The following is a 57,671-nucleotide window of genomic DNA, read 5'->3' as shown; positions in this document are numbered from 1 at the left end:
CCTGTAACTGGTTGCTGACATCTCCTGCGGAACTTTGCACAGACCTAAATGACATCCTGATGCGTTTCCCGAATACCCTTGTGATATAGAACATGAAAGGGAATGTAATAAGAAGGACAATGGTAAGCTTCCAGTTAATGAAAAGCATATATACCGCTATGGCAATGAAGGTCACCGTGTCAGTCAACACTTGAAGCATGCTCGAAGAGATGAGCTGCTGCAGTAAATTGACATCATTGGTCAACCGCGACATTAAGTCACCAGTCCGGTTTTTATCAAAGAATTTCATATCCAGTGTTTGAATATGTTCATACATGCTATTACGTATATCCATGATGGCCTTTTGACCGACCTTGGAAACGATATAGCTGTTAAAGTAGTTCAGTATAGCCAATAAGATTGCAGCACAAAGAATTCCTGCACCAATCCAGATCAAAGAGTCATATCTTTTTTCGGGAATGATTTTATCAATAGTAAACTGTGTCAATTGGGGGATGGAGAACTCAAGCAATGAAATGAAAAGCATGATACATAAAACCAAAGAGCAAAACTTCCATTTCGATGGGACCCGATTGAACATTTGTTTAAGCATCAACCATATGCTTCCTTTTGAGGGTATTGCATGTATTGCACTGCGCCCTTTGTGGCTGAATGGAATATGTCCCCCACTCATAACGATCACTCCTATTTTACTGTCCTAGATGATTTTTGCCTTTATGACTATCATAGAGCTTTTCGGAAAATAGACAACTTTTAATCGGTTCGTTTTGTCAAAAAGTATTATTATTTTACACTTTCCTATAGGACATGGAATAATTAAAGGAGATTAGCGAGGCTGATAAGAGGAGATGCTAAAATGAATGAAAATGAAAAAATCAGGGGAGAACTTTTAAATGCGGTCAACGGACTATCGGATGAACAGCTGAACGCCCAACTTGAAACAGGAAGATGGAGCATCATCCAGGTTTTGGATCATTTATATTTAATGGAGAGGGCCATAACAAAGAGCATTTCCGATAAATTGAAGAGCGATGAAAGCATTCCTGCAGTGGATAAACCGATAGAACTTACGTTAAATCGTGAAGTGAAGGTCGAGGCCCCGTCATTTGTCACTCCGTCGAAAATCATACCAAACTTTGAGTGAAGTTAAGGAGAAGTTGTCCGAATCCCGAAAAGCTTTTGTACATGTCGTTGACCATGCAAATGAAATTGATCTCGAACAAAAGTCTTTTCCGCATCCTTTGTTCAAAGATTTAAGCCTGAAGCAATGGATTCCGTTCGTGGGACTGCATGAAAAACGGCATTTATTGCAAATTGAAGAATTAAAAGCAAAGTTATAATAGAATTAAAACTCATCCGTCTCTGGTTGAGTTTTTCATTTTCAGATAGATATTTTCGTAAAGGAAGGATTTTTTAAGTGAAAGCCACTTGGATAAGGACATGTTTGGTATTGGGCTTTTTCGGATTGCTGCTGTGGCTCTTGTTCAAGTATATGCTTCCGCCTGATCTAGACGAAATCGAACTGACTGACGAGCTGAATCCGATCGTCGCCGAAAAAAAAGACGAGCTCATTCAACTGGCTAAGGACAAAGGCATCCCGGTAATCATTACGGCCGGATTCCGGTCTTTAGCCGAGCAAAATGAACTCTATGAAAAGGGCCGAACAGACCCGGGCAACATCGTAACGAATGCAAGAGGTGGTGAGTCGCTGCATAATTTCGGTTTGGCGGTAGATTTTGCCCTCCTTAACAAACAAGGAGAGGCCATTTGGGATATGAGTTATGACGGTAACGATAATGGAAAGTCAGATTGGATGGAAGTCGTAACAATCGCTAAAGGGTTAGGCTTTGATTGGGGAGGGGATTGGGCAGGGTTCAAGGATTATCCGCATTTACAAATGACATTTGGCTTAAGCCTGCGTGAGCTGCAGCAAGGCAAGCAGCCAAAAGGGCAGTGAAAGTGGTTGGCTTCATTATAAACCGCATAATTTTGACTAATAGCAGGAAAATAAGCATGTGAATTGCTTTACAGGTAAGAATTCGATAAAGTGAACTAGTGAGAAATCAGACATAAAGGAGTGCAGTCACCATGGAAGAAACAAAAAATTGCCGGGACTCTTTGGTCATAAAAACAAGCCTGGTCCTCCCGCCGGATACAAATAATATTGGTACGATGTTCGGAGGCAAATTAATGGCATACATTGATGATGTAGCGGCTATATCAGCCATGCGTCATGCGCGAAGCAACGTCGTTACAGCATCAACTGATTCCGTCGATTTCCTGCACCCTATTCACGAAGGAAATGCAGTTTGCCTTGAAAGCTTCGTGACTTATACGGGCAGAACATCAATGGAAATCATCGTAAAGGTGATTGCAGAGGATTTAGTTACAGGAGCCCGAAATTTATGCGTTATTTCCTTCCTGACATTTGTTGCCATTAATGAAGAAGGTAAACCAATTCCTGTTCCCCGTTTGGTTCCGGAAACGGAGATGGAAATGAATTTAAATGAATCAGCAAAACAACGGGCCCAAATAAGGAAAAAAAGAAGGGAAGATACACAGTTCATTGCAAGTACTTTCGGTGTGAAACTGCCATGGACCGATCAATCAAATCCAGGATTATATAAATAAGATAGGCACTTCAGCCGTTCTTATTGATGATCGAGACCATATGAAAAAAATTACGTGAAAAGACGCTTGGATAATTCCAAGCATCTTGCAGACTGTAGACAAACTTGACGAAAATCGAGTTTGTCTATTTTTATGGCTTGTACAAATTGGACGTTGATTTCCACTCAGGCACTCGCTTTCCGCGGGCGGTCGGGGAGCCTCCTCGGCTTTCGCCTGCGGGGTCTCCCCTAGACGCGCTTTTCCCGCAGGAGTCTCGTACCTTCCGTTCCAATTAACTTGTCTTACCTTTTAGTTAGAACACTTTTGCCTGGAGTCATTTTTGTTTTAAAATAGAAGTATTAAAACTTGAGGTGATGAGGATGCTTTCTAAACATGATTCTATTCAGCGAGATCAACTTGAAATGATTACTATAGATCAACTGGTGCCACCGAACCATTTGGTTCGTAAAATGGAGGCTGCCATTGACTTCACTTTCATTTATGACTTGGTGAAAGATATGTTTTCAGAGTTTGGACGCCCAAGTGTTGATCCAGTTATTTTAGTTAAACTGACTTTCATTCAATATACCTTCGGTATTCGTTCCATGCGTAAAATGATTGAAGAAGTTGAAACCAATATGGCTTACCGTTGGTTCTTAGGCTATGGTTTCCATGATAAAGTACCTCCTACTCCACGTTCGGGAAAAATTATGAGCGACGCTTTATAGAAATAGACCTGTTTGAATAGATTTTCTATCGCATTTTAATGACAGCTGCTAATAAAAAGTTAATAAGTGCTGAACACGTTTTCGTGGATTCCACACATGTGAAAGCCAGTGCGAATAAACGGAAATTTGTAAAGAAAAATCGTTCGTAAAGAAACACAGCGTATCAAGGACGTCTTCAAGGAGAAATCAATCAAGATCGTGAAAACCATGGAAAAAAGCCTTTTCCACCAGATAAATTTGATAAAGAAGAGACCAAAAGAGATTAAAGAAAGTATAACGGATTCTGAGAGTGGCTACTATGTGAAAGATGAACGAACAAAACAGTTTGCCTATTCATTCCACGCGGCCGCAGACCACAACGGTTTTGTATTGGGAACGATTGGAACACCTGGAAATACACATGACAGTCAGATCTTAGAGTCACTAGTTGAACAAGTGATTGAGAAAGTTGGAAGGAAGCCGTTGCCGCAGATTCATCTTATAAAACACCAGCGATTACAAGCTACCTATTTAACAAAGAAATCATACCGGCTTTACCTTATAAACTTATACACGTCCTCGGTGCAGGCGATGCTTACTTTCGCTGCCATTAATTTAAAGAAGATGGCCAATTGGACTTGGCGAGGTCCAAAAATGGCCTAACATGTGGGCTTGTAGAGCCGCAATCTCTTAACTTTAGGCGAAAATTCAAAGGGAATTTCAAAAGGGGTTCAGAATTTTTTAATTCCGAACCCCTTTTGTCTACAAACTGAAAGACGCTTGGATAATTCCAAGCGTCTTTTTTATGGTACCTTGTCAGGTCTTTTAGTCATCGCTAGCTAAAATACCAAAAAAGCGCAAGATGTTAATGAATAGGTTAATGAAATCAAGATATAGATTCAAAGCCATGAGCGGTACTTCTTCGGCTGTTACCCCGTAATGCTTCATTCGATTGAAATCATATAAAATATAACCGCTGAAAACTAATATCCCTATAAATGAAAAGACCAGCATGGCTGTAGAACTTAATGGAAAGAAAATGTTGAAAATGCTAATGACGACTAAAGCTAGCAAGGCCGCAAATAACATTCCCCCCAAGAATGAAAGGTCCCTTTTGGTGGTTGTGGCATAAACCGCCAGTCCTCCAAATACGACTGTCGTCGTAACACCTGCCAGGATCACCACATTTGCCCCTGCTGCGGCTAGGTAGTAGGCAATGATCGGATAGGTCGTAATTCCGGAAATCAACGTGAAAATATACAAAAATGTGTATCCGATGGCTTTTTTCCTTCGCAATATGAATGCTCCAATCAACATGGCAATCTCAAGTATCGCCAAGGGAAGAAACAAGGATGGCGGAACAAGAGTGCCGAGAGCCATACCTAAAACGGAAACGGCAAGAGATAAAGCGAACGTCCGCATGACGGACGGCATATATGTTTGTACAGTTTGTGAATACATTCAATCACCCCATCATTTATTTTCTACCGTTTTCTACGAATCTGTTTTAAAAAGGTTTCATTGCATACAATGAAAATTTGGTGTTTTTTTAAAAGTATTGAAATATATATGAAGTAATTACCTTTTCTATGATATTCTTACAAATATACTAATTTTTCTGAAATATTAAAATACTCTAAACGAAACCATTCCGCGGAAGTAAAGCGATAAGGTCAATAAATAGACATAAACTCCAAAAAAAGCTATCTCGAAATAATAAATCTGAAATTATTGATTCTATATATTTAATCGGACTTCAAAACTTTACTGTATAACAGTTATAAAGGAAACGTTTTTATGTTGCAGAAAATTATTCCTAAAGTTATAAAATATGAAAAAAATGTGATTATTTTCTATAAAAACTATTGTATAATTGTAAAAAAATGATTAAAATTTTAAATAATTATCAGAAGATTAATTATTTTCCCGATAAAATAGTTTAGGGGGAGCAAGGATGAAGAAAGCTATTTTGCAAATAGAAAACCTAACTACCTCATTCCGAATCGGTAACAAATATCATGCAGCGGTGGATGATGTTTCGTTTACGGTGAATGAAAATGAAATTGTAGCAGTTGTTGGAGAATCAGGATGTGGAAAGAGTGCATTGGCCTTATCCATCATGCAATTACATAATAAGCAAAGAACGAAATCCGAAGGAAACATCAATTATAAAGGCCAAAATCTACTAAAGTTGAATGATGTGCAAATGAATAAAGTCCGTGGTAAGGAATTGGGTATGATATTCCAGGAACCTTTAACGGCTTTGAACCCGCTCATGACCATCGGAAAACAGATCGAGGAGAATCTTGATTATCATACTGAACTCTCCAGTGCTGAAAAAAAGAACAGGACGATCGAACTTTTGACACAAGTGGGAATTCCATACCCTGAACGGACGTACAAGCAATATCCGCATGAGCTCTCGGGCGGAATGCGGCAAAGGGCAATGATCTCGATTGCCATTGCATGCAACCCTGCACTGGTAATCGCCGATGAACCCACGACGGCATTGGATGTTACGATCCAAGCGCAAATACTTGATCTGCTGAAGGATATCCAAAGCAGGACAAAAATGGGGATCATCTTAATTACACATGATCTGAGCGTCGTAGCAGAGGTCGCTGACAGGATCGTTGTCATGTATGCAGGTCAGGTAGTGGAAACGGGAAGTGTTAAAGAGATATTCAACAATCCGCTGCATCCATATACAAGGTCATTATTGAATTCGATTCCTTCGGCCGCAAACGAGAAAAACCGTTTGCATGTTATCGAGGGAATCGTTCCTTCGATAGCCAAAATGGATCGAATCGGATGCCGCTTCCAAGATAGGATTCCCTGGATACCAAAACATGCGCATGAAGAGACACCCCGGCTTCACGAAGTGGGCAACGGTCATTTTGTCCGCTGTACCTGCTATAAAGCATTCTATTTTCAAGCTGAAGGAGATGCATCGGCTCATGACATTACTAAAATTAGATAATCTAAAAGTGCATTTTCCAATAAGGGGCGGTTTTTTTCGAAGGGTGGTCGATCACGTAAAGGCCGTCGACGGTGTTTCCTTTGAGTTGCAGCAAGGGGAAACATATGGTTTGGTCGGGGAATCCGGAAGCGGCAAGTCCACGACAGGCAAGGCAGTGGTCAAACTGAATGAGGTGACATCCGGACAAATCCTGTTTGAAGGCAGGGATTTAGCATCTTTAAGTAGAAGAGAAATTAAACCGTTCAGAAAAGATATCCAAATGATTTTCCAGGACCCGTATTCATCATTGAACCCCAAGAAGAGGGTACTTGACATAATTGCCGAACCGCTTAGGAACTTCGAACGGTTATCCCCTTCAGAGGAAAAGAAAATCGTACAGGACTTCTTGGACAAAGTCGGACTGAGTCCGGAATCGATTCACAAGTATCCTCATGAATTTTCCGGGGGGCAGCGCCAGCGAATCGGGATTGCCCGATCATTGACATTGAAACCTAAACTGATCATTGCGGATGAACCGGTGTCAGCACTGGATGTTTCCGTTCAGGCACAAGTATTGAATTTTCTTCAGGATCTCCAACAGGAGTTCAATTTGACTTATTTATTTGTCGGGCATGATTTAGGTGTAATCCGGCATATGTGTGACCGGATGGGTGTTATGTATCGCGGTAGATTGGTAGAGGAAGGCAAAAGCGAGGAAATCTATGAAAATCCCCAACATATATACACGAAACGCCTGATTGCCGCCATTCCTGATTTAGAGCCGGAAGTTCGCGAAGATAAAGTGCAGCTTAGAAAAAAACTCACCTCGGAATATGAGTCTACCTACTCAAAATATTTCGATGAGAATGGACGTGCTTACGATTTGAAGCCAATCTCATCGACACATAGAGTCGCATTACAATAAGGAGGTGGAAGGAATATGTGGAAATTTATCCTAAGACGATTACTAGTAATGATCCCGCAGCTCTTTTTATTGAGCATCATCGTTTTCATGATGGCAAAGGCAATGCCGGGAGATGCCCTGTCCGGCCAGGAAATAAACCCTAGGGCCAATCCAGCCGAGCTTGATAGGATCAGGGAAGAGCTGGGTTTGAATGATCCTTGGTACCAACAATATATAAGGTGGGCATCCAATGCAGTACAGGGTGATTTCGGTGTTTCCTATACACATAAGACGCCCGTTATGGATGTGATTGAAGACAGGCTTTGGAACACGGTGTTCCTGGCGTTGGTCACGCTGATCTTTACATATATGCTTGCTATTCCATTAGGCATACTTAGCGGTAGGTATAACGATACCTGGGTGGATAAAACCGTTACGGGTTATAGCTATTTAGGGTTTGGCACGCCAATTTTCATTTTTGCTTTAATCATGTTATTCGTTTTCGGATTTGCCCTTGATTGGTTCCCGTCTGGAGGCAGTGTCGATTCAAAAGTGGATGAAGGAACATTCGCCTATGTTGTAAGCAAGATCAATCATTTGATTTTACCAGCTTTAAGTACAGCTTTAATTGCAACCACAAGTACGATCCAATATTTGCGAAATGAAATCATCGATAATAAAATCAAGGATTTCGTAAGGACAGCGCGTTCGAAGGGAGTGCCCGAATCAAAAGTGTATTCACGGCATATCCTGAGAAATTCCTTTTTACCGATAGCAGCATTCTTAGGTTATGAAATTACTGGATTGATCGGCGGAGCGGTCATAATCGAGACCATTTTCAGTTATCCGGGCCTGGGGCAGCTTTTCCTTAGTTCAGTAAGTCTTCGGGATTTCAGTGTTGTCACGGCCATCGTCATGATGACGGGATTTGCCACTCTGCTGGGCACTCTTCTTTCGGACATCATACTTAGTGCGGTCGATCCGCGCATACGGATAGAATAGGAGCGGGGTGAGTCGTATGGAAATGAAAGTGGAAACCGGTAAGAACATACAAGTTAATGATGTGAGCCCTTCAGGTATCAAGATCATCTGGCAGGAAATCAAGAAAGACAAGCTTGCCATGGGCTCATTGATTATATTAGCAGCCATATTGCTTTTTGTTTACGGTGCGTCGTTTTTCATGGACGCCAAAGAAATAGCCAAGGTCGATTTTCTCTCCATTTATTTGGAACCATCCTCAGACTATTGGCTTGGAACCGATTATGGCGGCCGGGATGTATTCGGCCAACTGATAATCGGTACCAGAAATTCATTCACGATCAGTTTATTCATTACATTATTCACGGCCATCATCGGTTTATCATTAGGGCTTCTGGCGGGCTACTTTGGCGGGGCAACCGATAATGTGATCATGCGTGTCATCGATTTCGTGATTGCCCTGCCGCAATTGATGTTCATCATCGTTGTGGTCACGATTGTACCGATCTTCAATGTATATGTTTTCATTTTAATCATGACGATGTTTTTATGGACAGGAAAGGCCCGGTTGATACGTTCAAAGGCTTTGTCTGAGCGTGAGCTGGATTATATCCACGCCTCACAGACACTCGGGACTCCACATTGGAAAATCATCCTGTTTCAGCTTCTGCCCAATGTCAGTTCATTGATCATCGTCAACTTCATTTTGAACCTTGCAGGCAATATTGGCTTAGAATCCAGTTTGACTTTCTTAGGGTTCGGCCTTCCGGAGAGCACCCCGAGTTTAGGGACGCTCATCAGTTATGCTCGAAATCCAGATGTTCTGGAAAACAAGTGGTGGATATGGGTACCCGCATCACTCATGATTTTAGTGTTGATGCTGAGTATAAATTTCGTTGGTCAAGCGTTAAAACGCGCAGCCGATGCAAGACAAAGAAGAGGATAAAAAAAGGGGAGTGTATGATATGAAAATCAAAAGCTACAGTAAGGTATTAAGTGCATTGGCCATTTCGTCTCTACTGCTTGCTGCATGTTCGAATGATACGGAGAAATCGTCAACGAAAGAGAAAAAAGGGAAAGATGTCGAACAGGTCGATACCTCTAAATTCCCGACAAAGACGACGAATCAAGGAGAGCCGATTGAAGGCGGCCATTTGACATATGGTTTGGTATCAGATACCCCGTTTGAAGGGATATTAAACAAGGTTTTCTATCAAGGCGAACCCGATAACCAAGTTATCACATTCTTTGATGAGGATTTATTGGATACAGACGAAAACTATGTATATACGAATGAAGGTGCTGCTTCCTATGAGATATCGGACGATCATAAAACGGTCACGCTGACGATTAAGGATAATGTAAATTGGCATGATGGAAAGCCTGTGACAGGTGCCGATTTGGAATATGCATATCTTGTCATGGGAAGCAAAGATTACAAAGGTGTCCGCTATGATGAGCAAATGGCTTTGATCGAGGGTATGGAAGAGTATCATGAAGGGAAAGCGGATAAGATTTCAGGCATTAAAGTCGATGGCAAGAAAATCACTTTCACTTTCAAAAAGGCGAACCCGTCCGTCACGACCGGATTATGGACATACCCGCTTCATAAAGAATACTTAAAAGATGTTCCGATTGCAGATTTGGAATCATCGGATAAAATCCGTAAAAACCCGATTGGGTTTGGACCATTCAAAGTGAAGAAAATCGTTCAAGGGGAAGCGGTCGAATTCGAAGCGAATAAAGATTATTACCGCGGTGAACCTAAATTGGACAGTGTCACATTGAAAGTCGTGAATCCGTCTGTTGTCGTCAAGTCACTTGAAAATGGTGACCTCGATGTAGCGGAGGTCCTGGCGGAGCAATATGAGCAAGCCAAGGAATTGGATAATGTCGAATTATTGGGGAAAGTTGAATTGGCTTATACCTATATTGGTTTCAACTTCGGTCATTATGATAAGGAAAAAGAAGAAAATGTTATGGATGAAAATCCTAAATTCGGAGACAAACGCCTTCGTCAGGCGATGGCATATGCCATCAATAATGAAGAAGTTGGCGAAAAGATGTTCAAGGGCCTTCGCTTCCCTGCCAACTCTGTCATTACCCCGAACTTTAAATATAACAATAAAGATTTAAAAGCATATGAATATAATCCTGAAAAAGCTAAGGAACTTTTGGATGAAGCAGGATTTGTAGATACGAATAATGATGGCATTCGTGAAGATGCTGATGGAAAAGAGTTCAAAATCAACTTTGCTTCCATGAGCGGTTCCGATGTTTCCGAGCCACTGGCAAGATATTATATCCAGCAATGGGAACAAGTAGGGTTGGACGTCGAATTGCAGGATGGAAGGCTGCATGAGTTCAATTCTTTCTACGACCTGCTGAAAAAGGATAATGATAAAGTTGATATTTATCAAGCTGCATGGGGTGTCGCTTCCGATCCGGATCCATCAGGAATATGGTCCAGGTCTGCAGAATTTAACTATACCCGCTGGGTGAGTGAAAAAAATGATGAGCTTCTTGCTAAAGGGATTTCAGAGGAAGCCTTCGATGATCAATATCGAATCGATACGTATAATGAGTGGCAAGAATTGATTCATGAAGAGGTTCCGGTCATTCCGACATTATTCCGTTATCAATTGGCTGGAGTGAATGAACGCGTTACAGGTTACGATTATCTCGCAGGCCGTCAATATCAATGGCATAATGTTGGGGTAACGAAATAATTTTAGCTGACTATCGGCTGCCTTTATGGCGGTCGATTTTTTTGCGTTTCAATGGAGTTGATAAAGGTTATATAGATAATAGTAAGTAATTGGAAGGGTGATATTGATGGAAGTGAGAAATCCTAATGAAACAAAGAGAGAGTTAGAAATATTGTTTACTGAATCGGTTGGCCGTTTACTGAAACCTCTCGAAGAGGAAATCATTGCAGACATTGTAGCCTATCCAGACGAAAAGAGAATTGCCTTCTTGGAATATATGAAGGAAATGTCCAACAAACAAAGACAATTGAAGTAAGTTGAACTTTCATCATGAAGGAGGTTTTTTTATGAGAAACGAAGATATGGACAGATACAAGGTATGGCGAGATAAGTGGAAAAGAAGAGTGAATATGGAGAATTTAGCGTTATATGGAATTGCAACATTAGCTATGGCCATCTTGCCTGTCATGGCTTTTATGAGTTAAATCTATTAAAGGGCCGCCTTTTGGCGGTCCTTTAATATGTTAAAAGTTGCCATGAAAAGATATAATGAACAAAGAGGAAAGGAGAGATATGCATGAGCGTGATCGAAGAAAAAGAAATCGTATCTTACATAAAAGAATTGGTGTCCATACCCAGCCCCTCCGGCTATACTGAACAAGCCATTAAATACGCTGCCGATTTCATGGAGCAGAGGAAGGTTTCATATAACATCACGAATAAAGGGGCATTGCTTGCTACATTAAAAGGCGAAGATGATGACAAACAACGCTTGCTGACTGCCCATGTCGATACCCTGGGAGCCATGGTAAAGGAAATCAAGGCGAATGGCCGCCTTAAATTGACGATGATCGGCGGTTTCCGCTGGAACTCAGTGGAAGGGGAATATTGTAAAATCCATACAGCTGACGGAGCCATCATCACCGGGACCATTTTAATCAATCAGACCTCTGTCCACGTATATAAAAATGCCGGTGATGCGAAGCGTGATGATGAGACAATAGAGGTCCGGATAGATGCTGTCGTGAAAACCAAAGCGGAAACCGAGGCCATTGGCATTTCTGTTGGAGATTTTGTCTCCTTTGAACCGAGAGTGGAAGTGACGGATACAGGCTTTTTGAAATCAAGGCATTTGGATGATAAAGCTAGCGTGGGTATCCTCCTTCATATCATTGACCTCATTTCCATAGGAAAGATAAAATTGGCATATACGACCCATTTCCTGATTTCCAATAATGAAGAAATCGGATATGGCGGTAATTCCAATATCCCTGAGAAAACAGTCGAATATCTAGCTGTCGATATGGGGGCGATCGGTGATGGACAAACGACGGATGAATTCAGCGTTTCCATTTGCGCAAAAGACTCCTCGGGTCCTTATCATTATAAACTGCGTCAGCATCTGGTCTCACTTGCCCAAGCAAATGCCGTCGACTACTGCGTCGATATTTATCCATATTACGGATCGGACGCTTCCGCTGCCATCCGGGCAGGATATGATGTCGTCCATGGCCTGATCGGACCGGGAATCGATGCTTCACATGCCTTCGAGCGGACACATGTCTCTTCATTAAAGCATACAGCCAATCTAATTTTGCATTATATCCAATCAGAGTTAGTATAATCGTGAGAAAAGCCCGCACTCCTATAATAGTAGTGCGGGCTTTTACTTTGTTTTTTAGCGATATTTTCATTATACTCGTGAGTTTAGGTGTTTTACACGTGAATTTTGGTCATTTACTTGTGATTTGGAGTAATACACGTGAATTTCGATCAAATACTGGTGAGTTTAGGTGTTTTACTCGTGAATTTTGGCCATTTACTCGTGAGTTTGAGCGTAATACTCGTCAATTGGCGTAAGTACATAAAATAAAGATTTATAATGATAATTCTTGTGGAGGTTCACCATTGTTGTTCATCAACCGTATGCTTTCCGGCTTAATTTGCAGAATTAAATAATTTGGATCTTTCGGACCTTCGAACCACTTTTCAAAGGATTCATTCCATAATTTATCTTTCAGTTCCTGTGATTCGTTTATTTTCGAGGTACCTGAGATTTCCAGGTAAGAATCGCCCAATCCTTCATTATCATAGCCGATCAGGATATGAACATTAGGGTTCTTTGCAATTTCATCGATTTTTTCCGTCTTTCCGCTCGTTGGTGTGTATAAAGTTAATTCATCGTTAAAAAATGTCATATAGCGTGAATGTGGTTTGTTGTTTTCAACTGAAGATAAAACTCCTATTTTATGATCACGGATGATGTTCAATACTTTTTCTTTTATTTGGTTTTGGCTCATTTTTATACACTCCTTTTATTTTTTACTCTATTACTTTTCCTCTTTTTTCATTAAGTTAAACAAAATTATGCAGTTTGCCATTTTTATGAATGAATACTGAAAGAAGTTGCCATACTAGTCATTATGTGTTCTGTTTAGAGCAATTTCATGATGTGAATCCATTTGTAAAGGTGAGTATGATGAATGAATTGTGGTGAATTACTTATCATTGGCGGGGCAGAGGATAAGTGCCTTGAAGGTGAAGTATTAAATAAATTTGTCGAACTTGCAACCCATAGCGAAGGCGGAATAGGAATATTGCCGACAGCGAGTGAAATTCCTGAGGAAGTGAGTACAGAGTATATCAAGATTTTCAGGGATTTAGGTGTGGACAGGGTGGAAGTGATCAAGCTGGATTCAAGGCAGGATGCAGACGATCCGGCAATTTGTGAACAGCTTGCATCTTTTTCCGCCATCTTCATTTCAGGGGGAAACCAAAGCCGATTGTCTGAACTGATTGGGAAAACAAAGTTCCACGATGCCCTTTCTAAAGCCTGGCATGAAGGAATGGTGATAGCAGGGACAAGTGCTGGTGCTTCGATTTTAGGTAAGTATATGATCGTTGCTGCTGACACGATGCTGAATGACGATAAGTTAAAGGTTGAAATTGGCGTAGGTTTCGGCTTCCTGGACGGACTGATAATCGATCAACACTTTTCCCAGCGTGGCCGGTTTGATCGTCTGTTAAGTGCAATAGCAGGGAAAAAGGAAATTATGGGTATTGGCATTGATGAAAATACAGCAATTTTAGTTAAAGACGGTCATTTTGAAGTAGTCGGCCAACATCAAGTATTGGTTCTTGATGGCAGCACCAGTGATTATATCAATATCACATCTTCTGATAATGGCAGTGAAGAGTTGACTCTTTCGGGATTCAACCTTCATGCACTAACCAGGGGATACCGTTTTGACCTGCTTACAAGGAAATTGTTGATGAAAAAGGGGATCCAACAATGAAGATCAATCGAGTCCGTTATTTAAAAGGACCTAATTATTTTGCTTATACACCTACGATTTGCATTGAATTGGATATAGGGGAACTGGAACAGAAACCATCTGATTCAATACCTGGATTCAATGAAAAATTGTTAAAGGTGCTCCCGAACTTGGGAAGCCATACATGTTCAAAAGGGTATCGAGGCGGATTCGCCGAAAGGCTGAGAAAAGGAACATGGATGGGACATATATTGGAGCATATGACGATTGAGCTTCAAAACTTGGCTGGAATCGAAGCCATTCGGGGAAAAACGATAATGATGGAAAAGAAGGGTTTTTATTATGTTACCTTTGACTATCAGGAGCCTCACTCAGGTCTTCAAGCTTTTTTAGCGGCAAAAGATATCGCGGAAGCCATCCTGAATGGTGAAAAACTTATAAATGTACAATCCTATGTAAAACAGATAGAGCAGTTATATTATAAAAATAAACTGGGGCCAAGTACCGAAGCCATTTTTAAGGCAGCGCAAGCAAAAGATATCCCTGTCGAGCGAATGGGTGATGAAAGCTTACTGCGTTTAGGAACAGGTGCAAGGCAGAAGTATGTCCAGGCGACAATCTCTAGCCAGACTTCGAATATTGCGGTTGAGAATTCATGTGACAAAGCATTGACCAAATCCATTTTAAGAGGATGTGGCCTCCCTGTACCTGAAGGGGAAGTTGCCCATTCCATTGAAGATATCTTTGCCTCGGCGGACAGGCTGGGTTTTCCGCTGGTCATAAAACCGTATAATGGGAGACAGGGTCAGGGTGTCATCACCCATATCAAAAATAAGGATGAGCTATTCAATGTAATCAATTGTTTGGAGTTGCATGTGGAGAAGTATATTATCGAACGGCATATTGAAGGACATGATTATCGGTTACTGATAGTTAATGGAGAACTTATCGCCGCCAGTTTGAGGCTTCCACCCTATGTTATTGGCAATGGCAAGGAAACGATACGCAGTTTGATAGAAAAGGAAAATTGTAATGATTGGCGGGGAGAAGGTCATGAAAAGCCGATGTCAAAAATCCCACTTACACATACCGTGACGTGTTACTTGGAAAAATCGAATCGGACGCTCGATACGATTCCGAATCAAGGGGAATTGGTTCAAGTTGTCGGCAATGCAAATCTTTCGACTGGCGGAAAGGCAATCGATGTAACGGATCAGGTACATCCGACCATTAAGAATATGGCTGTTGCAGCTGCGAAAGCGATCGGTTTGGATATCGCCGGAATAGATTTTATTTGTGAGGATATATCAAAACCGATCGAACATTCAAGGACTGCAATTATTGAAGTGAATGCTGCACCGGGAATTCGAATGCATCATTATCCGAGTGAAGGGAAAAAAAGGGATGTAGGCAAAGCCATTGTCGATTATTTATTTCCGACCAGGGAAGAGGCGGCTATACCGATCATTGCAGTGACCGGAACAAATGGCAAGACGACAACAACCCGATTGATTCATTATTTTCTTACTAATGAAAAAACAAAAGTTGGGATGACAAATTCTGATGGAGTATATATCGGCGATGAGGTATTGGATCGCGGTGACTGCAGTGGCCCCGTCAGTGCAAGAATGGTATTGTCCCATCCTGAAGTCGATATTGCCGTATTGGAAACGGCCCGGGGCGGGATTCTGCGTGAAGGTCTTGCTTTTCGTAAATGTGATGTGGGGATCATCACCAATGTAAGTGAGGATCACCTCGGCCGTGATGGAATCGATACATTGGATGATCTCATTAAATTAAAGAGGCTTGTAGCTGAAGTCGTAATGAAAACAGGCTATTGTGTACTGAATGCAGATGATCCGAATGTAGCTGCCATGAACGCTTATACAGATGGGGAGGTCATTTACACCTCTACAGATGCCACCCAGCCTCACGTGAAAGCTGCGATAGATAAGGGATGTAAAGTTTGGTACGTCAATGAAAAAGGTGTCATTTGTCATTCAGCTGATGGAGTCATCCATCCATTTATGGATTGCACCATGGTTCCAATTACGATCTCCGGCATGGCACGTCATAATATCGCCAATTTACTTCAGGCGTTAGCCGCAGCCGAAACACAAGGCATTTCCATGGAAGAACTAAGAAGGAAGGCTGCCACATTTATGCCTGATACGAATTTGTCCAAAGGACGGTTCAATTTGAAAAAGTTTAAAGAGCGCACGATCATCATCGACTATGCTCATAATGAAGCGGGATTGAAGGCCATATTCGAAACGGTCAGTGCCTATAACAAAAATCATCTTATCACTGTTTTGGCAGGGCCGGGGGACCGTATTGATGAAGAACTTATCAGACTCTCCAAGGTAGCGGCCATTAATTCCGATCTGTTCATCATTAAAGAAGACGATGATTTGCGGGGAAGGGAGCCGTTAGAAGTAGCCGGGCTGCTTCAGGATGCTGCGGTAGAAGCTGGGTTACAAAAAGATCGGACATTCATCGAACTTAATGAATTGGACGCATTCATAAAAGCTTGGGAGAAATCACAACCGGGTGACCTATTATTGTTCTTTTATACGGATTTCGAATATGTAGAGAAATTTTTCGAAAAGGTTTCAACAAATCCATTGCCGAAGAAATAAAACAAAGTGATCTCACCCTGGAAATACCATCGCTTTCCAGAGTAAGTGGAAAATGAAAGTACGAAAAAAGCTAATCCAAGTGGATTAGCTTTTTTTCATGACCGTTTCATTTGCAGCCGGGACAGCGGCATGGTCTTTTTTATATATTCGTTGAAGCACGATTGACTGAACAATCATGAATATACCACCGATTGACCAATATAGTGGCAATGCAGCAGGAGCAGAGAAAGAAATGAATAAAATCATTGCTGGTGAGAGCAAGCTCATCATCTTCATTTGTTTCTGCTGTTCTTCCGGCATTTGTCTCACGGAAATGACCGATTGGAAGTAATAAATGACACCAGCGATTATCGCCATGGCAATATTCGGCTGACCTAGGCTGTACCAAAGGAAACTATGGGTCGCAATTTCATGGGAACCTTGAATCGCATAATAAAAGCCCATTAGGATCGGCATTTGAATTAAGAGCGGCAGGCAGCCCATGTTTAAAGGATTGACTCCATGTTTTTGGTAAAGCTGCATCATTTCCTGCTGAAGGGCCTTTTGTTTAGCAGGATCTTTCGTCTCTTTGATTTTCTGCTGGATTGCTGTCATTTCCGGTTTCAGCCCATTCATCTTCGTCTTCATGCTAAGCTGTGTCTTGTATTGTTTGGCAGTCAGTGGTAGCAAAACAAGGCGAATCAAAAATGTCATCATGATGATGCTTAAACCATAGTTGCCATTAAATAAACCAGCATTGAATTCCAGCATTTTTGTCATGGGGTTAACCAATGCAGTATGAAATGGACCGCTCGTTGCTGCTGAGCAACCAGTCAAAAGGGTCGTTGCCAAAAATAGGACGGCAATTAAAAACATGTTTTTCTTCTTCAATATAATTTCCTCCTCGAATTGTTAATGTTTAAACAACTAGAAGGAGGCTTGGCTCATCGGAATCATCTGGTGAATCTTTTTGCCTGATAAAGGTGAAAAAGCGCTGTGCACCGCGCCAGTCAAAGGTGCTGCCTGTATGAACAGGGGATTTACTTTTATCTGTATGAACGGAAGCTTGATATTTATCATTCAAGAGCGATTGCTTTTTATTTAAGAAGTAAAACGCGGCCAGTGGAAAGACAAAGGTAAATAAGTAACCTGCCCATACCGCATGGCGAACGGTTTGATAATCGAATTCTAATAATAATTCCCACATAGGAATCCCTCGTTTTTTCCAAGATAAGAAAATTTGTCCAAAAATGATTTAGGGCCTGAAATGACTTTTGACCATATTTAAATCATTACCAACACTATATCAATTCTAGGGCAAGAAAGCTAAAAAATATAGGGGTTTTTTCAAAAAATAAACAGGGAATATTTTCTGATGCATCAATTTCAAAAATAGATCAAATTGAAATCAAATTCGAGACTGTTCAGAGCAAAGGTTGCACAAATGGTCATTCGTCTACATACGGATAAATGGAAGTTCAAATTATGAGGTGAAAAGGTATGAAACCATACGATTCATTCAATCAACAGAACGACCATAACGGTAATGAACGAAATGCACATCTCCGAAATATGGGCAATCATTTCATGGCAGGAGCATATCCGTTAGAGAATCAGATGATGGATGTAAGGACTCCTCCTGGCCCGCCTGGTCCGTCTTACGGAGGGGGCCAGCCACCGCCTCGGCCGCCGCACGGAGGAGGACCGCCTCATATAGCTCCGCCATTATTCACTCCACAACTTCATGAAGGAATGTATAAGGCAATGGACACTGGGTCAATGAAAGGGTGCTTATACAAACATACGTATATTTGGCTTAAGAATGGCCGTTCATTTTGGTTTTACCCAACATATGTCGGATATAATTCAGTGGCAGGTTATCGTTGGAGACGAAGTCAACAGCGATGGGCCTATTATGGGACGGACGCGCATGAAATACAATACTTTCATTGTTATTAAAAAAAAAAAACAATCCGCATTTGCGGATTGTTCAGAATGTAGACAAACTCGATGAAAATCGAGTTTGTCTACATTTTTTTTGCTTATACAAATTTGGACGTTGATTGGAACGTAGGGCACTCGCTTTCCGCGGACGGTCCGGACTCGGCGCACTTGCGCCTGTGGGGTCTCCCTTGGACCCGCTATTCCCGCAGGAGTCTCGAACACCCGCTCCAATCAACTATGTTTTTGCCTACAGTCTTTTGTTCTTAACCTTTAATCAAAATTTCAAAGGGAATTTTAAAAGGGATTCGGAATGGTCTCACCCTGAACCGTGTAAAGAACTAGTTATCACTTATCATTCAAAGATTCAATCCAAAAAATAATCCGGAAAATCGGAAATGATCCCATCTACCTGCATCCTTTTGAACATGTGTATTTGTTTTTTATTGTTGACGGTCCATGTAAATACTTTCATCCCGTGCTTTTGGATTCGCTTTTGCAGCTTCGTACTCAAAATCGTTTGTTTTGGATTCAAAAATGATGCAAACTCGGCAATCTCTTTTATTTTTTGGTCATTGATTCGCCGTTTTATCAAAACGCCCACTTGTATGTCCGGCATTAATTGATGAAACCTTTTCATGGAATCCATATCGAACGAATGAACCATTATCTTATTTTTACTTGTTGAACATTCTTGGAATTCACCTAATTCTTCGGCAAGTTTCTCTTCTATCCCGGGATAAGCAGAGGGGTGTTTCAATTCGACTAAAATTCCGACCTCAGACCCGAAATTCTCCAATACCTCACTTAGTAAAGGTATCCTTTCGTTATTATAGCGAGTATGATACCAGCTTCCTGCATCCAGTTCCTTTAACTCGGCTGCCGTGTAATCACGGAGGTTCCCTTTGCCGTTTGTGGTTCGATCCAAGGTGGGATCATGATGAACCACAAGGACATCATCTTTACTGAGGTGGATATCCACTTCCAGGAAATCAGCACCCAATTCAATGGCTTTTTTATAAGATGCCATTGTATTCTCGGGGCAATATCCAGATGCACCTCGATGTCCAATTTTAAGGGGGGAATGCTGCTTTATTAAGCTTTCAGGGAAATCTCTTTTTGATCTTTTATCGTAGAGAGCGAACAGGACAAGCATGGTTATCACGATAATAAGAAAAAATACGGTCATCTTTCACACTCCTATCAGGCACAATGATTAAAAGTTAGCAGGACAGTCTCATTTCATAATATTACATGTTAGGCAGGAAAAAATCATGTTTTACACAATGTTATAATCCGACTTAAAGGATTTATTGGAAAGGTATGGAATACATATAATTTAAGTACCAATAAGGAGGGAAAGCAGATGGAATTGCAGGTGAAACCGAAGTCTAAAAAATGGAAGGGGAATTTTGGTTTATATTTTTCCCTTCCCATTCTCTCTTGGGCGTTTTACGATTTTGCCAATACGATTTTTTCTTCTAATATCAATACGATTTTCTTTCCATTCTTCCTCCAGGAACAGATTGGGGAAAATGCCGTTCTTGATCAGATTGCGAGTACCTTCATCTCCTACGCTAATGCGATTGCCAGTTTGTTTCTCGTTTTGTTTTCCCCGCTGTTCGGTGTCATGATCGATCGAACGGGAAAAATGAAAAAATACATTATGATTTTCACACTCATTTCCGTTGTATGTACATTTTTAATGGGGGTATTCGGGGGGACGCCGTTGGATGGAAAGATTCTGGGCATTCCCGTTTCCTTGGCGATCGTCATTCTTTTATTTGTGATAGCAAAGTTTTTCTATCATTCGAGTCTGGTTTTCTATGATACGATGATGAGTGATTTAGGCACGAAACAGCAATTGCCGCTAATATCAGGATTTGGCGTGGCGGTAGGCTACCTTGGAACGTTGGTTGGACTGTCAATCTATCCATTCATAAGTAAAGGGAGTTCACATGAAGCCTTCATACCCACGGCCATTTTATTTCTGGTTTTTTCCCTTCCCTTATTCTTTTTTTTAAAAGAGTCTCCAAAACAGCAAAAAGCGAAAGAACCTTTTTTATCAGGTTATAAGGAAATTAAAACAACATTTAAAGAGATGCGCTCCTATCGATCGGTTTTTACATTCATGATTGCTTATTTCTTTTTAAATGATGCAATTGCTACCACTATCGGCATGATGGCCGTATATGCCAAGACTGTTGTTGGATTTTCCTCCAGTGGATTCATTTTGCTATACCTGGTATCGACAGTATCGAGCATTGCCGGATCTTTTCTGTTTGGATACGTCACGCAGTCGAAGGGACCGCGGCTGGCTGTTACGTATGTGGGGGTTCTGCTCTTGGTCGCATTATTTATAGCGGTCTTCGCACAAACCGCCATTTGGTTCTGGGTTGCAGGGAGTATGTTCGGCATTTCGCTAGGTTCGATGTGGGTGACATCACGGACGTATATCATTGAATTGACTCCAGATGAGAAGAGGGGGCAATTTTTTGGACTATTTGCATTCTCTGGAAAAGTCTCTTCAATAATCGGTCCGCTATTATATGGAACGATAACGTTGATATTCCATGACCTCGGTACATTGGCGAGCCGGATGGCATTAGGGTCATTGATCATCATGGCGATAATAGGTCTTGGCTTTCTTTTGAAACTGAAGGGATTGGAAGAAGTGAAATAAGAAAAAGGGACTGGAGCCGGCCTTGATGCCGTATCCAGTCCCTTGCTTAAACGTTATACCAAAATCAAGGTGACATCGACGTTTCCGCGTGTTGCTTTTGAATAGGGGCAGGTCATGTGTGCTTTTTTGGCGAAGTCTTCGGCTTCTTCCCTGCTTAGGTCGGGAATCGAAACATCCAACCTAACAGCCAATTTAAAACCGCCGTCTTCCTCATCTTTACCGATCGTTACATTTGCCGTCACGGACGTATCGACCTTTTTCTTTTCTTTTTGCAGTACAAGATTCAAGGCACTGTCAAAACATGCCGCGTAACCGGCTGCGAATAACTGTTCAGGGTTTGTGGCGCGCTCACCGGAACCACCTAATTCCTTCGGTGACCTCACATCGAAATCCAGAATCCCGTCCTCTGATTTAATATGTCCTTCACGACCACCGTGTACGGTAACTGTAGCTGTATATAATGGTTTCAATGAAAACAACTCCTTTATTCATTCTTACTATCATTACTTCCCTGCTGTAAGTCTTGTTAAACAAAATGAAAGCGAGTATTGTTTGAAAATGGTATTAAATTGGTTTTAAATTGGAAGATATTGTTTTATAATGTACTGTATTAGGAGATGTAATACACCCATTGCAAGGAGGGTTCATGATGATTGAGTTGGATGTTCAAAGTGGAAAGCCGGTATATGAGCAATTGATGGATAAGTTAAAGGAATTAATGATCAATGAAGTTTTACAGGAACATAATCAGCTCCCATCCATACGAATATTGGCTCAGGAGTTGACCATCAATCCAAATACGATCCAGAAAGCGTACAAGCAGCTTGAGTCTGACGGGTTTATATATACCTTACCAGGCAAAGGGAATTTCGTGGCACCTCCTAAATCCTTCAAAAATTCATTGAAAGAAGAAGAGATTAGAAACGAGCTTTCAAAGGTACTCGCTGAAGCTCTGTATATCGGAATCGATAAACGTGAAATTTATAGAATAATAAAGGAAATCAGTCCATTGGCAAAGGGGGGGGATTCATGATTGAAATAAAAAAGGTGAGTAAATTATATGAAGGAAAAGAAGCAATCAAAAACGTTACCTTGGTTATACCAAAAGGCTCCATATTCGGGTTATTAGGTTCAAATGGGGCGGGGAAAACGACTCTATTAAAAATGCTTTCAGGCAACCTGATACAGGATGCAGGTGAAGTTCTTATTGATGGATCATATGTGTTTGAAAACCGTGAAGTGAAAAATCGTTGTTTCTTCCTTCCTGATACGCCTTATTTCCTGGCTAACTATACGATCACGCAAATGGCAGGTTTTTATAGCCATATTTATAGTGAGTGGAATCATGAACGTTTCTATCAATTACAGGAAGTATTCCCGATACCCGTCCAAAATAAAATACATAAACTATCGAAGGGAATGCAGAGACAGGTTGCTTTTTGGCTAGCACTCTCGACGATGCCGGAAGTTCTAATATTGGATGAACCTTTTGATGGATTAGATCCGGTCATGCGAAAAAATGTGAGACAGTTGTTGATTCAGGATGTATCGGAAAGGGATATGACGATTTTACTATCGTCCCATAATCTCCGGGAAATTGAAGATTTAGCCGATCATGTAGGGATTTTGCATAAGGGTGAGCTTGTTATCCAAAAGGTTTTGAATGACTTGAAAGCTGATGTACATAAAGTGCAAATTGCCTTTAAACATAAAATTCCCCATGGTTTATACCGCGGAATTCAAATCCTTAACAAGGAAAGACGCGGCAGCGTGATCGTTTGTATCGTTAAAGGTTGTGAAGCCATGATTAAATCGCATTTTAATCAGTTTCAGCCAGAAATATTAGATATTCTCCCCCTTACTCTTGAGGAGATATTCATTTATGAAATGGGGGATATCGGTTATGTCATCCAGAATAACCTGGTTTAATAGGGAACTGATTATCTATATTTTCAGAAGTACTGGCTGGATTGGTTTTCTATATCTTGTAGGCCTCATATTTGCGCTGCCTCTGGAAATGTTAGCGATTATCTTGAATGGGAACAATGAATATGTGGAATTCGAAAACCTTTTTTCCTGTCAGCAGATGATACAGTTTGTTTTGGTCATCGTTATTCCAGTATTACTTGCCATCTTCCTTTTTCGGTTTTTACAAATGAAACAGGCCTCAGACTTCATTCATAGTTTACCGATTACGAGACGCAGCATCTACGCTCATATGATTGGAACGGGAATTGGCTTCATGGGTTTGCCGATTTTACTTACAGGTTCAATATTGATATTATTTCACTCGGCAATTGATATAGAACGGCTATATACCATGACGGATATATGGTCTTGGATGGGGACAACATTTATTTTGGAAGCTTTGATCTTTTCCGTTGCCGTTTTACTTGGAATGGTTACGGGATTATCAGCCTTTCAAGGAGTGCTGACCTATATTTTTCTTACTTTGCCGGTGGGGCTTTTTGTATTGTTTGCAGCTAATGTGAAATTTTTGATAGCAGGATTTTCTGCAGAGTATTATCTAAGTGCCAATATGAATGGCATCTCCCCATTATTAGCAGCAACGGAGATGGAAAAAATCACTTTCTTCTCTATTAATACATTAATTTATAGTATATTAACCTTTCTATTTCTGATCAGCTCTCTTTTTCTCTATGAGAGGAGAAAGCTGGAGCATGTGTCGCAGGCATTTGTTTACCCGAAGATTAAGCCAGTGTTTAAATTCGGCCTGACATTATGCATGATGCTGTTTGCAGGGCTTTATTTTAGCGAAACGACAGGCGAACCTGGGTGGATTTTTTTCGGATATGCCGTCGGTTCTTTGCTTGGATATTATTTAGGGGAAATCGTCCTGCAAAAGACTTGGCGAATACGGGTCAACCTGAAAGGTTATGTAGCGTTTATAGCGGCTGTCATTGTGCTGGCACTCATTATAAAAATAGATCCCCTGCAGTATAAGACCAAGATTCCCGATGAAAAGATGATTAGCCAAATTTATATGGGTGATTCTCCTATATTTTTTGAAGGCGATGACACGTCGAATAATGCTTCCAATTATCTTAAAGAGAAGGAAAATATTGAAGCGATCAGGTTATTGCATCAGGAAATCATCGATAAGGGTAAAAAGGTTTCAATTGGTGAATGGAATGATGGTCAATCCGTATTTCTGATGTATGAACTCAAGAATGGAAAACGGTTAGCAAGAGAGTATCATTTGCAGAATTACGACTCCTACATGCCACTATTGGCGAAAATATATGAGTCGAATGAATATAAAAAAATGGTTAATCAGGTATTGAATGTTTCCGCTCAAGACGTTTCTAAAATCAAGATAACGGCGAGCGGCCAAGTGGACAAATCCATAACGATTACGGACCGTCAACAGCTGGAAGCTGCAGTTAAGGCATTGTCGGAGGACCTGAATAATCAATCGTTCGCACAAATGACTTCTTCTTTTGGAGATTATGCCTCCATAGAGATTCTTTTGAATAATAACAAAACCATTTATATGAATTGGGACTCTTCATATCCTCAGTTTTCAGAATGGATGGTGAGTACCGGACAATCGGAACAAGCGCGGTTAATGGCTGATGATATTTCTTATATCCTGGTTGCGAAGTCCGATTCGAAAATTTATCATACGAATTCTGAAAGTGAACTTGCACAGCAGATTGAACAACAGCCAAATCGCTTGAAAATTAAGACCGCTTCTGAAATCGAGACAGCGATTGATAATGCCCAAATTGATTGGAGCGGGGAGTATTCAGCTGCCTTTTATTATAAAGAAAGCAGGGATGTGGACATCAAGAGTTTTTCTGGCGAACATGTTCCCGATTTCATTTTGGATCATTTTAATGAAAAATAACGTGAATATTTCGCAAAGGAAAGGATGCCGCCCGATATGGGCGGCATCCTTTTGCATTGCCTATCAATTATGTTTGTGTATCTATGCTTTAGAGTTTTACGACGTTTTTGGCTTGAGGTCCGCGGTTTCCTTCTTCGATCTCAAATTCAACCACTTGACCTTCATCAAGGCTTTTGTAACCTTCTCCTTGAATGGCGGAAAAATGTACGAAAACATCATCTCCGTTTGGTACTTCGATAAAACCAAATCCTTTGTCACTATTGAACCATTTCACTTTACCTGTTACTGTCATTCGATGAATCCTCCTAAAAAGTTAAAAAATATTAATGGTGATGATTTTACCTAGATGGAAAAATCAATTTCACACATTATCCAGCACCCTCATTCAAGTTAAAATTATCATACGACGATGCTGGATAATATGTGAAAGCCTACAGGGAAAATTACTACAATAACCTCTGAAGCAATTTCCAATTTTTTAGTATATACCCACCTTTATAAAGGATAAAACAAATGGAAGTAATTTATACATTCCCATTTGGGGAAAATAATATTAGACAGGTTTTATATGGGGAAATATAACGATATTGTCGCGCGGGATTTTCCTTGATTGAAATTTGACTGGGGATTCCATGTCAATCATGGAATGGCTTTATGGCTGAAAACAGGAAAACAAGTTGGCATTAAAGTTTTCTGAGAAAATAATCGGGTATAGGATAAGAAAGAAAGGACTGATGAAAAATGAAGAAATTATTAAAAAGGGCTCTCATTTTTGCTGCTCCAATCATATTCAAGGAAGTAAAAAAACGCTGGAAGAACAAGCGGAATCAAAAATCGTTAAAAACTGCAAGGTAAATAAATAAACCATGAATAAATGAACGGTAATCATATGGATCAAGATAAGGGGCGCTGATTAAGCGTCCTTTGTTTTGCCATCTGAACAAATCCCCTAATGGGTGTTTCATTCACCTCTACATCTTTCCTTCATATCGTGTTAAAATAGAAAGGTTGATTGAAATGAATGCTGAGTAGCCAATGCTTAAGCCTTATGATATATTTCTTCTTACATATATTGTGTATGATCAGGATTTTTGCATACAAAGAAAGGTTGCCATTCCAATGTGAAAAATACAGTAATCCTCCTATAAATTTTTTTATTGATGACTCCAATAATGAAAGGAACATATTATGACTAATTTAAAAGACGAGGTTCAATCCCGAAGGACCTTCGCAATCATCTCTCACCCGGATGCCGGGAAAACGACTTTGACAGAAAAATTATTGCTGTTTGGCGGTGCGATCCGCGATGCCGGAACAGTTAAAGCTAGAAAAACAGGGAAGTATGCAACCAGTGACTGGATGGAAATTGAAAAGCAACGGGGAATTTCCGTTACATCCTCAGTCATGCAATTCGATTATGATGACTTCCGTGTCAATATTCTCGATACACCGGGCCACCAAGATTTCAGTGAAGACACATATCGTACACTGATGGCTGTTGATAGCGCCGTGATGATCATCGACTCGGCAAAAGGTATCGAGGATCAAACGGTTAAATTATTCAAAGTATGCCGGATGAGGGGGATACCGATTTTCACTTTTATCAATAAAATGGACCGACAAGGTAAAACGCCGCTAGAATTGCTTGCCGAACTTGAAGAGGTATTAGGAATAGAAACATATCCAATGAACTGGCCAATCGGGATGGGAAAAGACTTCGTGGGCATTTACGACAGGTTCAACAATCGGATTGAACAGTTCAAAACTGAAGGGGAAGAGCGTTTCCTTCCGTTGAATGAAGATGGAGAACTCGAAGTGGATCATAAACTTAAGGATTCCCAGCTATATGAGCAAACTTTGGAAGAAATCATGCTGTTGACGGAAGCGGGTAACCAATTCTCTGAAGAAAACATTGCGAATGGAAAACTTAGTCCTGTATTTTTCGGAAGTGCTTTAACGACATTCGGTGTTCAGACGTTTTTGGATGCTTATCTGAAGTTTGCACCAGCTCCACAAGCACGGATGACAACATCAGGTGAAATGGATCCTGTCAGCAATGATTTTTCCGGTTTCATTTTCAAAATCCAGGCGAACATGAACCCAAAACACCGTGACCGAATCGCCTTCCTTCGCATTTGCTCCGGTAAATTCGAGCGTGGAATGAGCGTCAACTTGAGCAGGACAGGGAAACCGATCAACCTTTCTTCCTCTACCCAATTCATGGCTGATGATCGAAACACTGTAAATGAAGCGGTAAGCGGAGATATCATCGGTTTATATGATACTGGTAATTACCAAATTGGCGATACGATTACCACAAGCAAAGACATGTTTCAGTTTGAAAGGCTGCCTCAGTTTACGCCGGAACTATTCATGAGGGTAACAGCTAAAAACGTCATGAAACAGAAACATTTCCATAAAGGTATTAACCAACTTGTACAAGAAGGGGCAATTCAGCTCTTCAAAACGGTTAGGATGGAAGAATATCTGCTTGGTGCGGTTGGGCAGCTTCAATTTGAAGTATTCGAGCATCGAATGAGGAACGAGTACAATGTTGAAGTCGTGATGGAGCGCATGGGCAGCAAGATTACACGCTGGGCTGAAGATGAAAAACTTGATGAAAATCTTCATAGCTCAAGAAGCATCCTTGTTAAGGACCGGTTTGATAAATATGCATTCTTATTTGAAAATGAGTTTGCACTTCGTTGGTTCCAAGATAAAAATCCTGACGTGGAATTATATAATCCAATGGATTTGAAATAAAGAAGAAAGCCCGTGTTATATACACGGGCTTTTTTTCTTTATCTGGGGCATTGTTTGAATATCGAAAGGGTTTTTTGGTAGTACCTTAAACATGTTTCCATACTAAAGAAAATGACGACTCTTTTTGGTCAAAAAGTCTAGATAGGGTAGAAGATAAAAAATCAATCGGGAACCTTGAGTACTCTCTTTATTACTTTGTTTATTTGAAATCTGTTGAAAATGCGGTATTTTAATCATTCCTCCTGTTTTAAACATGTCGATTTTAGATATACGGAAACATGGAGATAAAAGATGGTAGACAGCTGTATTTTTGAAAATTAAATAGTAACTAATTGGAAAGGTTAAATAAGAAAATCATAGTAACTTCGAGCATTGTAAGAATTGCTGGGATATTCCGCTAAACTTCTTATGAACTGCATAATACTAATAGAAAACTTGTGGATTTAACCTTGGTGCAGGAGGAGTATAGCAAAAATATTACTTATATTGAACTATCGAGGTAAGTTGGGGTTAAGACATTAAAGGGGAATAATTAATTTATATCCAAGCCTACGAAGGTATAGTCTGTTTTATTATTTGGAAAATATTGCGGTTGAATCAGTGTTTTTTAAGGATACCATTAGCAAATGGTTAGGTTATATATCTTCTCTTAATTGATTTAAAGCACTTGGCTACCTTTTTGAACTTGATACAGTACCGAATAATTGTCTGATGTAAGCAAAATGAACATACTTAACATAAAAGTATCCCTTAAAGTTAATAGAGTTTTTAGACCAAAGAGGTGTGTAGAAGTGAAGAAAGGTAAATGGAGTCTACAGTTTACTATTATGATACTGGTGTGTGGGGTGGTAGCCCTCTCATTATTCATTACAGATATTCTCATTAGCCAAACAGTTGCAGATACTATAGAAAAGAGCCAGACTGAAAAAGCAGTAAACGTAGCACGCATGGCAGCACAAACCCCGCTTGTAATCGAAACGTTAAGTGGAAGTGAGAACAATCAGGAAGTTCAGCAATTTACCAATAGGATAAAAAAATCGACAGATGTAGAATTTGTAGTAATAATCGATAATAATGGAATTCGGAAAACTCACCCCGATCCAAGTAAAATAGGAAAAAAATTTGTTGGAGGGGATGAGAAAGATGTGTTAAGAGGTAGAGAGCACATTTCTATTTCCAAAGGAACTTTAGGTAGGTCTTTGCGTTCTTTCACCCCTGTTTATAATTCAGAGGATAATCAAATTGGAGCCGTGGTGGTCGGTATTTCCCTTCAAAAAGTTAATGAAGCTGTTTTAAAAAGCCGTTTTAATATTTATGTAGGAACCGTTTTTGGAATATTAACCGGAATTGCCGGCGCAATACTTTTGGCAAGGTATATTAAGAAAATATTATTTGGGCTGGAACCTTTTGCTATTGCGAAGGTTTTAAAAGAGCGAAATGCCATTTTACAATCAGTTCGAGAGGGAATCATAGCGGTAGATCAGAGTTCAACCATTACTCTCGTAAACAAAGCAGCTTTAAAGATATTTAAGAAAGCGGGCATTAATGAAAATCCAACGGGTAAAAAGGTAACTAGTTATATGCCTGACTCAAACCTGGATAGAATCCTGGAGACCGGAAAAGTCGAATTAGATAAAGAGCAGGATTTAAAAGATAGTGTCTTACTAGTGAATAGGGTCCCAGTATTTGTGAAGGATGAAATCGTAGGGGCCGTGGCTACATTTCGTGATAAAACAGAAATACATCTGCTGGCGGAACAGCTGACTGGAGTCCGCTTATATGCTGAATCGTTAAGGGCCCAGTCGCACGAATTCATGAACAAACTTCATGTAATACTTGGTATGGTGCATATGCATTATTATGATCAGCTTGCAGCATATATTAGTGATCTTGTTGACCACAGAGAAAACGAGATTGGCTTTATTACCAAAACCGTTAAAGATCCAGTACTAGCCGGTTTTTTAATTGGAAAACTAAGTTATGCAAGGGAAGCAGGTGCTAAGCTGGCATTATCCTCTGACTTTCAATTGCCCGAACCAGAAAATGCAGCTATTACTCATGAGCTAATTACGATAATAGGAAATTTGATTGACAATGCTATAGAAGCAGTAGAAAAAAGGCCCGTTAAACGAATTGAATTAAAGTTTGATTATGCAGATGATATTTTAACTATTGAAGTTCATGATACTGGACAGGGAATATCTGATGCCAATCTTAATCATATCCTTCAAAAAGGATATACAACAAAAGGAGAGGACAGGGGGATTGGTTTATATTTAGTTAAGGCAAGCCTGGATAAGCTAGGAGGAGATCTCAATATTAGTTCAAAAGAAGGTCAAGAAACAACGTTTGTGGTTTATATACCATACAAAGCAAGGATGATGTAGGATGATTAAGGTAATGATCGTAGAAGATGACCCGATGGTTGCAGAGTTCAATAAGCGCTATTTGAATCAAGTCGATGGCTACGAATTAGCTGCTGTCTGTTCCTCAGTGGATCAAGCTCTGAATGTATTGGAAGTTCAAAGAATAGGGTTAGTTCTATTAGACATTTTCATGCCTGGGAAAAATGGACTCGATTTACTCTCGCAAATTCGAGAAAGTGAAAAAGAGATAGATGTTATTGTCATTTCTGCTGCGTCGGACATTGAGAGGATTCAGAAAGCATTAAGACTAGGTGCTGTTGATTATTTAATTAAGCCGTTTGAATTTGACCGTTTTAACGCGGCCTTATCAGCATATCGGAACAAATCAGATTTTATTCAAGATAAAAATATGCTAAATCAAGAAGAATTGGATTATCGAATTTTGCATCAAGAAGAAATTCATTTACCAGAGGAATTACCGAAAGGATTATCACAAGACACCTTAAAGATTATATGGAACGTGATACAGGTATTTAAAAATTCTCCCTTTTCAACAGAGGAAGTCGTAAATGTGGCGGGTATATCCAGGGTATCAGTAAGGAAATATTTAAAATTCATGAAGGATATCGGTGTCCTTGATGTTAAGGTAATCTATGGAACTGTAGGCCGACCAGTCTCCCAACACAAATTTAATGATGAAAAGAGCCATATTATTCAACGTTATCTGTAAGCAGCCAAAGTGCTGCTTACTTTTTTTAATTACATAATACTAAAATTAGTTAAATAAGCTAGTGTCCTCCGTAAATGACTACTAAGATATAGACTGGCGATTGAGTTATTTATGAATTTTTCACAAGATTGAACAGATAAGCAGTAATGAGGAAATATTATTTTTGTACTGTATATTTATTTTCCTTTTTACAGTTTTCTTTTAGTAATTACACTTCCCCAGGGAAGAATATACTCTATTGCCTGGTAATGATCATTTTTAAATATACATTTTTAGGAAGAGGGAACGTCTATGACAGCTTATGAAAAGACAAAAACGGGTTTGGATACAACTTTAAGAGGAAAAGGTGTTCTGTCAAACCCATTTATTAATAAAGGGGTCGCTTTCACTAAGGAAGAAAGAAAGGAGCTAGGATTGGTAGGCTTGCTACCATCCCAGGTGCTTACTCTTGAGGAACAAGTAAAAAGAGCTTATGAACAATTCTCCACTCAACCGAGCAATATTCGGAAGAATGGAATGTTATATGATTTATTTAATAGGAATGTGGTCCTGTTTTACCGGCTACTTAAAGACCATCTAAGTGAAATACTGCCGATCATTTACACACCTACTGTAGGGGAGGCTATTCAACAGTACTCCCAGGAATATCACCGTCCAGGAGGTCTTTACCTATCTATTGATAATATGGAGGGAATGGAAGATGCATTTATAAACCTGGACCTTTCATCTGATGATATCGATTTAATAGTTGTTACAGATTCTGAAAGTATTCTTGGAATCGGAGATCAGGGAGTTGGTGGAATTAACATAGCCATTGGCAAATTGGCAGTCTACACAGCAGCTGCGGGAATTGATCCAAGCAGGGTGCTACCTATTGTCCTGGATGTTGGGACAGACAATGAAAGCCTGATTAGTGATCCACTGTATATTGGTAACAGGTTTGGGCGTGTTCGCGGTGATGAATACACCGAATTCATTGATTTATTTGTTAAAATGTCTCAAGCCTTCTTCCCAAGGGCATTACTTCACTGGGAAGACTTGGGGAATATAAATGCACGAAATATAATCGATAATTATGGCGAAAAAATTCTCACTTTTAATGATGATATACAAGGTACAGGTGCAGTAACACTAGCCGCCGTAATGTCTGCCTTACAAGTAACTGGTGTTCCTTTAAAGGAACAAAGGGTTGTTGTTTTTGGTCCAGGTGCAGCAGGAATTGGTAATGCTGATCAAATGGTTGAAGCCATGATCCTAGATGGCGTTTCCAGAGAAGAGGCATATGGTAACTTTTGGGCCGTCGATTATCGTGGATTGTTGATAGATGACATTCCAGATGTTTTGAAATTCCAAAAGTCGTATTGCCGGAAAGCTGAGGAAGTCGAGGACTGGGAGCGCAATGAAGTCGGAATTATTCCATTATTAGAGGTAATAAAAAAGGTTAAACCAACCATCTTAATCGGTACTTCTGGTCAAACAGGGGCTTTCTCAGAAGAAGTTGTAAAAGAAATGGCAAAGCACGTGGAACATCCTATAATTATGCCGATGTCAAATCCGACTTCCTTAGCGGAAGCTGTTCCTGAAGACCTTATAAAGTGGACTCAAGGTAAAGCCTTAATAGCGACAGGAAGCCCGTTTGATGATGTTGACTATAATGATGTGATTTATTCAATCGGACAATCTAATAATGCATATATTTTCCCAGGACTTGGACTTGGTGCAATTGTCGCAGAAGCAACAAAAGTCTCTAAGGGAATGCTTGCAGCAGCCTCATCTGCTGTTTCAAGATTATCGGATAGCAGTAAGCCTGGTGCTTCTTTACTCCCTTCAATCAAACAATTGCAGGAGGTTTCCAAATCTGTAGCCATTGAAGTGGCAAAGACAGCCATTGAAGAAGGCATTGCGAAAGCGGATATAACAGATATTGAAAAAGCAATAACAGAATCCATGTGGAAGCCGGAGTACAAAACTATTCGTGGGAAATAAATCCAGATTATTTTGTTGTCTCAAAAGTAAGGGGATCCGTTTTAGGGGAATCTCCGTATAAGTCAGTCATAGTAATCTTTTAAATAGGACAATTTTTTGGAAAGAGAAGTGCATCTCGAGTGAATATTGGGAATATATTTTTAACATTAATACCAATCTTTTTTACAATTATTATTGGTTATTTGGGTGGATATTTTAAAGTTTTTAATTCAGAATCATCCAAAGGGCTTAACACGTTAGTTACAAAATTTGCATTACCTGCACACTTATTCATTGGGATCACAACAACCTCAAAACAAACCTTAATTAATCAATGGTCATTTTTCTTAACTATGACCATAGGTGTTATTGGCTTTTACATTATCCTTTTAATAGTGGCTCGTTTGGTGTTTAAATTCGATTTAACTAAAGCATCTATGTTTTCATTAAACGCAACTCAGCCAGCCTTTGCTTTTATGGGGATATCTGTATTAGGCAGCTTGTTTGGGGCACAAGAGATAGCTATACCTATTGCGATTACCGGTATTGTGGTGAATGCCCTTCTAGATCCATTAGCAACAATAGTTGGTACGGTCGGACAATCCGGATTGGGTAAATCTAAAGATGAAAAAACAAACATTCTGGGTATCGTTTTGCATGGTCTTAGCGAACCGCTTGCATGTATTCCCTTACTTGCTGTTGTATTAACACTATTAGGGTTCCAGGCACCGGATATCATAAAAAATGCGTTCGATCAAATTGGGTCAGTGACATCTGGGGTTGCATTATTTGCTGTTGGTGTAACCGTGGGTATCCGTAAGATTAGCTTACGACCAATTGCTTTTGGTATTTCCATTTTAAAAGTTGTGGCTATTCCATTATATATGATTCTGGTTGCTCATTTAATTGGCCTTGATCATGCAGATACAATTAAAGCCATTTTGCTAGTATCATTTCCGGGATCTGCTGTAGCGGCAATGATTTCAACTAGATTTGATTCGTTATCAACTGAAACAGCATCTTCATTTGTAATTAGTACCATTCTATCTTTAATTACTTTACCTATCTATATATCCTTGTTAATGTAGCCTTCTAAGTATCCATCCTTTTTGGATGGATACTTTTCAACGGAAGTTTGTGAAATACTTAACAAACTTATTGTATAACATTAACCTTTTTTTGAAAAGAGGAGATGTTGGCTATTTTTATTTAAGGCTATGTTAAAGGTAAAGGAAAATTAATAAAATAGATAGTTTAAAAGGTATGGATGGCGTTTTAATAAAGGTATAAGCCCAGGAAGATGCGTCGCAAAAAGTATCAATTGCAAAAATTCACTATTAATCAAAATAAGATTATAATCAAAGAATTTGTGTAATTACACATTCGAATGCAGCAGTTGATGAAATTTTAAATCTAAATATTCGGTGTACATGAATCATAGTCAAAAGCCAATTTATCTATGATCAGGAACGGTTTGCTGTTCATTTAGGTGGGACTACGACATAACTGAAAGAATTGTAGGGACATCGGTATGGGATTAAGACAGGGCCCTATTTGGGGGCAAAGCAAAGAAGAGGACTTATATCCTAGGGTATACTAGGCTGAGCCTATACGAAGCAAAGTATGGGTTTTCGTTTTGTGATAAAAAGGAATGAAGAATCGAATTCTACTAAAATAGATTATTATTCCTTTGACAATCACCTGAAACTCCTTTATATTTAGCTAGTAACTTTAGTGCTTAAAAGCGTTTCAGTAATTATGAGGAATGAAAAGGTCCGATCCTTACCTCAGTGAATACACAACATGAAAGCGGGGAAATACATCATGCGTCTTGAAGATGCAAAGCTAAAACTCTCCTTACCTGAAGCAATCGGGGTTTTGGCCGTTCTTTTCTTAATCATTGCAACTGGCATCATTCATTATGGACTTGCCCCCCATATTCCAATTATAGCGGCACTCCTATTTCTATTTGTTTATGGAAAGTTCAAGAAGCTGCCATTTTCGATTATGGAGGCAGCTATCGTCAAAGGTGCAGGCACTGGTATGGGAGCCATCTATATATTCTTTTTCATTGGCATGCTGATTTCGATCTGGATGGCAAGCGGGACAATCCCTACCATCATGTTCTATGGGTTTGACTGGATTTCTGGTGAATATTTCTATGCAATCACATTTCTGGTGTGTTCCCTAATTGGGCTCTGTATCGGGAGTTCACTTACAACATCAGCAACAATCGGCGTTGCTTTGATAGGGATGGCGGCGGCGATGGATTTATCGTTGGCGATTACAGCCGGTGCTATCATTTCCGGTGCATTTCTTGGCGATAAAATGTCTCCATTATCCGACTCTACCAACCTTGCATCGGGAACGGTTGGAGCACCATTATTTGAACATATTAATAATATGCTTTGGACTACGATTCCAGGTTTTTTCATATCGCTTATCATCTTTTACTTCCTTTCACCGAATGTCAAAGTTGCTCGCGTTGAGGAAATCGAAGCCATGACCAAGGCCCTGGAAATGGAAACGAATATAAGCATATGGAGTTTGATTCCGTTTGTCATCGTTCTAATCATGGCTTTGAAAAAGGTGTCAGCGATTCCGACATTGTCAGCAGGAATCATTTCGGCGGCTGTCATTGCTTTCATACAAACCCCAAGTTTGACGGTTGCAAAACTAGCGGATATTTTATACGGCGGTTTTGTACTGAAGAGTGGAATGGAACAACTTGACTCAATCCTATCGCGGGGCGGAATTGAAAGTATGATGTTCTCCGTTTCGATGGTGTTGCTGGCATTGGCGATGGGCGGACTATTGTTTGAATTGGGAGTCATTCCTTCTATTTTAAATGCAATCCAGGACTCATTGACGAGTGTAGCGAAAGTGATTTCCGCTACTGTATTTGCAGGAATCAGCGTGAATTTCCTAGTGGGTGAACAGTATTTGTCAGTTATACTGCCTGGGAAAGCTTTTCAGCAGAAATATGATGATTTAGGCCTGCAGCCCAAAACGCTTGCGAGGGTACTTGAAGATGCGGGAACAGTTGTGAATCCTTTGGTTCCTTGGGGTGTCTGCGGTGTATTCTTGACACAGGTTTTGGGTGTTTCAACCCTTGAATATGCTCCGTTTGCATTTTTCTGCCTACTTTGTCCTTTGCTTAGCCTGATTTCTGGCTTTACTAAAATCGGTATCCATTATAAATGAAAAAACAGGCGGTCGGATTCGACTGCCTGTTTTTTTACATCCAAAACCTTCAGAGAAGGCAAATCCCCCCTGACATTAGCAGAAATGTCAGGGGGGATTTGATCGATTATTTTGAAGACGCGATCTCATCTTTTGGGATGGACACGACTTTTTCTTTCTGTTCAAGTAAATTCATTCGCATGACGACATTTTGGAATATGCCCATTGAAAGCATGAGCAGCAGTAAGGAAGATCCTCCATAACTGATGAATGGAAGGGTGATCCCTGTAATTGGGATAAGTCCGGTCACTCCGCCGACGTTGATACCGACTTGAATGCCGATCATGGATGAGATGCCGATCAATAAAAGACTTCCAAATGGATCTTTGCATTTGGCTGAAAGTACAAATCCCCTCAGGACGATAAAACCTAGTGTCAATAGAACGAATCCCACTCCGAATATCCCGAGCTCTTCTGCAATGACGGCCATGATGAAATCAGTATGTGATTCAGGCAGATACCCGTATTTTTGTACACTGTCACCAAGTCCCACTCCAGTAAGGCCGCCGGAACCTATGGCGAATAAGGAATTCACGAGTTGATACCCGCTTTCTCCTGCCTTTCCGAAAGGGTCTGCAAACCCGGTAAAACGAGACATCTTATTTTCAGTAAGAACGGCTGAGAAATTTCCTGTCACGAGTACCCCCAATGCAAATATGGCAACGAATATCGCAGTGATCAAAGAGAGTTTGAATATACTCTTAAAAGACATCCCGGATGAAATGATCATGGTACTTGAAATCAGGAAAATGACCGCTGCCGTTCCATAGTCAGGCTGTATTCCGATTAAAAAGCAGATGAATACCAGAAAGAAAATCGGCGGGATGACGGCTTTATCAATACTATTGATTCGATCCTGCCTTTTTCCGTAAATGGCTGCCAGATAAATGATTATGGCTAACTTGGAAAATTCCGCAGGTTGTATCGATGCTGTCCCTAACTTGAACCAGCTTGTGGCATTTCCTGCTGTATGGCCGAAGATAAATAACAGCAAAAGGATACCGGCCATTCCAAACATCATAGACATCAAGAACATTTTGTTTTTGTACATCTTATAAGGAAGAATCATCGTGACGATCATTGCCACGAATGAAATGAGAAAGGCCGTTTTTTGTTTCTCAAAGAAGAAATCCATGGACTGGCCGTATCGAGCGACAGCAGTGATCATGCTCGAACTGTAAATCATGACTAAACCAAACAAACAGAGTAATACGACAGCGATGAAAATAGGGAAGTCGTATGCTTTAATTATTCTTTTCACTTGTGCGCTCACCTCAAATATGTATGCGCGAAAAAATCGCCTTCTTATATAGTAACGGAAAATCGGTTATATAGATAATAATTTTTGTTCGATAATATGAATTTATCCTCCCATTACCCAGTATTAAACACTAAAACCAATAAACTTGTCTATGCCGGATTATCAGAATTTCGATTCTTATATAATTACCTTCGATAAAAAAGTGAATATTCCTTTTTATAACGAAAAAATTTACTATATATTCCATTTTGAAGTGTTATCATGTCTGGAAGATTAAGTTAATGGTATTTGCGATGGAGATGGCATGGAGCTTCACCAATTGAGTTGTAAAACGTGATGTGATGCAGTGGATACTGTAAACTGTAAACGAATTTGTTAGTGTAATTCATCTTAAGGGGAATACACCGATTAAGCGGCAGGGAATCGGTCAGGAATCTTATGAAGAGAAAGAACCGGTTGTGAAGTTGGTTCCAAGCGATTATATTATACAGGCTGCTGTGTCTCTGGCATTATATAAAGAGGGTTCAGGGGGAGAATTTTCGTACGTTTAGTGAAGTATAAGAACGTATATCTGTTCAAGAAAAGTGCTCAGGTGCTCTTATCAATTCTTCCAGGCATCCTAATTTCACTTTTAAAAGAGCGTTTTGACAGCTGTGCAGCCGAGAAGTTTTGCTGCATTTCAGAGGAGGTGTTCCTCCTCGGTCGATCTTTATTTAAAGCATAAAAATGATATGGAGTACCGATAAAAAAAGTTTAAGCAAGGGGAGTAGTTATGGAAGAAATACATGACAAGTTGGAAGTGTTTTCTCCGGCAACAGGTGAGAAGATTGCGGAAATCGTCCCAACACCATTGAAGTCGATTCCTCATATATATATGAAATCAAGACATGCGTTCCAATCATGGTCGAATCTTCCCATCAAGGAACGGCTGCACTATTTAAAACGGCTCCGTTTATTGATGGTTGAAAGGATGGATGAAATAGCAGAAGTCATTTCAAAAGATGCGGGAAAAGTGAAAATTGAAGCGCTGGTTGCTGACATCATGCCAACGATCGATGCAATCAAGCATATCGAGAAACATGCAGTGAAAACTCTTTCCGGACGGAAGGTCACCACTCCACTCTTGTTAATTGGTAAAAAATCTTATGTCCATTATATGCCCCGTGGAACGATTCTCGTCATTTCACCATGGAATTATCCGCTGCAGCTTTCCATGGTTCCCATTCTTAATGCCCTAGCGGCTGGAAATACTGTCATCGCCAAACCATCAGAGGTAACTCCTTTAGTTGGGGCGTGCATCGAAAATCTGTTTCTTGAAGCTGGTTTCCCAGAAGGAACTATACAGTTTGCCCATGGAGGAAAAGAATTGGGTGCAGCATTAACTGAGCAAAAACCAGATTATATATTTTTTACTGGATCTGTAAGGACCGGAAAAATGATTGGTGAGGTTGCAGCAAGAGACCTGATCCCAACGACTTTGGAGCTTGGCGGTAAGGATCCGATGATCGTTCTGCGTGATGCTAACCTGGAACGGGCTGTGAACGGGGCTCTTTGGGGGGCTTTCACAAATAGTGGGCAGGTGTGCATGAGTGTTGAAAGGGTTTATGTGGAACGTCCTGTTTATAAGGAATTCCTGATGCTTCTTAAAGAAAAAACGAAGTCCATGAGGCAGGGGGTGCAATCGCAGGATGATATCGGTTCAATGACTTTCCCTAAACAAGTCGATATTGTGGCTGGCCAACTGGAGGATGCACTGAATAAAGGGGCCGTACTTGAAACCGGAACACCTCCGAAAGAGTGGAAAACGGGGAAGACCCATTTCATTCCGCCGACGATTCTTTCCAATGTCGATCATTCCATGAAAATCATGAAAGAAGAAACGTTCGGACCCGTGTTGCCTGTTGTGCCTTTCGATACGGAGGAAGAAGTGATCGCCCTGGCAAATGAAAGTGAATATGGACTCAATTCCAGCGTTTGGACAATGGATAGGGAAAAAGCAAGTCGGATTGCGTCACGGTTAGTAACCGGTGCGGTGACGATCAATGATGTGCTGATTACGGTTGCTAATCATCATTTACCATTTGGCGGTGCCAAACAAAGTGGGGTTGGCCGCTATCATGGCGAGCATGGATTGAAGATTTTCTGCCATGAAAAAGCAATCATGATCGATAAAGGTAAAAACGATACAGAAATACAATGGTATCCATATGAAGGGAAATACACGAGTTTTTTATCGCTGTTTCAGAACTATTTTTCTGCCAAACCGAACTGGATTCGTTTCGGCAAAGAATATTTATCATTGATAAAATTATCCAAAAGGAACAGAAAATGAGATCCATTTATAAAAAAAGATTGTTATTTTCATAACGAGCGCGTATACTATTAATATACTTAATAACTGATTTTCCTTTTCAAAGGGGAGTAGCGTTAGGGTTCGCCCTAAAACAAAGTCGTCATTACGTGAATGTTAAACATTCATCGGCTTTGTTGACATGATTTCATGTTCAGCAAGACCTTTGCCTATACGGCAGAGGTCTTTTTCTTTTTGCCAATGCCAATAGGAAGGAAATACAACTATTGGAGGTTGAATGGATGGAAGCATCAATGTTATTGGAATATGGCTGGGTCCTACTTATCTTGGTTGGATTAGAAGGGATACTGGCTGCAGATAATGCAGTCGTCATGGCTGTCATGGTTAAGCATTTGCCAAAAGAACAACAGCGGAAAGCCTTGTTTTATGGTCTGATGGGAGCTTTTGTTTTCCGTTTTGCCAGTCTATTCCTTATTTCCTTTCTTGTCGAGGTGTGGCAAGTTCAAGCAATCGGTGCGATTTATTTACTTTTCATCGCTTTTCAGCACATTTACAAAAAATACGCTGGTAAAGGTGAGAAGGAAATCACGAAACCTAAAAAGCAATCCGGCTTCTGGATGACCGTGGTAAAGGTTGAAGCGGCTGATATCGCTTTCGCAATCGATTCCATGTTGGCTGCCGTCGCGCTGGCTGTTACCCTACCTGCAACAGGCTGGATGAAAGTCGGCGGTATTGACGGAGGGCAATTCGCTGTCATGTTCCTCGGCGGTATGATCGGGTTAATCATTATGCGATTTGCAGCAAATGCGTTCGTTAAGCTGCTTCATCGGCGTCCTTCACTTGAAACGGCAGCATTTTTGATTGTCGGTTGGGTTGGTGTGAAATTGGCGGTACACACACTTGCACACCCTTCACTTGCTTTCATTGATCATCATTTCCCTGAATCAACTCTTTGGAAATCGATTTTCTGGACTGTATTGATTGGAATTGCAGCAGGTGCATGGATCATTTCAAGCAAAAAAGAAAAAAAAGAGAAAGAAGAGAAAAAAATACAGGAAGCGTAAAAAAACGGGCGTGCCGGTCACGCCTATTTTTTTTGCTTCTTAAAGTATTTATGGAGATGACCCTCAAAAGCGCAGGTATGTTTACGAATGATATGTTAAAAGATGTGAATATTAAATTCCGGTTATAAAAATGACAATTGTCCCATTGTATTGGGCGAAAAAACGGAAAAAGATATTTTACTGTAATTGCACTGTAACAAACGAGAAAAAACTAAGTATTTTATCATGTTGATAAATTGTGTGATTTCATTTTTATCGCAAAAATAGTTCTTTTGGTACTGTCTTTTAGACTCCCTCCGCTTAAGATAAGTATGTTGATGCGTATTTTATGTTCAACAGGAGCGAGGTGAGCAAATGCTTGGTTTGTTGTTTACAGCATTCAAAAAAAAGCGTTCTTTAGAAGAAACCGTATTGAAAATTCAACAAGGCGATAATAGCCTTCGTAATGATACTATAGAGTCATTCAAACCTTTTATTGCAAAAACAGTCTCATCGGTTTGCAAACGTTACATATACGAATCAGATGATGAATTCAGTATTGGAATGATTGCTTTTAACGAGGCAATTGAAAAATACTCCCCGGAAAAAGGCCGTTCTTTATTGGCATTTGCCGAAACCCTCGTTAAACGAAGGGTTATAGATTATTTAAGAAGCCAGTCCAAACAAAAAGAAATCCTATTGGATTTAACACTGAATGATGAGAATGATCAAAGCCAAATATATATCGATAATGAAAATTCCATCAATGAATACGAAATGCAGAAGGAATCGGAAAGAAGAAAAGAAGAAATTCAGCTTTATATAAGCCATCTAGAGGATTTTGGTCTGTCATTTGAGGATTTAGTTGAAAACTCTCCCAAACATGCAGATGCCAGGAAGGGAGCTATTATGATCGCTAAATTGTTAATGGAAGATGACGAACTGAAGGAAATCCTGTTTGCAAAAAAGCGGCTGCCCGTAAAACAGCTTGAGGGAAAAGTGGAAGTAAGCAGAAAAACGATTGAACGGAACAGAAAATACATCATTGCCGTGGCAATCATAATAAACGGAGATTTTTTGTATTTGAATGATTATATAAAAGGGGCTATCGATGAATGAAAAAAGGAGTTATTCTTTCAGTTAATAAACGATTTGTAACCCTATTGACCCCCGAGGGTGAATTTCTGAAAACCAAAAGGCAGGAAAGGGAATATGAAGTGGGTGAGGAAATCACTTTTTTACCTGCAAAACAAAAATTCACTTTAGCCTTTTCCAATATTCATTCATCTTTCAAAAAAACGGCCGTGCTAAGCATTGCCTCCACCTTCCTGATTCTCTTTTCAATTCTTCCTTCTTATTTCTCTGGTCCTGTGTCGGCATATATGACGATAGATGTGAATCCAAGCATTGAATTGGAGCTTGACGATGATTTAGAAGTTCTCAAGCTTACCGGATTAAATGAAGACGGAAAGCTTGTTATCGGTCAGCTGAAGGACTGGAAAGGCAAAGATATAAAGGCTGTTACAAACCGAATCGTTGAAACGACGAAGCAACTTGGTTATTTGAAAGGAAATAATAAACAAATAGTCGTTTCCACAACGTTAATGGAAAAAAATAATGAACTGGATAAGAATTTAAAAGAGGAGATAAAAGAAATATCTGAGCAGGATAATGTTTCCAAAACAAAGATGAAAGTGATCCAGGCAACAAAAAGCGATCGGAAGCATGCTAGGGAACAAGGCATATCCACGGGTAAGTATCTCGAAAAGAAGTTGAATGAAGATAAAGATAAGATAAAGGTCAATAAGAGGGAGCCTGCCCCGGCGCCAGTTAAAAAAGTCGAGGAAACCGTTGTTGTTCCGAAAGAAAAGGGCGTAATGCTAAGTGCGGAAAACAAATCGGATGGAGAAAAGAAAAAAGAGAATAATGAAAATGAAATAAAACAAAAGCCGGCCAATGAAGCCAAACCGACTGAACGGAAAAACGCGGAAGTTACCGAAATTAAGGAACAACCCGAACGGGAAGATACAAGTGGAAAACGGAATGCGATAAATGGATATAAGGAAAAAAGCAACGAGTCAAAAGGGAAATCGGATAGATATCACAGCAACCAATCAAAGGACAAGCAGAAAAATGAACAGAATGATAAAAAGTTCGATAAAAAAAAAGTTTCATCACTCAAAGAAAATTCTATAAAGCCCGACAATAAAAATAAGCAAAATAAACAGGATAGGCATGATAGACAAGATAAACAGGATAGGCAGGAAAAACAAGTTAAACAAGTTAAACAAGATAAACAGGGTGAGCAATATAAACAAGATAAGAAAGATTGGGATAAGTCAAAAAGGGGTAAAGGCAATAATGGAAATGGAAATGGACATAATCATTAAAAAGAGTCCAGCATGGAGCTGGACTCTTAGCCATGGATATTTAATTGTGAATTATTGACCTTTAAGTTGAGATTGTGCTTGTTGTACAAGACGTTTCGTGATTTCTCCGCCAACTGAACCATTGGCACGTGCTGAAGTATCGGAACCTAATTGTACACCGAATTCAGATGCAATTTCATATTTGATTTGTTCTAATGCTTGTTCGATTCCTGGAACAAGAAGGTTGTTACTGCTGTTAGCCATTTGAATCTCCCCTTTACTTTTTCAACGGCTTTTGCCGCTGTAATGATAGTATAAGTAGAATGTGGAGTTTTACTTATGCGAGCAGCATCAAACTTATTGGTAAACCTGCCTTTTTGTTGTAAGTAAGTCAGTTTTAAAAGAGAATGGAAAAAAGAATGAAAAAAGGGTAAACTAGATTTTTAATGGTTATGTGATTTGCATAACTATAAAGGAGCAAGAAAGGAAACTCTTTATGTTTGCTATCAAAAAAATATTATCAAAGTTAACACCAGCTCAGCTTATCGTCGGTTATTATGTTTTGGCAGTCAGCATCTCGACCGTACTGTTGAGTCTGCCGGTCGCTCTTAAGCCAGGCGTGGAATTTGGATTCATGGATGCTTTATTCACAGCCGTAAGTGCAGTTAGTGTAACAGGTCTAACAGTTGTAAGTTTGCCCGAAGTGTATAATGAGGTAGGCTATTTCATTCTCATGTTCGTTCTCCAATTTGGCGGTATTGGCATCATGACACTCGGAACCTTTTTCTGGCTTATAGTGGGCAAGAAAATCGGCTTGAAGGAAAGACAATTGATCATGACAGATCAAAACCAATCGAATCTTTCCGGTCTTGTTAAATTATTGATCCAAATCATTCAGATATTTGTCGTAATTGAAATGATAGGGGCTCTCGTTTTAGGCATTTACTTTCTGAATTATTTTCCAAACGGGAAAGAAGCCTTTTTAAATGGCTTATTTTTAGCCGTAAGTGCCACCACGAATGCTGGTTTTGATATTACCGGTATATCGATGATTCCATTTAAAGACGATTATTTTGTACAGTTCATAACGATTATCCTGCTTACCCTTGGAGCCATTGGGTTTCCTGTCTTGATTGAGCTGAGGGAGTTTTTGTCCAATAAGGCACGTACTTATAAGTTTCATTTTTCTTTGTTCACGAAGCTGACCTCAGTCACTTTCTTTTCCCTTATCGTTGGGGGAACGATCCTGATTTACCTTCTGGAAATTAATGGGTTCTTTAAAAATAAGAACTGGCATGAATCGTTCTTTTACTCATTATTTATGTCCTCCAATACGCGGAGCGGCGGGTTGGCAACCATGAATGTGAGTGACTTTTCGGAACCGACCCTTTTGTTGTTGAGCATATTGATGTTCATTGGAGCCTCCCCAAGTTCAGTCGGGGGAGGAATCCGGACAACTACACTGGCCATCATGATTCTATTTTTATGGAATTTCATGAGAGGAAGGCGTTCCATAAAAGTTTTCAAACGGGAGATTCATCCCGATGATATCCGAAAAGCGACAGCGGTTATGATCATGGGATCGCTTCTTTGCATAATGGCGGTCTTCATATTATCCATTACCGAAAATTTCACTTTGATGCAAATCATTTTTGAAGTATGTTCGGCTTTCGGTTCAGTCGGCCTTTCGATGGGAATTACACCTGACCTCAGCAATACCGGTAAAATTGTCATTATGATCATTATGTTCATTGGCCGTGTTGGGATAACCTCCCTCCTGTATATCATAGGCCATAAAGAAGTTACGGAAAATTTCCATTATCCAAAAGAACGCGTCATCATTGGGTAAAGATTTAAGTTGAACAGTGACCTTTCCACCCGTGGGAAGGTTTTTTGTGTTGTTTGCAGGAATCATGGATAAAATGTTGAAATTTACCTATAAGTGAGTGTCCTACCATTTCAAATATGCATAGTTTGATCCCTTACTTGGAATTCGATCGGATGAAGTATAAATCATTTTGGTAAGGAGGTGGAGAATGTGAAGAAATATACTGGAAGGATCATTGTCCCTGTTCTTTTTTTTGTATTGATATTACCCTATATAGGGTGGCTGGGTCATGAAGAACGGGGGTTTTCCGCCTTTGCAGGAATATATTTAGTCGTAATTTTAACCATAGCCTGGTGTTTGGGTGCCATCTATGATCATAAACGGAAAACGATCGCTTTATTGCAGGATAGTGAAGGGCGTTATCGCATTTTCTCCAATTACTCTAAAGAATTGGTCAATAGCTTCAATGAGGTTATTTTCCAAACGGATGATAAAGGTAAATGGTTGTACTTAAACCCGGCATGGAAATCGATGAGTGGTGCATCCGTGAATGAATCTCTGGGGCTTCACTTTTCTAAACATATGGATAACAATTCTTATCAAGACGTATTAAAGGCCTTTGCGGACTCCTTTCATCGAGGGGATAAATATTTTCGTGCGGACATTAAACTAAATGCGAAAAAGGGAACAAGCTGGGTGGAGGCATTCGTTAAACTTATTTACGATGACGCTGGGAAATTCATCGGGACGGCGGGCATATTATCGGAAATTAATGAACGTAAACATGCGGAGGAAAAGCTTGTGAGCCTAAACGAACATTTGGCCATCACATCAAGCAAGTTATCAACGGCTGCCCAACTTGCGGCTGGGATTGCACATGAGGTCAGGAATCCGATGACGGCGATAATGGGATTCGTGAAGCTGATTAAAGATGGCGGTGCCGAAAAGCAGGAATACTACGATATTATTTTTTCGGAAATAAATCGAATCGAGAAAGTGCTGAATGAACTCTTGCTGCTATCGAAACCCGCTGGGGCGGTTTTCCTTGAGAAGGATATAAAGGAAAGCTGCAACCATGCCGTAACGCTGTTGGAGACAAATGCAGTACTGAACAATATTCAAATTCATAAAAATTATGATTCAGAACCAATTTTTATGTATTTTGATGAAAACCAAATCAAGCAAGTGCTAATAAACATGATAAAAAATTCCATAGAGTCGATGCCGAATGGCGGAAATATATTTGTGAGCATAAATGAAAAAAATGGGGAAGTTTTTTTGAGCATTTTGGATGAAGGGGAGGGTATTCCGGAAAACTCCCTTCAAAAAGTAGGAGAACCATTTTTCACTACAAAAACATCAGGAACGGGTTTGGGTCTTTCCGTTTGTTTTAGAATCATCGAAAAGCATGGCGGAAAAGTATTCATCACAAGTGAACTGAAAAAAGGTACGAAAATCGTTTGTATTTTTCCAATCGTGCAACAAAAGCAATATAGTGAGAACGAAAAGGTCAAGATACGGGATCTTGAATGACAAGAAAACAAAAGATTCAATTGTTGAAAAAATCAGAATCTTGTGTATATAATTTAAAAGTAATAACATACTAACCGGTTAGTAAGTTAAAAGGAGGAATTCAATTTGCACTTTGAACATACTGAAAAGGTGAAAAATCTGGAAAAGAAGTTAACGGAATTCATGGAGAAGTACGTTTACCCAAATGAATCGACATACAAAAAGCAGCTCGAAGCACAGGAAAGCCGCTGGAGTGAAATTCCCCCGATTTTATCTGAATTGACTGCAAAAGCAAAAGAAGAAGGATTATGGAATTTATTTTTACCTGATAGCGGTTATGGCGCGGGTTTAACAAATCTAGAATATGCCCCGCTTTGCGAGATCATGGGTAGGTCGACGATAGGACCTGAAATCTTCAACTGTAATGCGCCGGACACTGGTAATATGGAAGTGTTGGTGAGATATGGATCGGATGAACATAAAGAACGCTGGCTGAAGCCCTTGCTTGCTGGGGAAATCCGTTCATGCTTCTCGATGACGGAACCGGAAGTGGCGTCTTCCGATGCGACCAATATCGAATGCAGGATTGAAAGGACGGGTAATGAGTATGTCATCAACGGCCGAAAATGGTGGTCTTCAGGAGCAGGCGATCCCCGATGCAAGATTGCCATCGTCATGGGTAAGACAGATCCTGAGGCGGCCAAGCATGAACAACAGTCAATGATTCTTGTCCCGCTCGATACACCTGGTGTCAAAATCGAAAGAATGCTCCCTGTGTTTGGTTATGATCATGCCCCGCATGGCCATGCCGAAATCACGTTTGAAAATGTAAGGGTCCCGGCAACGAATATTCTATGGGGTGAAGGAAAAGGATTTGCGATTGCCCAAGGAAGGCTCGGACCGGGAAGGATACATCATTGCATGAGGCTGATCGGCGCTGCTGAAAGAGCACTTGAAGAATTATGTAAGCGCATTCAAGGACGTGTCGCTTTTGGTAAAACATTGGCGAGACAAGGTGTAATCATGGAGTGGGTTGCTGATTCACGGATTGAAATCGAACAAGCAAGACTTCTGACCTTAAAAGCTGCCTATATGATGGATACCGTCGGGAACAAGGAAGCGAAGGCGGAGATCGCGATGATAAAAGTGGTGGCGCCAAATATGGCATTGAATGTGCTGGACAGGGCCATCCAAGGCTTTGGAGCTGCCGGGATTTCCGATGATTTCCCTTTTGCTGCTCATTGGGCCAATGCACGGACTTTAAGGCTTGCTGATGGTCCTGATGAAGTTCACCGCTCACAAGTTGCTAAAATAGAACTTCGAAAATACCAACAAAAGCATGAGGTGAAAATATGAAAGTTACCGACTTATTCGATCTAACTGGAAAGACGGCGATCATAACCGGTGGAGGGAGAGGATTGGGAGCACAAATAGCGACCGGCTTTGCCGAAGCTGGGGCAAATGTCGTACTTTGTTCAAGGAAGAAGGAAGCATGTGACGAAGTTGCCTCGCAAATCGAAAAGCTTGGAGTCAAGGCGCTTTCCTTCAAGTGTGATATCACCAATCCGTCAGATGTCCAGGAAGTCGTTAACGAAACTTACCGTGAATTTGGTGCCATCGACATATTAGTGAACAATAGCGGGGCATCCTGGGGGGCACCAGCCGTCGACATGCCCCTTGAAGCGTGGCAGAAGGTGATGAATGTCAATGTAACCGGAACCTTTATCATGAGCCAGACAACAGGCAGGGTCATGATTGAGCAGGGACATGGGAAAATCATAAACATCGCATCCGTTGCCGGATTAGGGGGTACCGACCCGAGGGTGCTCGATACGGTCGGATATAATACGAGTAAAGGGGCGGTCATTACTTTAACGAAGGATTTAGCCGTTAAATGGGGTCAGCATAATATCAATGTTAATGCAATCGCACCCGGTTTCTTTCCGACAAAAATGACGAAAGGGGTTCTTGAGCAAGGAAAGAATCCTATCTTGGATTCCACGCCGCTAAAAAGGTTAGGGAGTGATGATGATTTGAAAGGGGCAGCGGTTTTCCTGGCCTCAAAGGCATCTGATTTTGTGACTGGTAATATTTTGATCGTCGATGGGGGTTCACATGCAAAGTAATGAAAGGTAAGTAAATATGGCTGGAGGGTATGAAATGATGAATGAAAAAAAATGGCTTTCCGTTTATCCTGATTCAATTTCAAAGGAAATAAAAGTCCCTGAGTTCCCGATGCAAAGAATCCTTCAAAATGCATGTGAGTCCCATCCAAACAATACAGCTATTTCTTTTTATGACCGAAAGATATCTTATCAGGAACTTTTTCATGCGTCGCGAGCCTTTGCTTCAGCCTTGCAAAAAAAAGGTGTTCAAAAAGGTGATCGTGTCGCCATCATGCTGCCTAACTGTCCGCAGTACGTCATAGCTTATTATGGATCATTGACAACAGGAGCCATTATCACCCAAATCAACCCAATGTTGGTTGAAAGGGAGCTGCAGCATATTTTACAGGACTCCGGTGCAGATACGATCGTTGTATTGGATGGATTATACCCGAAAGTGAAAAGTGTGCAGCGTCATTCAAATTTGAAAAATATTATCGTCGTAAGCCTGCAGACTTCGGATGCAGATTTTCAGCCTGATGCGTCTTTTGATCAATTCATGAAGACAGGAGACGGAAAAATCAATCCCGTATCAATCGATCCGGAAAATGATATAGCCGTTCTTCAGTATACAGGAGGAACGACGGGCCGTTCAAAAGGGGCGATGCTGACACACAGCAATATTCTGGCCAATGTCGTTCAAACGTATGAATTCTTCAAGCATGAATTAAAAATAGGTACTGAAAGAACGCTGTCGGTCATCCCGCTTTTTCATGTTTTTGGAATGTCGTCTGCAATGAATTTATCCGTGTATATCGCGGGTGACTCCATCATGCTGCCACGATTTGAAATAGAAGAAGTGCTGGAAACGATTAAGCGTGAACAGCCGACCACTTTTCCTGGTGTACCTACCATGTATGTAGCGTTGACGAATCATCCGAAGGCAGAAGAATATGGAATGGGTTCCATTCAGGTCTGTAACAGCGGAAGCGCACCGATGCCCGTGGAACTGCTGCGTGAGTTCGAACGAAAATCAGGTGCGAAGATATTGGAAGGCTACGGTCTTACGGAAGCTTCGCCAACAACGCATTGTAATCCGGCATTTGCAAAAAGGAAACCTGGGAGCGTAGGGATTGGTGTCCCTTCGACTGAATATAAAGTGATGGACCTGGGAGACGGAACAAAGGAAGTGGGATCCGGCGAATTGGGGGAATTGGTCGTCAAAGGGCCTCAAGTGATGAAAGGTTACTGGAATATGCCAGAGGAAACGGCGGTTACGCTAAGGGATGGTTGGCTTTATACGGGTGATATCGCCAAAGTTGATGAAGATGGATACCTCTATATTGTCGACAGGAAAAAAGATTTGATCATCGCAAGTGGTTATAATATATATCCGCGAGATGTCGAGGAAGTTCTCTATGAACATCCAGCTGTCCAGGAAGCCGTTGTCATCGGAGTTCCAGATGCTTACCGAGGGGAGTCGGTAAAAGCGGTGCTTGTACTTAAAAATAATAAAACGGCCAATGAACGGGAAATCATCGATTACTGCCGTGCAAACCTATCGGCTTATAAAGTTCCGCATTTCGTTGAATTTCGTGAAGAGTTACCGAAAACAAATGTCGGAAAGATTTTAAGGCGGGCTTTAAGAGAAGAACTTTCCAGGAAATAAAAGGGTTTTGATAGCACGAAAGCGTATGATATCAATTCAGCTGAAATTTTAACAGATTGCGAGGATGCATACATGAAAGAAAAAATGACAGAACATAGCATACGCTTATTTGAAAAGAAGGGCTTTAGTGAAACATCGATTTCTGATATCGTCGAATCGGTCGGGGTGACGAAGGGAACGTTTTATTATTACTTTACGAGCAAAGAGCAGTTGCTAATGGATATTCATCTAGCTTATATCGACGAGTTGCTTAGTGAGCAGGAAAGAATCATGTTGGAATCTGGGAAAAGCTGCAAGGATAAACTTTTCGATATGGTCTTGATGCTTTTAAAGAGCATTAAAACCAAAAAATCCAGCGCAACGGTCTTTTTCCGTGAAATGAAGAATCTAAGTGACGATAAGCTTGCACAAATCCTTCCTAAGCGGGATGAGTTCCGTAATAAAATCGAGCAAGTTCTGATTAGTGGCATCGAGAGCGGAGAACTGCGTTCCAATCTCGATGCATCGATCATCTCTTTTGCTATTTTGGGTGTGGCCAATTGGAGCTATCATTGGTTCGACCCAGAAGGTGAAAAAACCGAACAGGAAGTTGCAGCCATTTTTATGGGGATGATTCTGCAGGGAATTGAAGCGTGACCAGGTTACATACTAACCGGTTAGTCGAAGGGAGATAGAAGGCATGGCCAACAAGCAAATTAAATCAATTACCGTTATTGGGGCTGGGCAGATGGGGCATCAAATTGCGATGCTTGCTGCACTAGGAGGTTACGAAACGATTCTTCAGGATGTTCATGAAAATGCGTTGAATGCAGCCAAAGAAAAATTGGACGTCATTTTGACTAAATGGGTTCAAAAAGGAAAATTGTCTGAAGATCGTAAATTGGCTGCTTTTAGCCGTCTTCAATATACCACCGATCTTGAGAAAGCGGCCAGTGGGGCTGATTTGATCATTGAAGCGGTAGTTGAAAAACTTGATGTGAAGCAGGAGGTTTTCGCCCAACTTGAAGAACTGGCCCCAGCAGAAACCATCTTTGCCACGAATAGTTCAACGATTGTCAATAGCCTGATTGCGAGTGTGACGAATCGTCCGGATAAGTTCATTAATATGCATTTCTTTTTCCCGCCTCTAGTAATGGATTGTGTTGAGGTTGTAATGAGTGACCAAACATCCGAGGAAACAGCGAAGCTTGCAATGGAAGTCACAGAGAATATGAATAGGACAGGAGTTTTGTTGAGGAAAGAGATATCGGGATTCGTAGCCAACCGAATTTTGGGAGCGTTGCAGCGTGAGGCCTTATATTTGTATGAAGAAGGAATTGTTGACTATAAGGATATCGATTTGATCTGCAGGAAAGCTTTAGGCCATCCCATTGGTCCTTTTGAACTGATGGATCTATCAGGTATTGATGTAGGGTATTTTGTCATGCAGCAGCGTTTCAATGAAACTGGAAATCAAGAAGACAAGCCAAATGCTTGTATAGAAGAAAAGGTGAATAAAGGACATTTGGGCAGGAAAACAGGAAAAGGCTGGTATGATTATCCAAACCAAGGAGTGAAGAATTGATGACAAAATTAATTAATGTGGTTAAGGAAAATAAGCTTGCGGTAATCACCATCGATAATCCTCCATTAAATGTAATCAGCAAACAAGTATTCAGAGAATTGGGAGAAACTTTCGATGAACTTTCAAAAGATACTGAAACTGTTGCGGTACTCATAACCGGTGCAGGCAATATCGCATTTGCGGCCGGAGCTGATATAAAAGAATTCCCTAGCATGATGGGGAACCCGAATATGAAAGAAATGGTAAAGGAAAGTCATGCCGTCCTAACTAAAATCGAACAGTTTCCTAAACCTACGATAGCTGTATTAAATGGCCTGACCTTGGGCGGCGGATGCGAACTGGCACTGGCCTGTGATTTGCGAGTAGCTGAAACACAAGTTCAAATCGGACTGCCGGAAGTGAAATTAGGCTTATTCCCTGGAGCTGGCGGTACACAGCGTTTGTCAAGACTTGTAGGTAATGCAAAGGCAAAAGAGATTATATTTACCGGTGATCCGCTTGGTGCCGCGGAAGCGGAAAAGATCGGGCTTGTCAATAAAGTCGTTGAGCAAGGCAGCGGCTTATCGGAAGCGAAAATCTTGGCCTCACGGATGACAAGGCACTCACTTCAGGCACTTTCGAGAATCAAGAAGGCGATTAATGAAGGAAGTGAGGCAACACTTGAACAAGGTCTAGAGATTGAAACGAATCTTTTTGAAGAAATCTTCCAAACTGAAGATGTTAAAGAAGGGGTTTCCGCTTTCTTGGATAAACGTAAACCTGCTTTCGTACATCGTTAATCAAGGAGGGGGCTTATGCATGAATTGGAAGTCAACGTCCGTTTTTCCGAAACGGATGCTTTAGGCCACATCAATAACACAAGCTATTTCGTATACCTCGAAGAAGCACGCATGAAATTTTTTGAAGCTTTAGGCCTAGCGACAAATGTAGAATCTTGGAATTTTTTGTTAGCCTCCACTAAATGCGACTTTATTGCTCAGGGATATTTCAATCAACTCTTGACCATTCGTACATCTTTGACAAAGGTAGGTACGAAAAGCTGTGATATGGTCCATGATATCCTCTGTTCACAAACTGGGGAAGTGATTGCTAAAGGAAGTGCAGTTTTAGTCTGTTTTAATTTTTTGAAACAAAAAAGTGAACCTATTCCTGAATTTATTAAAGAAAAGCTCATTTCACATCTTGTTCATAATTAGAATGACAAAGGCTAAAGGAGTGGAAGAACATGGTTGACGATACGATTCCTGTTCGGCCCGGCGAGGAATTGAATATTGGTGCATTAGAAGGTTTCCTAAGAAAAAATGTATTGGACCTTCCAAATGAACCGTTGGAATTACAACAATTTTCTATGGGCTATTCCAATTTGACCTATCAGCTGAAAGTTGGTGAGTGGGAGGCTGTTCTCAGAAGGCCGCCGCTTGGCCCTGTTGCTCCAAAGGCACATGATATGAAGCGTGAACATCATATCCTTTCCTCAATCAACCCATATTTCCAAGCAGCTCCCGAGCCTATTCTGTTCTCGGATGATGAATCGGTTGCGGGGGCCCCTTTTTTCCTAATGGAAAGGAAACATGGAATTGTAATAGATACTGAATTTCCGAAGGGAATCGAGCCTACTGTTGAAAAGTGCCGACAGCTTTCATATGTGATGGTGAATCGGCTTGCTGATCTTCACTCGATTCCCTATGAGAAAACGGGTTTGATCGAAATATCCAAACCTGAAGGCTTCATTGAAAGACAAGTACACGGATGGATTTCCCGCTATGAGAGAGCAAAGACTGGTGAAATAAAGGAAATACGTCCGCTTATTAATTATTTTCAACAGAATATCCCGAAGTATAGCCAGACTTCAATAATCCATTATGACTATAAGATCAATAATGCCATGTTCAATCAGGACCTTACAGAGATGGTTGGTTTATTTGATTGGGAAATGTCCACCGTTGGTGATCCGCTAGCCGATCTAGGAGTGGCATTAAGCTACTGGACTGAAAGCGGTGACCCGGAACTTATCAAAATCGGTGTGGGTAAAGCGTCCGTCACGACTTTAACTGGTTTCCTGACCCGAAGGGAGTTTATCGAGACGTATGCAGCAAGAAGTGGCAGGGATGTTACCAACGTCGATTTTTATTTAACCTTTGGTTATTTTAAGTTAGCTGTCATCCTTCAGCAAATCTATTATCGATATAAAAAAGGCCAGACTGATGATCCCCGTTTTTCCAATCTTGGAAAAACGGTGAAAAGCTTACTCACTCATGCTGCAAATGTAGCTGCGAAGGAAGTTTAATAAAATGGAATATATTCAAAACATTCATTTACTACTAAAAAAAGAAGAGATAGATGTGGAAAAGCTTCAAGAAGGGGAGAAAGTTGCGGTCATCCTGGATGTGTTATTAGCGACTACCACGATTATTTCAGCACTTCATGATGGAGCACGCCAGGTGATACCTGTCATGGATCCACTGGATGCCTTGGTGAAAAGCCAGGACTTGGACCATGGGGATTTTGTAGTGGCAGGAGAACTAAAAGCAAAGCCGGTTGATGATTTAATGTATCCAAGTCCAACGCTATTAAGTAAGTTGGTACGCGGCAAAACTTTAATATTGTCAACTACTAATGGAACGGTCGCGTTGAGGAATTCAGCCGCTGCCAAAAGGGTTTATATTGCTTCTTTGTTGAATAATCCGTCTGTTGCGGAAAAAATAAAAAAGTATCATAAAACAGAAACGATCCTCATCGTTTGTTCGGGAAATTCAGGTGAATTCAGTCTGGAAGACTTTTACGGTGCAGGCCATTTGATAGATTGCCTGATTGCTGGATCACAAGGTACGTTCATACTCAACGATGCAGCAAAGGCTGCCAACGCGCTTTATCGCACGAATAGCGAAAATGCCTTTGATATCCTGAAATCATCGTATGTCGGACAGTTGTTTGACAAACATAGTTTGATCGCCGATTTGGAATTGGCGGCGCAAAAAGGTTCGTTGGATCTTGTACCAGAGTTGGTGGATGGAAGGATCGAAGCGGAATTGAAAAGGCAGGAAACGTAGTTCAAAAATACAGATAAGGAGTGAAGGGGATGAGGTTTTCGCAGTCAATAGCGGTGGTTACTGGTGCAGGCTCTGGTATTGGGAAAGCAACGGCGATTCGCTTGTCGGACGAAGGGGCAAAAGTGCTGTTGGTAGGGCGGACGAAAGGAAAGCTGGAGGAAGCAGCTGCAGAAATCAATGCCAGGCATCCGATTCCGGTTGCTGATATTTTCCCTGCAGATGTTACCGTCGAGGAAGAGGTAATGGAGCTGGCCAATTATGTGAAGGGAAAATATCGTGACCTTCACATTTTAATCAATAACGCAGGTGGTTCAAAGTCCTCGAAGCTCCTGGATACATCTGCAGCTGATTGGGATATGATTCAACATGTCAATTTGAAAAGTGTCTTTCTAGTTTCCAAGTATTTGGGGAAATTGATGGAAGAAGGAGCTAGTGGCGGAAATGAAGGTTCCAGCAATCGGGCAATCGTGAATGTTGCTTCACTGTCAGGACATCAGGCAGGAGCGTTCATCCCGCATTACAGCTCTGCTAAAGCCGGAGTCATCAGTTTAACGAAATCTTTGGCACTGGAACTCGCTGCGGTCGGCATTCGGGTCAATTCCGTATCACCGGGATTCATTGAAACGCCATTGACGGAGGATGGACTGCAAAATGAAAAATTCGTGAAGTCCATTCAGCGGAACACGGCACTGGAAAGAGTGGGGAAAGCGGAGGAAATAAGTAATGTCATTACCTTTGCTGCTTCCCCGGAGGCTTCCTATATGACTGGTACGGATTTATTGGTGGATGGCGGCTGGTTGATCAAATAGAAAAAGGGGATGGGTAAATGTTAAAAGAACACTTATTGAAAGAAGTAATCGATAATGTAATGATCCTGACTTTGAATCGCCCTGAAAGCTTGAATGCATTTAGTCCGGATATGATTGCAAGCTTAACGAAAGCGATTAAGGATGTTAAACAAACACCGCATATAAGGGCAGTCATCATCAAAGGTGCGGGAAGGTCATTCACTGCAGGAGGCGATGTGAAGTCAATGGGGCAGGCTTCTGCAGGTCAATTGTATGATCATGTTGGCAGAATGAATGAATGCATATTGGCTCTGGATGCTTCCGAGGTTCCTATAATCGCTGCCGTCCATGGATTTGCTGCTGGTGCCGGATTCAATTTGGCACTCGCCTGTGATCTGATCGTGGCTTCCGATGATAGTCAATTTGCCATGAGTTTTTCACAGGTAGGCCTGATCTCTGATGGAGGGGGTTCGTATTTTTTACCTAAATTAGTAGGGCCCCACCTTGCAAAGCAGCTCTTCTTTTCGGCCGAGCCAATTTCTGCAGAACGCTTATATCAGCTAGGTGTCATTAATTATTTATATCCACTCAATCAACTTGAAGAGGAATCATTGAAACTTGCGGTAAAACTGGCAAATGGACCGACAAAAGCATATGGGATGATGAAAAAGCTCGTCAGCCATTCATTTACGGCTACACTTGATGAAATACTGGAACAGGAACGTATTACGCAAACCTTGATGGCTTCCACGGAAGATCATCTGGAGGGGGTAGCGGCATTCAAAGAAAAAAGAAAGCCGGAATTTACAGGAAATTAATAAGGGAGGGATAAAGATGAAAGCTATTCATTTTGAAGAATACGGCGGACCGGAAGTACTGAAATTGACTGAAATGGAAAGACCTGTGCCAACAGGGCATGAAGTTCTGATTGAAATCGATTGTGTAGGCGTCAATTATGCAGATACAGCCAGAAGGGAAGGGCAATATGTAGTTCCTACGCCGCTTCCGTTCATTCCCGGTGCGGAAGTGGCTGGCGTAGTAGTGGAAGTTGGTGGAAAGGTGACCAAAATCAAACCTGGTACAAGGGTCGTCAGCTTAATTGAATCTGGTGGATATTCAGAATATGCCCTTTCTGATGAATTCTCGGCCATTCCGCTTCCTAATGCCATTCAGTTCCATGAAGCTGTTGCCTTGCCCCTCCAAGGTCTGAGCGCCTATCATATTCTTAAGACAATGGGACGCATGCAACAGGGGGAAACGGTATTGGTCCATGCTGCTGCTGGGGGAGTGGGAACGATTGCCGTACAGTTAGCCAAAATCTTCGGGGCTGGAAAAGTGATTGCCACCGCCAGTACAGTGGAAAAGTTGGAACTGGCTAAAGAGATGGGGGCAGATGAACTCATTGATTACATGCAAGAAGGATGGGAAATGAAAGTCCGAGAGGTCACGGGAGGAAAGGGAGTAGACGTCGCGCTGGAAATGGCTGGAGGGGATATTTTCAATAAAACATTGAAATGTTTGGCTCCCTTTGGACGTCTTGTTGTTTTTGGCAATGCAAGTCGTAAGCCTTATACGATGAACCCGCAACAATTAATGAGGCGCAATCAATCCATCGTGGGTTTTTTCCTGCCACAGATCATGAAAAACCCGGATTTGCTGTTGCCTAGCATTCAAGACCTTTTTGCATACGTTGCGTCTGGGGAGCTTAAGTTAACTATCGGGGGTATCTACCCAATTGAAAAGGCAGCAGCCGTTCATGAGGAAATGAACGCCCGGCAAACGAAAGGGAAGTTGATTTTGCAGGTTAAGTGAGAATAAGGGGTGTATGATGCACCCCTTCTAGGATTTCA

General features: G+C 40.8%; 54 protein-coding genes and 1 pseudogene (1 of these 55 only partly in view). 45 read left to right on the top strand and 10 right to left on the bottom strand.

Annotated elements, in window-relative coordinates; all coding sequences use genetic code 11:
• Window positions 1–673: the 5' end (the start) of an ABC transporter ATP-binding protein gene (locus A6755_RS20240; protein WP_063591770.1), read on the bottom strand. Its footprint begins 1,151 nt before the window's first position; 673 of the gene's 1,824 nt are visible here — the first part of the coding sequence; the start codon lies at window positions 671–673; the stop codon falls past the left edge of the window.
• A gap of 183 nt (window positions 674–856) precedes the next feature.
• On the opposite strand from A6755_RS20240, the gene A6755_RS28010 reads away from it, so the two are divergent.
• The 5 genes and pseudogenes from A6755_RS28010 to A6755_RS20220 all read left to right on the top strand — a co-directional run.
• A complete protein-coding gene (locus A6755_RS28010; protein WP_284108887.1) occupies window positions 857–1,144 on the top strand; it encodes a DinB family protein in 288 nt (95 codons plus the stop codon).
• Between the two features lie 13 nt (window positions 1,145–1,157).
• Complete coding sequence (locus A6755_RS28005; protein ID WP_284108886.1) at window positions 1,158–1,340, top strand: hypothetical protein; 183 nt, start codon at window positions 1,158–1,160, stop codon at window positions 1,338–1,340.
• Between the two features lie 152 nt (window positions 1,341–1,492).
• Window positions 1,493–1,957 (top strand): M15 family metallopeptidase, encoded by a 465-nt coding sequence (locus A6755_RS20230; protein WP_084738228.1) that lies wholly within the window; start codon window positions 1,493–1,495, stop codon window positions 1,955–1,957.
• 131 nt (window positions 1,958–2,088) lie between these two features.
• Window positions 2,089–2,631, top strand: coding sequence for an acyl-CoA thioesterase (locus A6755_RS20225; protein WP_034314279.1), 543 nt, complete (start codon window positions 2,089–2,091; stop codon window positions 2,629–2,631).
• A gap of 359 nt (window positions 2,632–2,990) precedes the next feature.
• A pseudogene (locus tag A6755_RS20220) lies at window positions 2,991–3,928 on the top strand (transposase); the annotation flags it as partial.
• A 214-nt stretch (window positions 3,929–4,142) separates the two neighbouring features.
• On the opposite strand, the gene A6755_RS20215 reads toward A6755_RS20220, so the two are convergent.
• Window positions 4,143–4,778 carry a Bax inhibitor-1/YccA family protein gene (locus A6755_RS20215; RefSeq protein ID WP_063591768.1) on the bottom strand — a complete coding sequence of 212 codons (636 nt, stop codon included), beginning with the start codon at window positions 4,776–4,778 and terminating at the stop codon, window positions 4,143–4,145.
• A 493-nt stretch (window positions 4,779–5,271) separates the two neighbouring features.
• On the opposite strand from A6755_RS20215, the gene A6755_RS20210 reads away from it, so the two are divergent.
• From A6755_RS20210 to A6755_RS20180, 8 genes are all read left to right on the top strand, one after another.
• The gene (locus A6755_RS20210; protein ID WP_063591767.1) at window positions 5,272–6,297 is read left to right on the top strand and encodes an ABC transporter ATP-binding protein; all 1,026 of its coding nucleotides are present in this window, start codon (window positions 5,272–5,274) and stop codon (window positions 6,295–6,297) included.
• Window positions 6,275–7,201, top strand: coding sequence for an ABC transporter ATP-binding protein (locus A6755_RS20205; RefSeq protein WP_053534228.1), 927 nt, complete (start codon window positions 6,275–6,277; stop codon window positions 7,199–7,201). The genes A6755_RS20210 and A6755_RS20205 overlap by 23 nt, the downstream gene beginning before the upstream one ends.
• 15 nt (window positions 7,202–7,216) lie before the next feature.
• On the top strand, window positions 7,217–8,182 hold the full coding sequence (gene opp4B / locus A6755_RS20200) for an oligopeptide ABC transporter permease (RefSeq protein ID WP_063591766.1): 966 nt from the start codon (window positions 7,217–7,219) through the stop codon (window positions 8,180–8,182).
• Between the two features lie 22 nt (window positions 8,183–8,204).
• A complete protein-coding gene (locus A6755_RS20195; RefSeq protein ID WP_057279040.1) occupies window positions 8,205–9,104 on the top strand; it encodes an ABC transporter permease in 900 nt (299 codons plus the stop codon).
• 19 nt (window positions 9,105–9,123) lie between these two features.
• Entirely contained in the window at window positions 9,124–10,887 is a 1,764-nt protein-coding gene (opp4A, locus tag A6755_RS20190; RefSeq protein ID WP_063591765.1) for an oligopeptide ABC transporter substrate-binding protein, read from the top strand.
• 106 nt (window positions 10,888–10,993) lie between these two features.
• A complete protein-coding gene (locus A6755_RS20185; RefSeq protein WP_034314269.1) occupies window positions 10,994–11,182 on the top strand; it encodes a hypothetical protein in 189 nt (62 codons plus the stop codon).
• A 31-nt stretch (window positions 11,183–11,213) separates the two neighbouring features.
• A complete protein-coding gene (locus tag A6755_RS27235) occupies window positions 11,214–11,351 on the top strand; it encodes a hypothetical protein (RefSeq protein WP_156319562.1) in 138 nt (45 codons plus the stop codon).
• 92 nt (window positions 11,352–11,443) lie between these two features.
• Window positions 11,444–12,490, top strand: coding sequence for a M42 family metallopeptidase (locus tag A6755_RS20180; RefSeq protein ID WP_063591764.1), 1,047 nt, complete (start codon window positions 11,444–11,446; stop codon window positions 12,488–12,490).
• 253 nt (window positions 12,491–12,743) lie between these two features.
• Here the strand turns inward: A6755_RS20180 and A6755_RS20175 are convergent, their stop codons facing one another.
• A complete protein-coding gene (locus tag A6755_RS20175) occupies window positions 12,744–13,166 on the bottom strand; it encodes a pyridoxamine 5'-phosphate oxidase family protein (protein WP_057278966.1) in 423 nt (140 codons plus the stop codon).
• Between the two features lie 183 nt (window positions 13,167–13,349).
• On the opposite strand from A6755_RS20175, the gene A6755_RS20170 reads away from it, so the two are divergent.
• Together A6755_RS20170 and cphA are read left to right on the top strand one after the other, a co-directional pair.
• Window positions 13,350–14,162 (top strand): cyanophycinase, encoded by an 813-nt coding sequence (locus A6755_RS20170; protein ID WP_063591763.1) that lies wholly within the window; start codon window positions 13,350–13,352, stop codon window positions 14,160–14,162.
• Window positions 14,159–16,780 (top strand): cyanophycin synthetase, encoded by a 2,622-nt coding sequence (gene cphA / locus A6755_RS20165; RefSeq protein ID WP_063591762.1) that lies wholly within the window; start codon window positions 14,159–14,161, stop codon window positions 16,778–16,780. The genes A6755_RS20170 and cphA overlap by 4 nt, the downstream gene beginning before the upstream one ends.
• A gap of 84 nt (window positions 16,781–16,864) precedes the next feature.
• On the opposite strand, the gene yidC is transcribed toward cphA, so the two are convergent.
• A complete protein-coding gene (gene yidC, locus A6755_RS20160; RefSeq protein ID WP_237752152.1) occupies window positions 16,865–17,650 on the bottom strand; it encodes a membrane protein insertase YidC in 786 nt (261 codons plus the stop codon).
• A gap of 28 nt (window positions 17,651–17,678) precedes the next feature.
• Entirely contained in the window at window positions 17,679–17,966 is a 288-nt protein-coding gene (locus A6755_RS20155; RefSeq protein ID WP_034314256.1) for a hypothetical protein, read from the bottom strand.
• Between the two features lie 293 nt (window positions 17,967–18,259).
• Here A6755_RS20155 and A6755_RS20150 point away from each other — a divergent pair, with 293 nt between their 5' ends.
• Window positions 18,260–18,718, top strand: coding sequence for a hypothetical protein (locus A6755_RS20150; RefSeq protein ID WP_063591761.1), 459 nt, complete (start codon window positions 18,260–18,262; stop codon window positions 18,716–18,718).
• A 349-nt stretch (window positions 18,719–19,067) separates the two neighbouring features.
• On the opposite strand, the gene A6755_RS20145 is transcribed toward A6755_RS20150, so the two are convergent.
• Window positions 19,068–19,889 carry a glycerophosphodiester phosphodiesterase gene (locus A6755_RS20145; RefSeq protein ID WP_084738001.1) on the bottom strand — a complete coding sequence of 274 codons (822 nt, stop codon included), beginning with the start codon at window positions 19,887–19,889 and terminating at the stop codon, window positions 19,068–19,070.
• Window positions 19,890–20,066: 177 nt separating this feature from the next.
• Between A6755_RS20145 and A6755_RS20140 the strand changes: the two genes are divergently transcribed.
• Window positions 20,067–21,383 carry an MFS transporter gene (locus A6755_RS20140; RefSeq protein ID WP_063591760.1) on the top strand — a complete coding sequence of 439 codons (1,317 nt, stop codon included), beginning with the start codon at window positions 20,067–20,069 and terminating at the stop codon, window positions 21,381–21,383.
• Between the two features lie 53 nt (window positions 21,384–21,436).
• On the opposite strand, the gene A6755_RS20135 is transcribed toward A6755_RS20140, so the two are convergent.
• A complete protein-coding gene (locus A6755_RS20135; protein ID WP_034314249.1) occupies window positions 21,437–21,853 on the bottom strand; it encodes an organic hydroperoxide resistance protein in 417 nt (138 codons plus the stop codon).
• 179 nt (window positions 21,854–22,032) lie between these two features.
• Here A6755_RS20135 and A6755_RS20130 point away from each other — a divergent pair, with 179 nt between their 5' ends.
• The 3 genes from A6755_RS20130 to A6755_RS20120 are packed head-to-tail and all read left to right on the top strand — an operon-like array spanning window position 22,033 to window position 25,254.
• Window positions 22,033–22,416 carry a GntR family transcriptional regulator gene (locus A6755_RS20130; RefSeq protein ID WP_034314247.1) on the top strand — a complete coding sequence of 128 codons (384 nt, stop codon included), beginning with the start codon at window positions 22,033–22,035 and terminating at the stop codon, window positions 22,414–22,416.
• Window positions 22,413–23,312: an ABC transporter ATP-binding protein gene (locus A6755_RS20125; RefSeq protein WP_063591759.1), complete on the top strand. Its 900-nt coding sequence runs from the start codon at window positions 22,413–22,415 to the stop codon at window positions 23,310–23,312. The genes A6755_RS20130 and A6755_RS20125 overlap by 4 nt, the downstream gene beginning before the upstream one ends.
• Window positions 23,287–25,254: a DUF6449 domain-containing protein gene (locus tag A6755_RS20120; RefSeq protein WP_063591758.1), complete on the top strand. Its 1,968-nt coding sequence runs from the start codon at window positions 23,287–23,289 to the stop codon at window positions 25,252–25,254. The genes A6755_RS20125 and A6755_RS20120 overlap by 26 nt, the downstream gene beginning before the upstream one ends.
• A gap of 88 nt (window positions 25,255–25,342) precedes the next feature.
• Here the strand turns inward: A6755_RS20120 and cspD are convergent, their stop codons facing one another.
• Entirely contained in the window at window positions 25,343–25,546 is a 204-nt protein-coding gene (gene cspD / locus A6755_RS20115; RefSeq protein ID WP_063591757.1) for a cold-shock protein CspD, read from the bottom strand.
• A 442-nt stretch (window positions 25,547–25,988) separates the two neighbouring features.
• Between cspD and A6755_RS28000 the strand changes: the two genes are divergently transcribed.
• The 7 genes from A6755_RS28000 to nhaC all read left to right on the top strand — a co-directional run bounded on the left by A6755_RS28000 (window position 25,989) and on the right by nhaC (window position 36,282).
• Entirely contained in the window at window positions 25,989–26,117 is a 129-nt protein-coding gene (locus tag A6755_RS28000) for a hypothetical protein (RefSeq protein ID WP_284108881.1), read from the top strand.
• 325 nt (window positions 26,118–26,442) lie between these two features.
• Window positions 26,443–28,017: a peptide chain release factor 3 gene (locus A6755_RS20105; protein WP_034314233.1), complete on the top strand. Its 1,575-nt coding sequence runs from the start codon at window positions 26,443–26,445 to the stop codon at window positions 28,015–28,017.
• Between the two features lie 791 nt (window positions 28,018–28,808).
• Complete coding sequence (dcuS, locus tag A6755_RS20100; protein ID WP_284108880.1) at window positions 28,809–30,404, top strand: DcuS/MalK family sensor histidine kinase; 1,596 nt, start codon at window positions 28,809–28,811, stop codon at window positions 30,402–30,404.
• 1 nt (window position 30,405) lies between these two features.
• Window positions 30,406–31,113: a response regulator gene (locus A6755_RS20095; RefSeq protein ID WP_063591755.1), complete on the top strand. Its 708-nt coding sequence runs from the start codon at window positions 30,406–30,408 to the stop codon at window positions 31,111–31,113.
• Between the two features lie 291 nt (window positions 31,114–31,404).
• Window positions 31,405–33,099, top strand: coding sequence for an NAD-dependent malic enzyme (locus tag A6755_RS20090; RefSeq protein ID WP_063591754.1), 1,695 nt, complete (start codon window positions 31,405–31,407; stop codon window positions 33,097–33,099).
• Window positions 33,100–33,218: 119 nt separating this feature from the next.
• Window positions 33,219–34,166, top strand: a complete 948-nt coding sequence (locus A6755_RS20085) for an AEC family transporter (RefSeq protein WP_063591753.1) — start codon at window positions 33,219–33,221, stop codon at window positions 34,164–34,166.
• Between the two features lie 736 nt (window positions 34,167–34,902).
• A complete protein-coding gene (nhaC, locus tag A6755_RS20080) occupies window positions 34,903–36,282 on the top strand; it encodes a Na+/H+ antiporter NhaC (protein ID WP_063591752.1) in 1,380 nt (459 codons plus the stop codon).
• Between the two features lie 106 nt (window positions 36,283–36,388).
• Here the strand turns inward: nhaC and A6755_RS20075 are convergent, their stop codons facing one another.
• Window positions 36,389–37,582, bottom strand: a complete 1,194-nt coding sequence (locus A6755_RS20075; protein WP_063591751.1) for an FtsW/RodA/SpoVE family cell cycle protein — start codon at window positions 37,580–37,582, stop codon at window positions 36,389–36,391.
• Between the two features lie 772 nt (window positions 37,583–38,354).
• Between A6755_RS20075 and A6755_RS20070 the strand changes: the two genes are divergently transcribed.
• The 4 genes from A6755_RS20070 (at window position 38,355) to A6755_RS20055 (ending at window position 43,326) form a co-directional block, all read left to right on the top strand.
• Entirely contained in the window at window positions 38,355–39,914 is a 1,560-nt protein-coding gene (locus A6755_RS20070; RefSeq protein ID WP_063591750.1) for an aldehyde dehydrogenase family protein, read from the top strand.
• A gap of 260 nt (window positions 39,915–40,174) precedes the next feature.
• Window positions 40,175–40,957 carry a TerC family protein gene (locus A6755_RS20065; protein ID WP_048689105.1) on the top strand — a complete coding sequence of 261 codons (783 nt, stop codon included), beginning with the start codon at window positions 40,175–40,177 and terminating at the stop codon, window positions 40,955–40,957.
• Between the two features lie 354 nt (window positions 40,958–41,311).
• Window positions 41,312–42,055, top strand: coding sequence for an RNA polymerase sigma factor SigI (gene sigI, locus A6755_RS20060; RefSeq protein ID WP_034314203.1), 744 nt, complete (start codon window positions 41,312–41,314; stop codon window positions 42,053–42,055).
• The gene (locus tag A6755_RS20055) at window positions 42,052–43,326 is read left to right on the top strand and encodes an anti-sigma factor domain-containing protein (RefSeq protein ID WP_063591749.1); all 1,275 of its coding nucleotides are present in this window, start codon (window positions 42,052–42,054) and stop codon (window positions 43,324–43,326) included. The genes sigI and A6755_RS20055 overlap by 4 nt, the downstream gene beginning before the upstream one ends.
• 51 nt (window positions 43,327–43,377) lie before the next feature.
• On the opposite strand, the gene A6755_RS20050 is transcribed toward A6755_RS20055, so the two are convergent.
• Window positions 43,378–43,569 (bottom strand): alpha/beta-type small acid-soluble spore protein, encoded by a 192-nt coding sequence (locus A6755_RS20050; protein WP_034314196.1) that lies wholly within the window; start codon window positions 43,567–43,569, stop codon window positions 43,378–43,380.
• 175 nt (window positions 43,570–43,744) lie between these two features.
• Between A6755_RS20050 and A6755_RS20045 the strand changes: the two genes are divergently transcribed.
• The 14 genes from A6755_RS20045 to A6755_RS19980 all read left to right on the top strand — a co-directional run bounded on the left by A6755_RS20045 (window position 43,745) and on the right by A6755_RS19980 (window position 57,633).
• Window positions 43,745–45,154: a TrkH family potassium uptake protein gene (locus tag A6755_RS20045; RefSeq protein ID WP_286676230.1), complete on the top strand. Its 1,410-nt coding sequence runs from the start codon at window positions 43,745–43,747 to the stop codon at window positions 45,152–45,154.
• 189 nt (window positions 45,155–45,343) lie between these two features.
• A complete protein-coding gene (locus tag A6755_RS20040) occupies window positions 45,344–46,666 on the top strand; it encodes an ATP-binding protein (RefSeq protein ID WP_063591747.1) in 1,323 nt (440 codons plus the stop codon).
• Window positions 46,667–46,771: 105 nt separating this feature from the next.
• Complete coding sequence (locus tag A6755_RS20035; RefSeq protein WP_063591746.1) at window positions 46,772–48,001, top strand: acyl-CoA dehydrogenase family protein; 1,230 nt, start codon at window positions 46,772–46,774, stop codon at window positions 47,999–48,001.
• Window positions 47,998–48,771 (top strand): SDR family oxidoreductase, encoded by a 774-nt coding sequence (locus tag A6755_RS20030; RefSeq protein WP_034314189.1) that lies wholly within the window; start codon window positions 47,998–48,000, stop codon window positions 48,769–48,771. Before A6755_RS20035 ends, A6755_RS20030 begins: the two co-directional genes overlap by 4 nt.
• Window positions 48,772–48,808: 37 nt before the next feature.
• Entirely contained in the window at window positions 48,809–50,419 is a 1,611-nt protein-coding gene (locus tag A6755_RS20025; RefSeq protein ID WP_063592624.1) for a long-chain-fatty-acid--CoA ligase, read from the top strand.
• A gap of 72 nt (window positions 50,420–50,491) precedes the next feature.
• Window positions 50,492–51,055, top strand: a complete 564-nt coding sequence (locus A6755_RS20020) for a TetR/AcrR family transcriptional regulator (protein ID WP_034314187.1) — start codon at window positions 50,492–50,494, stop codon at window positions 51,053–51,055.
• A gap of 43 nt (window positions 51,056–51,098) precedes the next feature.
• The gene (locus A6755_RS20015; protein WP_063591745.1) at window positions 51,099–51,983 is read left to right on the top strand and encodes a 3-hydroxyacyl-CoA dehydrogenase family protein; all 885 of its coding nucleotides are present in this window, start codon (window positions 51,099–51,101) and stop codon (window positions 51,981–51,983) included.
• Window positions 51,983–52,762, top strand: a complete 780-nt coding sequence (locus A6755_RS20010; RefSeq protein ID WP_034314182.1) for an enoyl-CoA hydratase — start codon at window positions 51,983–51,985, stop codon at window positions 52,760–52,762. Before A6755_RS20015 ends, A6755_RS20010 begins: the two co-directional genes overlap by 1 nt.
• 15 nt (window positions 52,763–52,777) lie before the next feature.
• Window positions 52,778–53,179: an acyl-CoA thioesterase gene (locus A6755_RS20005; protein WP_053534255.1), complete on the top strand. Its 402-nt coding sequence runs from the start codon at window positions 52,778–52,780 to the stop codon at window positions 53,177–53,179.
• 29 nt (window positions 53,180–53,208) lie between these two features.
• Window positions 53,209–54,270: a phosphotransferase family protein gene (locus A6755_RS20000; protein WP_063591744.1), complete on the top strand. Its 1,062-nt coding sequence runs from the start codon at window positions 53,209–53,211 to the stop codon at window positions 54,268–54,270.
• 4 nt (window positions 54,271–54,274) lie between these two features.
• The gene (locus tag A6755_RS19995; protein WP_244889698.1) at window positions 54,275–55,033 is read left to right on the top strand and encodes a 2-phosphosulfolactate phosphatase; all 759 of its coding nucleotides are present in this window, start codon (window positions 54,275–54,277) and stop codon (window positions 55,031–55,033) included.
• Between the two features lie 29 nt (window positions 55,034–55,062).
• Window positions 55,063–55,842, top strand: coding sequence for an SDR family NAD(P)-dependent oxidoreductase (locus A6755_RS19990; RefSeq protein ID WP_063591743.1), 780 nt, complete (start codon window positions 55,063–55,065; stop codon window positions 55,840–55,842).
• A gap of 17 nt (window positions 55,843–55,859) precedes the next feature.
• A complete protein-coding gene (locus tag A6755_RS19985) occupies window positions 55,860–56,639 on the top strand; it encodes an enoyl-CoA hydratase/isomerase family protein (protein WP_063591742.1) in 780 nt (259 codons plus the stop codon).
• A 16-nt stretch (window positions 56,640–56,655) separates the two neighbouring features.
• Window positions 56,656–57,633, top strand: coding sequence for a quinone oxidoreductase family protein (locus A6755_RS19980; RefSeq protein WP_063591741.1), 978 nt, complete (start codon window positions 56,656–56,658; stop codon window positions 57,631–57,633).
• The last annotated feature ends 38 nt before the right edge of the window (window positions 57,634–57,671 follow it).

The sequence above is a fragment of the Peribacillus frigoritolerans genome (genome assembly GCF_001636405.1).
GTDB lineage: Bacteria > Bacillota > Bacilli > Bacillales > DSM-1321 > Peribacillus > Peribacillus frigoritolerans.
The sequence above is the reverse complement of the archived record's forward strand: the minus strand, read 5'-3'. Positions and strand labels throughout refer to the sequence as shown.

Bases quoted from the DNA above. Each gene is read 5' to 3' on its own strand.
- A6755_RS20055 (WP_063591749.1), top strand. From the start codon at position 42,052: ATGAAAAAAGGAGTTATTCTTTCAGTTAATAAACGATTTGTAACCCTA.
- A6755_RS20185 (WP_034314269.1), top strand. From the start codon at position 10,994: ATGGAAGTGAGAAATCCTAATGAAACAAAGAGAGAGTTAGAAATATTG.
- A6755_RS20205 (WP_053534228.1), top strand. From the start codon at position 6,275: ATGACATTACTAAAATTAGATAATCTAAAAGTGCATTTTCCAATAAGG.
- A6755_RS19985 (WP_063591742.1), top strand. From the start codon at position 55,860: ATGTTAAAAGAACACTTATTGAAAGAAGTAATCGATAATGTAATGATC.
- A6755_RS20090 (WP_063591754.1), top strand. From the start codon at position 31,405: ATGACAGCTTATGAAAAGACAAAAACGGGTTTGGATACAACTTTAAGA.
- A6755_RS20155 (WP_034314256.1), bottom strand. From the start codon at position 17,966: ATGTGGGAATTATTATTAGAATTCGATTATCAAACCGTTCGCCATGCG.
- A6755_RS20145 (WP_084738001.1), bottom strand. From the start codon at position 19,889: ATGACCGTATTTTTTCTTATTATCGTGATAACCATGCTTGTCCTGTTC.
- A6755_RS19990 (WP_063591743.1), top strand. From the start codon at position 55,063: ATGAGGTTTTCGCAGTCAATAGCGGTGGTTACTGGTGCAGGCTCTGGT.
- A6755_RS20065 (WP_048689105.1), top strand. From the start codon at position 40,175: ATGGAAGCATCAATGTTATTGGAATATGGCTGGGTCCTACTTATCTTG.
- A6755_RS20050 (WP_034314196.1), bottom strand. From the start codon at position 43,569: ATGGCTAACAGCAGTAACAACCTTCTTGTTCCAGGAATCGAACAAGCA.
- A6755_RS20120 (WP_063591758.1), top strand. From the start codon at position 23,287: ATGTCATCCAGAATAACCTGGTTTAATAGGGAACTGATTATCTATATT.
- cphA (WP_063591762.1), top strand. From the start codon at position 14,159: ATGAAGATCAATCGAGTCCGTTATTTAAAAGGACCTAATTATTTTGCT.
- A6755_RS20130 (WP_034314247.1), top strand. From the start codon at position 22,033: ATGATTGAGTTGGATGTTCAAAGTGGAAAGCCGGTATATGAGCAATTG.
- cspD (WP_063591757.1), bottom strand. From the start codon at position 25,546: ATGACAGTAACAGGTAAAGTGAAATGGTTCAATAGTGACAAAGGATTT.
- A6755_RS20095 (WP_063591755.1), top strand. From the start codon at position 30,406: ATGATTAAGGTAATGATCGTAGAAGATGACCCGATGGTTGCAGAGTTC.
- A6755_RS28000 (WP_284108881.1), top strand. From the start codon at position 25,989: ATGAAAAATGAAGAAATTATTAAAAAGGGCTCTCATTTTTGCTGCTCC.
- A6755_RS20180 (WP_063591764.1), top strand. From the start codon at position 11,444: ATGAGCGTGATCGAAGAAAAAGAAATCGTATCTTACATAAAAGAATTG.
- opp4A (WP_063591765.1), top strand. From the start codon at position 9,124: ATGAAAATCAAAAGCTACAGTAAGGTATTAAGTGCATTGGCCATTTCG.
- A6755_RS20140 (WP_063591760.1), top strand. From the start codon at position 20,067: ATGGAATTGCAGGTGAAACCGAAGTCTAAAAAATGGAAGGGGAATTTT.
- A6755_RS20175 (WP_057278966.1), bottom strand. From the start codon at position 13,166: ATGAGCCAAAACCAAATAAAAGAAAAAGTATTGAACATCATCCGTGAT.
- A6755_RS20195 (WP_057279040.1), top strand. From the start codon at position 8,205: ATGAAAGTGGAAACCGGTAAGAACATACAAGTTAATGATGTGAGCCCT.
- A6755_RS20105 (WP_034314233.1), top strand. From the start codon at position 26,443: ATGACTAATTTAAAAGACGAGGTTCAATCCCGAAGGACCTTCGCAATC.
- A6755_RS20070 (WP_063591750.1), top strand. From the start codon at position 38,355: ATGGAAGAAATACATGACAAGTTGGAAGTGTTTTCTCCGGCAACAGGT.
- A6755_RS20030 (WP_034314189.1), top strand. From the start codon at position 47,998: ATGAAAGTTACCGACTTATTCGATCTAACTGGAAAGACGGCGATCATA.
- sigI (WP_034314203.1), top strand. From the start codon at position 41,312: ATGCTTGGTTTGTTGTTTACAGCATTCAAAAAAAAGCGTTCTTTAGAA.
- A6755_RS28010 (WP_284108887.1), top strand. From the start codon at position 857: ATGAATGAAAATGAAAAAATCAGGGGAGAACTTTTAAATGCGGTCAAC.
- A6755_RS20010 (WP_034314182.1), top strand. From the start codon at position 51,983: ATGACAAAATTAATTAATGTGGTTAAGGAAAATAAGCTTGCGGTAATC.
- A6755_RS20005 (WP_053534255.1), top strand. From the start codon at position 52,778: ATGCATGAATTGGAAGTCAACGTCCGTTTTTCCGAAACGGATGCTTTA.
- A6755_RS20025 (WP_063592624.1), top strand. From the start codon at position 48,809: ATGAATGAAAAAAAATGGCTTTCCGTTTATCCTGATTCAATTTCAAAG.
- A6755_RS20000 (WP_063591744.1), top strand. From the start codon at position 53,209: ATGGTTGACGATACGATTCCTGTTCGGCCCGGCGAGGAATTGAATATT.
- A6755_RS20225 (WP_034314279.1), top strand. From the start codon at position 2,089: ATGGAAGAAACAAAAAATTGCCGGGACTCTTTGGTCATAAAAACAAGC.
- A6755_RS20215 (WP_063591768.1), bottom strand. From the start codon at position 4,778: ATGTATTCACAAACTGTACAAACATATATGCCGTCCGTCATGCGGACG.
- A6755_RS20170 (WP_063591763.1), top strand. From the start codon at position 13,350: ATGAATTGTGGTGAATTACTTATCATTGGCGGGGCAGAGGATAAGTGC.
- opp4B (WP_063591766.1), top strand. From the start codon at position 7,217: ATGTGGAAATTTATCCTAAGACGATTACTAGTAATGATCCCGCAGCTC.
- A6755_RS19980 (WP_063591741.1), top strand. From the start codon at position 56,656: ATGAAAGCTATTCATTTTGAAGAATACGGCGGACCGGAAGTACTGAAA.
- A6755_RS27235 (WP_156319562.1), top strand. From the start codon at position 11,214: ATGAGAAACGAAGATATGGACAGATACAAGGTATGGCGAGATAAGTGG.
- A6755_RS20210 (WP_063591767.1), top strand. From the start codon at position 5,272: ATGAAGAAAGCTATTTTGCAAATAGAAAACCTAACTACCTCATTCCGA.
- nhaC (WP_063591752.1), top strand. From the start codon at position 34,903: ATGCGTCTTGAAGATGCAAAGCTAAAACTCTCCTTACCTGAAGCAATC.
- A6755_RS20125 (WP_063591759.1), top strand. From the start codon at position 22,413: ATGATTGAAATAAAAAAGGTGAGTAAATTATATGAAGGAAAAGAAGCA.
- A6755_RS19995 (WP_244889698.1), top strand. From the start codon at position 54,275: ATGGAATATATTCAAAACATTCATTTACTACTAAAAAAAGAAGAGATA.
- A6755_RS20230 (WP_084738228.1), top strand. From the start codon at position 1,493: ATGCTTCCGCCTGATCTAGACGAAATCGAACTGACTGACGAGCTGAAT.
- A6755_RS20020 (WP_034314187.1), top strand. From the start codon at position 50,492: ATGAAAGAAAAAATGACAGAACATAGCATACGCTTATTTGAAAAGAAG.
- A6755_RS20015 (WP_063591745.1), top strand. From the start codon at position 51,099: ATGGCCAACAAGCAAATTAAATCAATTACCGTTATTGGGGCTGGGCAG.
- A6755_RS20150 (WP_063591761.1), top strand. From the start codon at position 18,260: ATGAAACCATACGATTCATTCAATCAACAGAACGACCATAACGGTAAT.